General features: G+C 51.4%; 68 protein-coding genes and 1 pseudogene (1 of these 69 cut by a window edge). 17 read left to right on the top strand and 52 right to left on the bottom strand.

The features are described 5' to 3' along the window. The 17 genes from A4F85_RS29115 to A4F85_RS30090 form a co-directional block, all read right to left on the bottom strand. Positions 1-440, bottom strand: the beginning of a protein-coding gene (locus A4F85_RS29115) for a TrbM/KikA/MpfK family conjugal transfer protein (RefSeq protein ID WP_197485434.1). It extends 673 nt beyond the left edge of the window; the window shows 440 of its 1,113 coding nt (coding positions 1-440); it begins with the start codon at positions 438-440; its stop codon lies beyond the left edge, outside the window. Positions 441-465: 25 nt separating this feature from the next. Further along, positions 466-1,581, bottom strand: coding sequence for a hypothetical protein (locus A4F85_RS30125; protein ID WP_156516892.1), 1,116 nt, complete (start codon positions 1,579-1,581; stop codon positions 466-468). Then, positions 1,581-2,756, bottom strand: a complete 1,176-nt coding sequence (locus tag A4F85_RS29110; protein ID WP_082848070.1) for a type IV pilus twitching motility protein PilT — start codon at positions 2,754-2,756, stop codon at positions 1,581-1,583. The genes A4F85_RS30125 and A4F85_RS29110 overlap by 1 nt, the downstream gene beginning before the upstream one ends. A gap of 12 nt (positions 2,757-2,768) precedes the next feature. Next, complete coding sequence (locus A4F85_RS30120; protein ID WP_156516891.1) at positions 2,769-3,482, bottom strand: hypothetical protein; 714 nt, start codon at positions 3,480-3,482, stop codon at positions 2,769-2,771. After that, on the bottom strand, positions 3,467-3,856 hold the full coding sequence (locus A4F85_RS30115; protein ID WP_156516890.1) for a hypothetical protein: 390 nt from the start codon (positions 3,854-3,856) through the stop codon (positions 3,467-3,469). Before A4F85_RS30115 ends, A4F85_RS30120 begins: the two co-directional genes overlap by 16 nt. Then, the gene (locus tag A4F85_RS29105; RefSeq protein ID WP_082848069.1) at positions 3,857-4,855 is read right to left on the bottom strand and encodes an ATPase, T2SS/T4P/T4SS family; all 999 of its coding nucleotides are present in this window, start codon (positions 4,853-4,855) and stop codon (positions 3,857-3,859) included. Positions 4,856-4,872: 17 nt separating this feature from the next. Beyond that, on the bottom strand, positions 4,873-5,418 hold the full coding sequence (locus A4F85_RS30110) for a hypothetical protein (protein ID WP_156516889.1): 546 nt from the start codon (positions 5,416-5,418) through the stop codon (positions 4,873-4,875). A 56-nt stretch (positions 5,419-5,474) separates the two neighbouring features. Further along, positions 5,475-6,530 (bottom strand): type II secretion system F family protein, encoded by a 1,056-nt coding sequence (locus tag A4F85_RS29100; protein ID WP_082848068.1) that lies wholly within the window; start codon positions 6,528-6,530, stop codon positions 5,475-5,477. Next, positions 6,527-8,212, bottom strand: coding sequence for a GspE/PulE family protein (locus A4F85_RS29095; RefSeq protein WP_197485433.1), 1,686 nt, complete (start codon positions 8,210-8,212; stop codon positions 6,527-6,529). Before A4F85_RS29095 ends, A4F85_RS29100 begins: the two co-directional genes overlap by 4 nt. 85 nt (positions 8,213-8,297) lie before the next feature. After that, on the bottom strand, positions 8,298-9,623 hold the full coding sequence (locus A4F85_RS30105) for a type 4b pilus protein PilO2 (protein ID WP_197485432.1): 1,326 nt from the start codon (positions 9,621-9,623) through the stop codon (positions 8,298-8,300). Positions 9,624-9,633: 10 nt separating this feature from the next. Further along, positions 9,634-10,158: a hypothetical protein gene (locus A4F85_RS30100; RefSeq protein ID WP_156516887.1), complete on the bottom strand. Its 525-nt coding sequence runs from the start codon at positions 10,156-10,158 to the stop codon at positions 9,634-9,636. Further along, complete coding sequence (locus A4F85_RS29090) at positions 10,118-11,782, bottom strand: hypothetical protein (RefSeq protein ID WP_197485431.1); 1,665 nt, start codon at positions 11,780-11,782, stop codon at positions 10,118-10,120. The genes A4F85_RS30100 and A4F85_RS29090 overlap by 41 nt, the downstream gene beginning before the upstream one ends. Then, positions 11,769-12,416, bottom strand: coding sequence for a TcpQ domain-containing protein (locus A4F85_RS29085; protein ID WP_082848066.1), 648 nt, complete (start codon positions 12,414-12,416; stop codon positions 11,769-11,771). The genes A4F85_RS29090 and A4F85_RS29085 overlap by 14 nt, the downstream gene beginning before the upstream one ends. Before the next feature lie 12 nt (positions 12,417-12,428). Beyond that, positions 12,429-12,941, bottom strand: a complete 513-nt coding sequence (locus A4F85_RS31350; RefSeq protein ID WP_156516886.1) for a lytic transglycosylase domain-containing protein — start codon at positions 12,939-12,941, stop codon at positions 12,429-12,431. Then, positions 12,938-13,564 carry a TrbG/VirB9 family P-type conjugative transfer protein gene (locus A4F85_RS31345; protein ID WP_082848064.1) on the bottom strand — a complete coding sequence of 209 codons (627 nt, stop codon included), beginning with the start codon at positions 13,562-13,564 and terminating at the stop codon, positions 12,938-12,940. Before A4F85_RS31345 ends, A4F85_RS31350 begins: the two co-directional genes overlap by 4 nt. Positions 13,565-14,346: 782 nt before the next feature. Continuing rightward, the gene (locus A4F85_RS30095) at positions 14,347-14,655 is read right to left on the bottom strand and encodes a hypothetical protein (protein ID WP_156516885.1); all 309 of its coding nucleotides are present in this window, start codon (positions 14,653-14,655) and stop codon (positions 14,347-14,349) included. A gap of 1,080 nt (positions 14,656-15,735) precedes the next feature. Then, complete coding sequence (locus tag A4F85_RS30090) at positions 15,736-16,071, bottom strand: hypothetical protein (protein ID WP_156516884.1); 336 nt, start codon at positions 16,069-16,071, stop codon at positions 15,736-15,738. Between A4F85_RS30090 and A4F85_RS01200 the strand changes: the two genes are divergently transcribed. Then, positions 16,070-16,414 carry a hypothetical protein gene (locus A4F85_RS01200; protein WP_063325400.1) on the top strand — a complete coding sequence of 115 codons (345 nt, stop codon included), beginning with the start codon at positions 16,070-16,072 and terminating at the stop codon, positions 16,412-16,414. The two genes, A4F85_RS30090 and A4F85_RS01200, sit on opposite strands and share 2 nt — an antisense overlap. Positions 16,415-16,591: 177 nt before the next feature. Here the strand turns inward: A4F85_RS01200 and A4F85_RS30080 are convergent, their stop codons facing one another. Continuing rightward, entirely contained in the window at positions 16,592-16,738 is a 147-nt protein-coding gene (locus tag A4F85_RS30080; RefSeq protein WP_156516882.1) for a hypothetical protein, read from the bottom strand. Beyond that, positions 16,735-17,157 carry a hypothetical protein gene (locus tag A4F85_RS01195; protein ID WP_063325399.1) on the bottom strand — a complete coding sequence of 141 codons (423 nt, stop codon included), beginning with the start codon at positions 17,155-17,157 and terminating at the stop codon, positions 16,735-16,737. Before A4F85_RS01195 ends, A4F85_RS30080 begins: the two co-directional genes overlap by 4 nt. Before the next feature lie 347 nt (positions 17,158-17,504). Between A4F85_RS01195 and A4F85_RS30075 the strand changes: the two genes are divergently transcribed. The 3 genes from A4F85_RS30075 (at position 17,505) to A4F85_RS29065 (ending at position 19,889) form a co-directional block, all read left to right on the top strand. Beyond that, a complete protein-coding gene (locus tag A4F85_RS30075) occupies positions 17,505-17,729 on the top strand; it encodes a hypothetical protein (protein ID WP_156516881.1) in 225 nt (74 codons plus the stop codon). Further along, positions 17,726-18,610, top strand: coding sequence for a plasmid replication initiator TrfA (gene trfA / locus A4F85_RS29070; protein ID WP_082848063.1), 885 nt, complete (start codon positions 17,726-17,728; stop codon positions 18,608-18,610). Before A4F85_RS30075 ends, trfA begins: the two co-directional genes overlap by 4 nt. 352 nt (positions 18,611-18,962) lie before the next feature. Further along, on the top strand, positions 18,963-19,889 hold the full coding sequence (locus A4F85_RS29065) for a DUF3560 domain-containing protein (RefSeq protein WP_231890413.1): 927 nt from the start codon (positions 18,963-18,965) through the stop codon (positions 19,887-19,889). Here A4F85_RS29065 and A4F85_RS01190 read toward each other — a convergent pair. From A4F85_RS01190 to A4F85_RS29060, 8 genes are all read right to left on the bottom strand, one after another. Beyond that, positions 19,880-21,124, bottom strand: coding sequence for a hypothetical protein (locus A4F85_RS01190; RefSeq protein WP_156516880.1), 1,245 nt, complete (start codon positions 21,122-21,124; stop codon positions 19,880-19,882). The two genes, A4F85_RS29065 and A4F85_RS01190, sit on opposite strands and share 10 nt — an antisense overlap. Next, complete coding sequence (locus A4F85_RS30070; protein ID WP_156516879.1) at positions 21,121-21,351, bottom strand: hypothetical protein; 231 nt, start codon at positions 21,349-21,351, stop codon at positions 21,121-21,123. Before A4F85_RS30070 ends, A4F85_RS01190 begins: the two co-directional genes overlap by 4 nt. Before the next feature lie 74 nt (positions 21,352-21,425). Further along, complete coding sequence (locus A4F85_RS30065; RefSeq protein ID WP_156516878.1) at positions 21,426-21,887, bottom strand: hypothetical protein; 462 nt, start codon at positions 21,885-21,887, stop codon at positions 21,426-21,428. A gap of 69 nt (positions 21,888-21,956) precedes the next feature. Next, positions 21,957-22,328, bottom strand: a complete 372-nt coding sequence (locus tag A4F85_RS01175; RefSeq protein WP_063325387.1) for a hypothetical protein — start codon at positions 22,326-22,328, stop codon at positions 21,957-21,959. Further along, the gene (locus tag A4F85_RS30060) at positions 22,312-22,710 is read right to left on the bottom strand and encodes a hypothetical protein (RefSeq protein ID WP_156516877.1); all 399 of its coding nucleotides are present in this window, start codon (positions 22,708-22,710) and stop codon (positions 22,312-22,314) included. Before A4F85_RS30060 ends, A4F85_RS01175 begins: the two co-directional genes overlap by 17 nt. A gap of 186 nt (positions 22,711-22,896) precedes the next feature. Next, complete coding sequence (locus A4F85_RS01160) at positions 22,897-23,100, bottom strand: hypothetical protein (RefSeq protein WP_063325394.1); 204 nt, start codon at positions 23,098-23,100, stop codon at positions 22,897-22,899. After that, positions 23,097-23,228: a hypothetical protein gene (locus A4F85_RS31220; protein WP_269447110.1), complete on the bottom strand. Its 132-nt coding sequence runs from the start codon at positions 23,226-23,228 to the stop codon at positions 23,097-23,099. Before A4F85_RS31220 ends, A4F85_RS01160 begins: the two co-directional genes overlap by 4 nt. Before the next feature lie 1,078 nt (positions 23,229-24,306). Then, positions 24,307-24,615 carry an H-NS histone family protein gene (locus A4F85_RS29060; RefSeq protein WP_082848062.1) on the bottom strand — a complete coding sequence of 103 codons (309 nt, stop codon included), beginning with the start codon at positions 24,613-24,615 and terminating at the stop codon, positions 24,307-24,309. A gap of 465 nt (positions 24,616-25,080) precedes the next feature. Here A4F85_RS29060 and A4F85_RS29055 point away from each other — a divergent pair, with 465 nt between their 5' ends. From A4F85_RS29055 to A4F85_RS29045, 5 genes are all read left to right on the top strand, one after another. Next, positions 25,081-25,905 (top strand): DUF932 domain-containing protein, encoded by an 825-nt coding sequence (locus A4F85_RS29055; protein ID WP_082848061.1) that lies wholly within the window; start codon positions 25,081-25,083, stop codon positions 25,903-25,905. A gap of 660 nt (positions 25,906-26,565) precedes the next feature. Next, a complete protein-coding gene (locus A4F85_RS30055; RefSeq protein ID WP_156516876.1) occupies positions 26,566-26,925 on the top strand; it encodes a hypothetical protein in 360 nt (119 codons plus the stop codon). 105 nt (positions 26,926-27,030) lie between these two features. After that, the gene (locus A4F85_RS30050) at positions 27,031-27,270 is read left to right on the top strand and encodes a hypothetical protein (protein ID WP_156516875.1); all 240 of its coding nucleotides are present in this window, start codon (positions 27,031-27,033) and stop codon (positions 27,268-27,270) included. A 2-nt stretch (positions 27,271-27,272) separates the two neighbouring features. After that, on the top strand, positions 27,273-28,274 hold the full coding sequence (locus tag A4F85_RS29050; protein ID WP_082848060.1) for a Fic/DOC family protein: 1,002 nt from the start codon (positions 27,273-27,275) through the stop codon (positions 28,272-28,274). 11 nt (positions 28,275-28,285) lie between these two features. Next, on the top strand, positions 28,286-28,747 hold the full coding sequence (locus tag A4F85_RS29045) for a single-stranded DNA-binding protein (RefSeq protein WP_082848059.1): 462 nt from the start codon (positions 28,286-28,288) through the stop codon (positions 28,745-28,747). A 660-nt stretch (positions 28,748-29,407) separates the two neighbouring features. On the opposite strand, the gene A4F85_RS30045 is transcribed toward A4F85_RS29045, so the two are convergent. Further along, positions 29,408-29,647, bottom strand: a complete 240-nt coding sequence (locus A4F85_RS30045; RefSeq protein ID WP_156516874.1) for a hypothetical protein — start codon at positions 29,645-29,647, stop codon at positions 29,408-29,410. A 228-nt stretch (positions 29,648-29,875) separates the two neighbouring features. Here A4F85_RS30045 and A4F85_RS01150 point away from each other — a divergent pair, with 228 nt between their 5' ends. The 5 genes from A4F85_RS01150 to A4F85_RS30030 are packed head-to-tail and all read left to right on the top strand — an operon-like array spanning position 29,876 to position 31,488. Next, positions 29,876-30,154, top strand: a complete 279-nt coding sequence (locus tag A4F85_RS01150; RefSeq protein ID WP_063325392.1) for a type II toxin-antitoxin system RelE/ParE family toxin — start codon at positions 29,876-29,878, stop codon at positions 30,152-30,154. A 9-nt stretch (positions 30,155-30,163) separates the two neighbouring features. Continuing rightward, positions 30,164-30,451: a HigA family addiction module antitoxin gene (locus A4F85_RS01145; RefSeq protein WP_063325391.1), complete on the top strand. Its 288-nt coding sequence runs from the start codon at positions 30,164-30,166 to the stop codon at positions 30,449-30,451. A 21-nt stretch (positions 30,452-30,472) separates the two neighbouring features. Continuing rightward, positions 30,473-30,928, top strand: coding sequence for a hypothetical protein (locus A4F85_RS30040; RefSeq protein WP_156516873.1), 456 nt, complete (start codon positions 30,473-30,475; stop codon positions 30,926-30,928). A 14-nt stretch (positions 30,929-30,942) separates the two neighbouring features. Beyond that, positions 30,943-31,125, top strand: coding sequence for a hypothetical protein (locus tag A4F85_RS30035; RefSeq protein WP_156516872.1), 183 nt, complete (start codon positions 30,943-30,945; stop codon positions 31,123-31,125). A 54-nt stretch (positions 31,126-31,179) separates the two neighbouring features. Continuing rightward, complete coding sequence (locus A4F85_RS30030; protein WP_197485430.1) at positions 31,180-31,488, top strand: hypothetical protein; 309 nt, start codon at positions 31,180-31,182, stop codon at positions 31,486-31,488. Between the two features lie 287 nt (positions 31,489-31,775). On the opposite strand, the gene A4F85_RS01140 is transcribed toward A4F85_RS30030, so the two are convergent. The 24 genes from A4F85_RS01140 to A4F85_RS29995 form a co-directional block, all read right to left on the bottom strand. Further along, complete coding sequence (locus tag A4F85_RS01140) at positions 31,776-32,060, bottom strand: hypothetical protein (RefSeq protein ID WP_063325390.1); 285 nt, start codon at positions 32,058-32,060, stop codon at positions 31,776-31,778. Between the two features lie 254 nt (positions 32,061-32,314). Then, complete coding sequence (locus A4F85_RS01135; RefSeq protein WP_063325389.1) at positions 32,315-32,533, bottom strand: hypothetical protein; 219 nt, start codon at positions 32,531-32,533, stop codon at positions 32,315-32,317. A gap of 77 nt (positions 32,534-32,610) precedes the next feature. After that, positions 32,611-33,165, bottom strand: coding sequence for a hypothetical protein (locus A4F85_RS01130; RefSeq protein ID WP_063325388.1), 555 nt, complete (start codon positions 33,163-33,165; stop codon positions 32,611-32,613). Beyond that, complete coding sequence (locus tag A4F85_RS01125) at positions 33,162-33,533, bottom strand: hypothetical protein (protein WP_063325387.1); 372 nt, start codon at positions 33,531-33,533, stop codon at positions 33,162-33,164. The genes A4F85_RS01130 and A4F85_RS01125 overlap by 4 nt, the downstream gene beginning before the upstream one ends. Further along, entirely contained in the window at positions 33,517-33,888 is a 372-nt protein-coding gene (locus A4F85_RS01120; RefSeq protein WP_063325386.1) for a hypothetical protein, read from the bottom strand. The genes A4F85_RS01125 and A4F85_RS01120 overlap by 17 nt, the downstream gene beginning before the upstream one ends. After that, the gene (locus tag A4F85_RS30025; RefSeq protein WP_156516871.1) at positions 33,885-34,115 is read right to left on the bottom strand and encodes a hypothetical protein; all 231 of its coding nucleotides are present in this window, start codon (positions 34,113-34,115) and stop codon (positions 33,885-33,887) included. The genes A4F85_RS01120 and A4F85_RS30025 overlap by 4 nt, the downstream gene beginning before the upstream one ends. A gap of 74 nt (positions 34,116-34,189) precedes the next feature. After that, a complete protein-coding gene (locus tag A4F85_RS01115) occupies positions 34,190-34,420 on the bottom strand; it encodes a hypothetical protein (RefSeq protein ID WP_063325385.1) in 231 nt (76 codons plus the stop codon). After that, a complete protein-coding gene (locus A4F85_RS30020) occupies positions 34,417-34,557 on the bottom strand; it encodes a hypothetical protein (protein ID WP_156516870.1) in 141 nt (46 codons plus the stop codon). Before A4F85_RS30020 ends, A4F85_RS01115 begins: the two co-directional genes overlap by 4 nt. A 199-nt stretch (positions 34,558-34,756) precedes the next feature. Beyond that, positions 34,757-35,506, bottom strand: a complete 750-nt coding sequence (locus A4F85_RS30015) for a KfrB domain-containing protein (RefSeq protein ID WP_156516869.1) — start codon at positions 35,504-35,506, stop codon at positions 34,757-34,759. 51 nt (positions 35,507-35,557) lie between these two features. After that, positions 35,558-36,280, bottom strand: a complete 723-nt coding sequence (locus tag A4F85_RS30010; protein WP_156516868.1) for a KfrB domain-containing protein — start codon at positions 36,278-36,280, stop codon at positions 35,558-35,560. Between the two features lie 134 nt (positions 36,281-36,414). After that, positions 36,415-38,412 carry a type IV secretory system conjugative DNA transfer family protein gene (locus A4F85_RS29040; RefSeq protein ID WP_082848058.1) on the bottom strand — a complete coding sequence of 666 codons (1,998 nt, stop codon included), beginning with the start codon at positions 38,410-38,412 and terminating at the stop codon, positions 36,415-36,417. Continuing rightward, on the bottom strand, positions 38,402-39,364 hold the full coding sequence (virB11, locus tag A4F85_RS29035) for a P-type DNA transfer ATPase VirB11 (protein WP_197485429.1): 963 nt from the start codon (positions 39,362-39,364) through the stop codon (positions 38,402-38,404). The genes A4F85_RS29040 and virB11 overlap by 11 nt, the downstream gene beginning before the upstream one ends. 80 nt (positions 39,365-39,444) lie before the next feature. Next, positions 39,445-40,701 (bottom strand): type IV secretion system protein VirB10, encoded by a 1,257-nt coding sequence (gene virB10, locus A4F85_RS29030; protein WP_197485428.1) that lies wholly within the window; start codon positions 40,699-40,701, stop codon positions 39,445-39,447. Between the two features lie 8 nt (positions 40,702-40,709). After that, entirely contained in the window at positions 40,710-41,525 is an 816-nt protein-coding gene (locus A4F85_RS29025; RefSeq protein WP_082848055.1) for a TrbG/VirB9 family P-type conjugative transfer protein, read from the bottom strand. After that, positions 41,522-42,244, bottom strand: coding sequence for a virB8 family protein (locus A4F85_RS29020; RefSeq protein WP_082848054.1), 723 nt, complete (start codon positions 42,242-42,244; stop codon positions 41,522-41,524). The genes A4F85_RS29025 and A4F85_RS29020 overlap by 4 nt, the downstream gene beginning before the upstream one ends. A gap of 11 nt (positions 42,245-42,255) precedes the next feature. Next, positions 42,256-43,593, bottom strand: coding sequence for a type IV secretion system protein (locus A4F85_RS29015; protein ID WP_082848053.1), 1,338 nt, complete (start codon positions 43,591-43,593; stop codon positions 42,256-42,258). Positions 43,594-43,629: 36 nt separating this feature from the next. Then, a complete protein-coding gene (locus tag A4F85_RS29010; protein WP_082848052.1) occupies positions 43,630-44,358 on the bottom strand; it encodes a type IV secretion system protein in 729 nt (242 codons plus the stop codon). After that, positions 44,355-46,751 (bottom strand): VirB4 family type IV secretion/conjugal transfer ATPase, encoded by a 2,397-nt coding sequence (locus A4F85_RS29005; RefSeq protein ID WP_082848051.1) that lies wholly within the window; start codon positions 46,749-46,751, stop codon positions 44,355-44,357. Before A4F85_RS29005 ends, A4F85_RS29010 begins: the two co-directional genes overlap by 4 nt. A 6-nt stretch (positions 46,752-46,757) precedes the next feature. Then, on the bottom strand, positions 46,758-47,171 hold the full coding sequence (locus tag A4F85_RS31340; protein ID WP_082848075.1) for a VirB3 family type IV secretion system protein: 414 nt from the start codon (positions 47,169-47,171) through the stop codon (positions 46,758-46,760). Further along, positions 47,090-47,389: a TrbC/VirB2 family protein gene (locus A4F85_RS31335; protein ID WP_082848050.1), complete on the bottom strand. Its 300-nt coding sequence runs from the start codon at positions 47,387-47,389 to the stop codon at positions 47,090-47,092. Before A4F85_RS31335 ends, A4F85_RS31340 begins: the two co-directional genes overlap by 82 nt. Positions 47,390-47,409: 20 nt before the next feature. Then, a complete protein-coding gene (locus tag A4F85_RS28995; protein WP_082848049.1) occupies positions 47,410-47,928 on the bottom strand; it encodes a lytic transglycosylase domain-containing protein in 519 nt (172 codons plus the stop codon). Positions 47,929-48,041: 113 nt separating this feature from the next. Next, complete coding sequence (locus A4F85_RS30005; protein WP_156516867.1) at positions 48,042-48,413, bottom strand: hypothetical protein; 372 nt, start codon at positions 48,411-48,413, stop codon at positions 48,042-48,044. Next, a complete protein-coding gene (gene stbB, locus A4F85_RS30000) occupies positions 48,413-49,162 on the bottom strand; it encodes a StbB family protein (protein WP_156516866.1) in 750 nt (249 codons plus the stop codon). Before stbB ends, A4F85_RS30005 begins: the two co-directional genes overlap by 1 nt. Beyond that, positions 49,159-49,860, bottom strand: coding sequence for a hypothetical protein (locus tag A4F85_RS29995; protein ID WP_197485426.1), 702 nt, complete (start codon positions 49,858-49,860; stop codon positions 49,159-49,161). The genes stbB and A4F85_RS29995 overlap by 4 nt, the downstream gene beginning before the upstream one ends. 468 nt (positions 49,861-50,328) lie before the next feature. On the opposite strand from A4F85_RS29995, the gene mobC reads away from it, so the two are divergent. From mobC to A4F85_RS28990, 3 genes and pseudogenes are all read left to right on the top strand, one after another. Further along, complete coding sequence (mobC, locus tag A4F85_RS01100) at positions 50,329-50,706, top strand: plasmid mobilization relaxosome protein MobC (RefSeq protein ID WP_063325382.1); 378 nt, start codon at positions 50,329-50,331, stop codon at positions 50,704-50,706. After that, positions 50,651-53,041, top strand: coding sequence for an LPD7 domain-containing protein (locus A4F85_RS29990; protein ID WP_156516864.1), 2,391 nt, complete (start codon positions 50,651-50,653; stop codon positions 53,039-53,041). The genes mobC and A4F85_RS29990 overlap by 56 nt, the downstream gene beginning before the upstream one ends. Before the next feature lie 102 nt (positions 53,042-53,143). After that, positions 53,144-55,039: pseudogene (locus A4F85_RS28990) on the top strand (DNA topoisomerase 3); the annotation flags it as partial. Between the last annotated feature and the right edge of the window lie 111 nt (positions 55,040-55,150).

Below are 55,150 nucleotides of genomic sequence, written 5' to 3'. Positions count from 1 at the left end.
GAATCAGTGGCTGTAGTGGGTGCTTCTGGTACTTCGTATGTGCTACCCGCAGGGCAGCGCTCAGATAGATAGTCAACACAAGCAGTGCCATCAGGGGCGGTCCCATAGATAGGTACATCATCGGTTTGGGCATCATTGCCGCCGCTATTTACCGTGTCCTTTCCTAGTTCATCAGGATAGGTGCTACCAGGTGGACAGAAGAAGGGGAAATTGTTGATGCATGATGTTCCATCAGGAGCAACACCCTTAACGGGCATACCTCCGTTCTCCCCACCAGAACTGTTATCTTCGCCTGACTCGTATTTGCTACCTGCTGGGCAACGCTCTGATAGATAGTCAACACAAGCAGTGCCATCTGGTGCAGTTCCGTATACCGGCATATCGTCTGCACGGACAGATAAGGAGAAAGAGACGACAAGGAAAAGAACGGAGAATTTCAATGTCTTTATCATAAAAAATTCCCAATCAGATTACATTACAAATCGGGGCGCTGTAATATAGCATCACGATTCCGCTTGTTCCAGTGGTGGACACATTCCCCAATACTGAGCCACCCTTGCCAAAACCAGACATATTGTTTTCGTCGGGCGGATTAGTTCCTGTCACGCCATTAGTCACTCGGGCGGCGAAGCTTCCATTGCCATTGAATACTGGTACGCCCGCCGTGTAGTTGTATCCTCCATACGCTCCATCTATAACAAACTCAAAATCAGTGCTTATCCAGCCGCCATAGACGAAGTGGCCATACTTCAATGCACCAAAGCTAGGCGATGCTCCCCTTCTGTTACTGCTTCCTGCTCCACCATTCATGGAGCTACCAGCCATCCCTATATATGTGGGAGTACCCATTAGCGGAACTGCACCTGTACCTCCCATCGAGGCCGATCCACCCCTAGCGGGAGAGCCCCAAGAATATCCCGGTAGACTAATAGATGAGCTAACTAAGGCACCAGATCCTCCACCATAATATCCTCTGCCGCCCCAACCCGAGTAAAGCCCCCCAATGCTAAAATTTCTAGAACCTGGTTCTGGTGTTGCAGATGCACCACCAGCTCCAATTACTACCCGAATTACGCTTGGCGGATTTCTTGAAAACTTAAATTCTGGAGATGTAACGCGTTCTCCATTGTTTCCAGTTGCGTTTGGTCCGGTTGGTGCATCTGCACCAGCTGCTGCCGCAATAAGGGCTCCGTTATGTAATACAGCAGTCGATCCACCACCTCCAGCTGAACCGTAGTTGTAAACAGGGGGACTGTCCCCCTCGTATCCCCGATCTTCCCAAGAAATGTTTCCGCCTGATCCGCCTCCAATAAGAATGGCTCCAATTTGATAAGAATCTTCCAACATCGAGCCAGGCTGAGCGGTGATCGTCCTGTCCTGCGTAACGAATACCTTACAGAACTGCTTTGCAGAAGTTGCGCCGTTATTGGACCCACTAGGACTGGCTGTTTCCAGAGAGCTACTCGGGATGTAAATATACTGTGCAGTAGAACCCTTTTGAACAACAACAGGCGCTGATTGTGCAGTCGATATATTTAAAACAACCAGTGGGGTGAACAAAATGACCATTTTATAATTCATTATTGATCACCTCGCTCGATAAGATTTTTCAGTCCCATTGGATCAATTGTCGCGGATAGCGCATCAGTCAAACTGACCTTCTTATCTTTCAACAGGCTCTTTAGCATGCTGTTCATAGATATTGAGTGCTGAAGATTTCCAGAATTAAGCATTGCTCGTAGTTGGTCATGCTTTTCCGGATCAGCCAATATGTTTATAACTTCTGGCTTATCTCCTTTGAAAAAGGATTCATATGCCAATTCCCAAGAGTGAGAGTTAATGCTTGGTATCAACGATTGTTGAATAACGCACACAAGATGGTTTGAAAGTATTTGAGCCTTACTTCGTTGCTCATCTGCATTGAAAAAACTAAGTAGCTTTTGAATAGCAGAGACAGCGTCTCTGCCGTGAGTGCTCAAGATCACAAAGCGCCCATGCTCTGTGGCTCGAAACGCCACTTCTGCCTCTTCCCGGGTGCGGACCTCCCCAACTAGAATGGCATCAGGTGTCTGGCGCATGGCATCTTTTAGCCCCTGCTCGAAGCTATCTACGTCTGACCCAACTTCTCGCTGACTCACCAAGCCTTTGCCCTGTGACAATACGTACTCGATAGGCTGCTCTATGGTCACCGCATGGATGGGGCGGGTATCAAGCATCTTTTGAAGTATGGAGGCCATGGTTGTTGACTTTCCAACTCCCGTGGGTCCACTCACAATGACTAATCCACGGGTTGCCCTTACCAATTGGCCAACAATAACGCCAAGGCCGAGTGTCTTTAGGTCTGGAATCTTTTCTGGCAGTTTGCGGATCATTACTTTTGTTTTAAGACGCGCAACTGTAGTGAATATGGTGCATCGAAGGCGCCACTTACCTAAACCAACCGACAATTCATTTCGAGGTCCCAAATCACCTCTGGCAATTTCAGGTTGAGCAACTGCGTCTGCTCCCCGCAACCAGCCAATTGTTTTCTGCAGCTCGGCATCGGACAATATGCCATATCCGGTGGTCCTCCAACCGCTAGGAACTCGAAAGCAAACTTCCCCGTCACTTTCCAACAAGATGTCGGAAAACTCCAGGACCTCGCTGAAGTCCATTAGCTTCTGTAAATATTCATCTATCGGATGGGATCCAGAGTTTATAAAATCAAGCGCATTCTGAAATTCTTCTGCCGTGTTAGGTTCTGCTGATGTTGTCATGATGTATATCTGTTATGAGCCTACGAAATCTGAGAGTGTTACTTTCCATCCACCTTGAATACCGCAAGCTTCCCTTTGTGTTGGATCCGAATCAATCCATTTACATAGAACGCGGTCTTCATCGGGTATTACGCCGCCTGACGCGCCCATAGACTTCGCATCCCTTATGAGGGAATCAAGGCCGCCAACGGCACCAATAGAATTTGGTGCGTAATTAGGGATGCCAATAGCGCCAGAGGCTCCTACAATCAACATCTCAACATTATCAGTCGGAGTTGGAGGATTGACGGATTTGTTATATATACGTCTGAAGATTGCAACCATGTGCTGTTGATGCAAGTTCAACTCAGGGAATGAGGGCTGCGCGAATTGCTTCCACTTAAGTAATCCAGCATCAATAGCACAGGTATGCAAAGTTAAGTTATTGGATTGAATGCCAGTTGCCTCAGGCTGGGGAGCGTTTGCATCGACCCCAAGTCGGCACAGTTTTTCTGCGCCTGTGCCATTCGACATAGCAGAGCGTAAGGAAGTAGCATTGGCCCTATAATAAGCCAAAGCCAACTCGCCAAAATCCTGAGTTCTTTCAGAGTTTGTTATGCCTCTGGCTTCTTCCAGTTGCGTATTTTGTTTTTGTATCGCAAGCATTCCTAGTGGAACTAGAATAGCCGTTGCAAGCAATATTTCATAAAGAGCAAATCCGTTCTGAGCTTTCAATGGATACTGCATGTCAGACTTTCTAATTTTGCACCTAGTTTGATTAATGCTGGCCAGTTTCTATTTGGAACGGGAGTGCAGAATTCGGGCGCAGATCCTGGGATTATCTTTGCACTCCATTCATGCGAAAATGCGCCATTAAGCAATGATGAGCGTGATGCTCCGATGGTGCGTAGATCAGCAATAGTAAGCACCCCAGTAAAATTGGGATTTGACTTTATGTAATCAGCAACAAGAAATTCAAAGGTAATTCTTGCCTGTGATCCTGCCTCTTGCTGCAAAACATTACTTGCTGGCCTTTCTATAATTGGCGAAGATAGGAATGAAAACGTGATGCCAATGGCTGTGGCACCAGCCGCTAAGACAGAGTAAAGCCAGATACCCATTTATACGCGATGCTCCATTAGATCTATTCCATCAGGGGAGGTTTGCGTTGCCGCAAAAATAATATTTTGCTGATATTCAACTTGTCCGCGAAGATCGTGAATAAGTGCCTTCCGGATCATTGAGCTCTGAGGAGAGTCCTCAGGTATTGCCAGAATACTGGCTGATATTCTTCCCGCTCTCAGCTGCTGATGAACAACAACCTTGAGAACTGTTCCTAAGTTGGCATAAACAATAGGAAGTGTACTTTCCTTCCGATCAGCGGCTAATTCTGCAACTGACGTAATACCTTCCGTGAGTTGAGTCCCAAAGCTAGTTGCTATTACCAGAAATCCATTCTGTGCGGCCCGTATACAAGCGCGAACTGCGCCCCCATCCCGAAGTTCTCCCACAAACAGCATCGGCGTTGAGGCGGCTGGCTGACTGCGCAAGATGCCGCGAAAGGCCTCTTCCCAGCCAACCTCGTTCCCACCAGCTGGCACTTGTCCCTGGTGGCATATACCCTCTCCATGCCACCCACTGAGCGGCATTTCAGGTGGATCCTCTAGCGTGTAGGCCACCCCGCCGAAGCGTCTGAGGCGGCTAACCACCACTGATGAACCTGTTGTTGTCTTCCCTGCGCCGGGAGCCCCACTGATCAGCATCAGGCCACCGCGCTTGACGCGCTCAGACATGAGAGTCTTTATAACGCTCGGGGCCAGAGGCGTGGGTAGCTCTTCCAAACTTGGGGGATGCGAGCGCAGCAGCTTCAACCGATACCAGCGCCCGTCCACAGACATATCATCGGTGTATCCTCGGTAATGCACGCCGTCGTCCTTGAACATAAAATCACGTTGCGCGATTGTCTGGCAACGCTCAATTAGTCGAATACAGAGGGAAGCCTCTGCATCGCTAATTTTTCTTGGACCTGGTGCATAGGCAATACAGTCGAGAACGTCAGCGACATTACCCCGCAAATGTACGTCAGATACCTTGTTTTTGTGAAATATGGACGAAGACATGGAGCTGGTATCGATGATTAGCGAACGGCCAGAGTTAGAACGCGATTAGCTACTGCACAGCCTGTGGCCATGGCATCGATATCTAGCTTTGTAGTTGCCGTTTTGACAGAGGATTCACTTCCGGATGCGCCGACACTTGCAATATAGGAAAGCTCCGCAACTGCCTGCGTGATCTTCGCGCACTCTTCAGAAGACCGCATCAAAAAGCTCACCGTCCCTTGAGCCGCAGCCGGCGCCTTAAAGACCACTTCATTCCCGTTCGCATCGTAGATCTTTGTTGCGTCTTTGGTAAACTGGCTCGGGATCCTGTTCAGCTTTATCATATTCGCCGCGCTAAATGAGTTCCAATTGCCACCAGAAAGGCCGAAGGTTTCCTTTGATTTTGAAAGAAAGTCAACGATGCCATTTATCTGGCTTGAAGTCTCTGTATCCTTTGCCAACGTCTTGTAGATGACAAAGCCCGCACCGCTGGCAATAACAATAATTGCTACAGCTAGAACGAGCTCGTTCAGGACGTATCCGCGTTGGCGTTGTGTACGGTTTGTGTTGCGGATGAATTTCATGTGTATAACCTCAATTAAGATGAATACGAACTTATGGGGTTCGATGGCCCGTTGATTTAGTTGCGGATAGAAATGCCGATTTGACCAGAGCTTAAAAGAACGAGCGTCAATATCGTGGCAGCGAAAGCCGAAAGTGCGAACGCAATTAACTTAAATTGCCTAGATATTTTTGCTAACAGCTCGTTGTTGATTCTGTCACTGAGTTTCAATAGTGCTTCAGCAAAATTACTCCGTTTCCCATAGGCACTTATGAGCCATTTTGCTTCGCCCTGATACAGAGTGGCGAGGGCGTCACCCTCTTTTCCGCCCTCTCGAAGTAATAATAGAACTGACTCTAGATGCTCGTAGAGCCATGGTGTAGAACAATCGCGCAGCCGTTCAATTGCTGTGCCGAAGCTGACTTTTGCGTTTACTAGGGCAGAAATGCCAGCTAGTGTAATCGCCAGATTTGCATTGGAGTAGACAGTGAATGGGAAGATATGCTTATCTACTTTATTGCGTAGGGGGCCTGGAGTCCAGTTTTCTGCGGAAATTTTAAAAAACGCCAAATAGACCAATGCGACAGCAATAGTTACAGGTATTCCAATTGGCACGAAGTCCGTTATTTTCCCTAATATCGATGGCACAAGCGGCCAGCGTTCGCGTGGCAACACTTGAGTAAACAGTGGTATTGTTTGGGATCGAATAAAAAACAATAGTGCGACTATGCCCGCCATTAAAAATGTCGGTGCTGAAAGGTTGGATTGTATGGACTGTACCAGTGCTGCATTTTTCAAAGCCACGGCCGCTGCTGTTCTCAGCCCTAAAGGAATAGTGCCGGCGTGCTCTCCTGCATCCAATGCCAACCGCTCCGCACCGGAAATGCACCAGTCCAAGCTTTCTGACATTCTTCGCACGTTGCCGGATGCCCCGCGCGAGTCCGCCAACAGCTTGTGTGTTATGTATGAGCGTGGATCCTTAATATCACAATAGTGATTGTGAATCTCTTCAATTGCGGAGAATAGAGGAACACCATCATCCACAAAGGATTCCAACAGGCCATAGAATTCCGCGCGATATTTAGCAGTGAAAGCAAGCTTCGCTCGGACTCTGGCTAGGTTGAATATCATCATGTCCCAGTCTTTCTGAAGGTGATACCTGCAGATTCATACTGCGGAATCATTTCTTCCTCCGTTAAGCCGTAGGTTTGAGCAGGTGCGTTCTTCACCTCTCTGGATGCCATGGAAAGCTCTGTCGTCAAGTGCTCGACGTGTTCTTCGATGGCCACCGGATCCAATATCCCTTGTTCCATCTTATATATTGCGTGCGCGAGAGCGGTGACTCCATGTCTTCCAATGGCTAGGGAAGTACCTTCTTTCCAATGCTGCTCTGCAGACGCCAATTCTCCCTTTTCCAAAAGACGTAGAAATTTCGTGTCTGGAATAAGAAACTCAGCAACTGCCGTTCTTCCACTGATACCCGAATGATCACATTTCGGGCAGCCCTCTCCTTGGACGGAAAGCTTCGGATTCGCCAGGCTCGTTACCTGGGATAGACGCTGGAAGACTGCCGGAGAAATCTTTTTCACCCCGCCGCCCATCAGAGGGATCTTGCATCCATCACAAAGTGTCGGCACTAGACGTTGATAAACAATGCCATTGATGAATCCTGGCATTGAAAGAAGATCCCAAGGTATTCCGAGCTCCCGTAGTCGAACATACGTGCCTATTGCAGAGTGTGCATGAACTGTTGAGAGTGCCTTGCGTCCTGCTAAGACCATATCCCGAACAACACCGGCACTTTCGACATCCCGTATTTCGCCAGGAACAACTACATCGGCATCCTGCCGAAGAATTCCCCTCAACACGGTGGCATAGTCCATGCTGCCCCCCACAGACACTTGGCATGCGCCTGGTACTATCTTCTCTACAGGATTTTCTGCAGTAATGACCTTTATTGACGTGCCGCGCATTTGATAAATCCGGCGCATGCATCCCGCCAATGATTCAGATTTTCCACTGTTTGTAGGTCCACAGAAGATTGTTATACCTTTACTTGCGCCAAGTAAAGTGTCAAGCGCTCCGAGCTGATCTGCCGTGTATCCACAGTCCTTAAGTTCGATGGATTCTTCTTTTAGAGATTGCAAACGCAAAACAAAGTGGAAATTCGGATTGGGTGCAATAGGCAAGGAAGAAAAGCGAATACCAACCTCTTCGCCGTCGTCAAGCTTCCACTTGATACCGCAATCTGCAAGAGTTCTATAGTTCCAGTCGATATCTTTGCTGCCTTCTTCGCCCTTCAGGAAAAGAACTTGTGCAAGACTTGCCGCAGTCTCGTATGTTAGGTTGCGCAATGGCTTAAGTGCGCCATCGATTCTAAGAAAAACGTCTGCGGTAGGAAGCCGGGTTTCGACGTGGATATCTGAAGCTCCCTTTTCGAGTCCACTTTGGAGGATTTCTGTAATAAGCTTTTCTGGCTTTGTAGCGGCGCTAGTCGTCTCGCTGGTTTGCCCAGCATATTTGTTGTGTGTGTGCTCAATGACGTCTGAGGTCGCGCGTAAAAAACGCACTTGATAACCGTTGCTTACTAATTCCTTCTTTAAGTTCAGTGCAGCACCCGTGCCATAGGATTCCGGGACGACCAGAATTGCCGCTTCGCCGGGCTTTGTTTCAATGGCCACCATGGATTTTCTTTGAAATGAATCCAGTGCCACTTTTGTAATAGCGGTGCCTGCAGGGACGGAATGAAATTCCTTAACGATTTCGATATTTCTGGGTGAATTATCTGCCGCTGCTCTGCTGTGCAAGATTTCCATTGCTATTGATCCTTTTTTTGCTTGTTCCTGGTCTGTTCCACTAACTTGAAATGGGGACCGTGGATTGGATGGTGTCGAAGGTCTTCTACGGAATTCGAACATAGGAGCCAGTCAGTTTGAGAGTTGGAGCGAGTGCGGCGCCGGAATTCGTTGTAAGTGGAGTTGTCGTAATTGTTTTGAGACTGACAGAGTCTCCTATCAGGACAGATGTTTCTCCAATCAAAGAGAGTGCTACGTCTGCGACCAAAGCAGATTGATATCCCACGGTGACTGGCTGTATAGCGGATAGCTTTTCCTGCATTTCGACTGGTATATCTGGTTTCGAGGGCGTTGGTACAACAATTGCCGCAAGCTCAGGAGAAACCGTGAGAGACAGTCCAGGAATACTGCCAATTTGATGAAATCTCGAAACTATTTCCAAACGTTCTTCCCGCTTTCTAGGAATAGATTTGAGATTTGGCAACGGAATAGTAGTGAGCAAAGTTGTATCGTCTCTTTGATATGGCTCTAACCCATCCGGATTTAGAAGGGTTGCTCCATTTAGCGCCTTCCATGTTAAATCGCATTTTTTCACGTCGCATGAAACGATATCAAGCCTGAAACCACCTGCCTGTAGTGGCTGTTGAGTTATATAATCAAGCCATACATTTACCATTTCCCTTGGGGAGACTGTGGCTTCAATTTCTGCCCTAGCGTTTTTTACTATGTCCTGCACGTCCTTGTTGTATTTTTGAATTTCGGCATCGATTCTTGCGGATTCGTTTAGCCTCGCTAATGCAGCTTGCCTAGCAAGTTCTGCCGCGTCCCTGGCGATTTTTAAGGACTGAAGTGCGAATGCCATCAAGCCTATTGCGATTACGATGCAGATAATAATAACTTGCGTGCGATACGGTGATTGCGGCTTCTTGTATTGGCAGAGTAGCCGTTTCTTTGCATCTACCTTTTTGAGCGTTGCGGCAACGGATCGCAGAGAATCGTGACTAGATCCAATTAGTACGCCATCAGGAGCATAGTCAAAGTATTCGCCGAGCGCCTTGCCTGCCCCTTCTGCTGTCGTTATGTTGTCGCAACTTGGCAAAGGTATCCCGTTTCGGACACAACCTACCCAGTAGAGACCATTTCCAAGTTCGTGATATATGATCGCGTTTTTGTCTACCGTGCCTATTGCTGCAAGTGCATTAATGAATACGCCAGCGCGAGGCTGTGACGAGGTGAATTCCCTTGATAAGACGGATATGTACTGACCTTCCCCGTTTGCAAGAGATAAGCACATGGCAGAGTTACGAATGCGCTTCGAGGCTTCGGATTTTGTCTGGCAGAGAGTTAGATCAGCTCCAATGACATATTTATCTTTGGAGACACCATCTGAAATCGTCTGGGCCTTGCTGATCTGATGCAACGTGGGATTCACCATCCGGTCCTCACTGTTTAAACGGCTGCAGTGGCGGCACAAACGTGCTTGTGTTTAGCGCATAGCCAGGTGGTTGTGCTGACGGCTGACCTGGTTGGGCTTGGGGTGAAGTGCTTGGAAGCGGTGCAGATTTCATTGCTAGATAGAACGTCGATTTACTTCCTTGCATTGCTACCCGCACACCACTTTCCATGTCTATATTTGATACGGTCATTCCTGGGCCTATAACGTCGCCCTGACCTACATCTTTGATACCAGAGGGACCGAGATCGACTAATGCTCGCATGACTCTCTTTGAACTGTATAGCGAGATTATTTGGGGAATGACCGTAGTTCCCATGCCTTTGAACTGAGCGATAGCTGCATTTGCTTGCATTAGTGCAAGTTGTTTTTGAGCCAAGTGGGTCTTTGTTTCAATATCTGCAAGTGTTTGTAGATGACTTTGTGCTTGAACATTACTGGTCATCAGCACCCAGAAAATGGTATGGATAAATCTAGCCATTGTTAAAGCCCTTGGAAGAAACGGATTTTGCATCGCCAAATACATCCATAACAATCACAACCATATTTCGCTGTGAGCTGCCCCTGTTGCTGACAGTGAGAATGCCAGTGGATTTATCAGATACCGTGCGTTGTTGCTCATATCCGAAAAGGACAAGGCTTTCTCCGTCTTCTAAAAATGCTTGTTGCTGCAGCGCTTGGCGGGCGATATTGGATGTTTGAATTGGTGCATCTGGCGTCCCTCCTGGAGTTAACGTCAAGGAACTCAGATTTAACTGATATTGCAGAAGCATACGGTTATCATCCAAATACCTCGGCACAATGTTTCCTGTTAGGCCAACAGTTCGCGTTGCTTGCGTGCTTGACCTTGAAACCCCAACATTTGGCACGACGACGACATTAGAATTCTCTACAAAGCTAACATCATTGGCAATCTGGAAAGGTGACGGCTGGCCATTTGCCGCAACTACTTGTGCGCTTTGTATGTTCGTTACATTTCCTAGACTGCGTAGTGCTTGAGCGACAACATCCACTTTGCTACCGGCGTTTGCAATGCGCATTTTGAACTCGCCAGGGGCGCCGGTATTTGGTTGTGCCAAATTGGACGGCGAAAGATCAACCCCTTTTGTACCTGCAGAGTTTGCAATCGCAGCGCTAATGCTCAAGCCATTAACTGCTTCATCGTCAAGAGTAAGACTGTATATTTTGACGTTCACATATATGTTTCTTGCAAACCGTTTATTGACGTTCTCAATATACGTGGCTATGCGGTCAAGTGTGGGCGGTGTAGCAGTGACCGTAATCATTCCAAGGCCCTCGTTCCCGATAACGCCTTGCGTTTGCGTTGATCCTGAGGCCGTCTGATTGGATGGATTCACTTGAGCCAAACCTTGCAAAGCTTGGTCTTCTTGCGCGTACCCACGAACAGCTGTCAGAACTGAATCAAACGCGTTAATTTTCGATGTGCCGCTAATCGACACATTGCCTGATGTACCGCCTCCCGATGAACTGCCAGCTGCCCCTCCCGAGGCGCCAGAGCCTCCTGCGCTCGATCCTCCAGCCCCTGCCAGTGAGATGGACGACGCCACTGTGCTTTCTGTTGTGGCTACGTGTACGGAAAATGAGCGTGTCTCTTCCAGAAAAAAGACAATTTCTTGAGTTTGCCGGTCAAAGCGCCAAAACAGATTTTGGCTTCTTGCCAGCTGATCCAAGAAACCCGACAAGTTTTCGTTCCAAATAAACCCAGGCGTAATTGTCGAGGTCTTAGGTTCTACTGCTGAACTTTGAAGGTTTGCTGTTTTTGGCCTTATTGCTTTTCTAACTGAATATCCGGTAGATCGCGATATATCGGCCATCACGCCATCGAAACTCTGCATCGCACTGCGATATTCGAATTTCTCGCCAAAAATCGCAGGCAGCTTTTTTGCTGCGTCCGTTATTACTATTTCTGTTCCGTTGAGTCGAGGCCCTTTGTGCCGCACTACAGAAGCGGTTGAAGCTTGAGCCCTAGCAACGTTTAGTGCGTTTTCTGTAGTTACCCGTCCGTCATTAACTGTTGTTGCGGCAGTTTCTATGCCGTGCATAGTTCCACATCCTGCCAATATAGACACTGTCAATGAGGCAAGAGCGAATTTATACACAGTTTTATTTTTTTGCATGGCTGATCTCCATAATCTTGTTTGCTTCCCATATTTCGAGACGCACAGGCAAACCATTTGAGTAGAGATGATTTACAGCACGTTCCGTGGCTACATCAACCGGCCCTGTATATTTAATCGGAGAAGCACCAGGAGGTATCCAGCTTTTCTCGCTTGACCAAATCAATGTCCAACCACTCTTCTTTGCCCAGTCGGAAAGCTGCTGATCTATCCGAATTCCGGGCATTATTAGAAATTCGGGTTCGTCAACAATTGTGGCCGCTGCCCCTTGTTCGACTTTTGTCTGCAGTGCAGGGTGCGAGGTTACTTTCGGAAGTTCGCTGCTCGTTTCTGTCGATTTCAATGCCTTAGGATTTGGCCGCCCAGGCATTACATTTATTTGGCCGGCTTCAAAGTTTGGTTTCAGTTGGAGCCCCGCCTGGCTTGTGGCTTGCTGTAACGCTACCATCCAGTCTACGGATGCATCCCACTTCAATACTGTAGCTTCTGGTATCCGATAATCGATAGTTGCCTGTAAAGGCGCGGGGACCAACTGTATTAATGCCTTTTCAATTAGCGCACTACCTGCAGGAACATACTGTGCGTTTGCGGTGGCGGCCGTAATCGCAAATACAGTGATGGCTAGTATTTTCATAGGAACCTCTATCTACCGTCTTGCGGTACTCGAAATCAACGGCAGAAATCCACTAGCCGCCGCTTTTTCTACACGCGTAACATATCCATTGTGGATTCCACGGACAAAGCTACCGCTGTTGTACGATGAAATTGCGGCCCTTAATGCATTCTGGCCTGGACCAAATTTCACGGATGCTCTTGCATACTCTGATGTAAGGATTGCCGCTCCAGCCGAAATATTCTTGCAGGGGTCAAATGCCGTTGAGGGTGTAAGTCCAACCCGTGCGAAATTTGACGAGTTGACTTGAGCAGCTCCCGCGTCGAATTTATAGCCGTTCGCATATAGCCAAGTCGCCCACTGAATTGCCTCGAATTGATTTTTTGGCTGACGAGACAATGTGTATTCGGATTCGCCTTTGCGTATTAGATAACCAATAGCATTTGGCCGAAAACCAGATTCGGTTTTAACGATGGCTCGCATCGTTGTGGTCGCTACTGTGGGAGCACAGTTTGCCAATAGCCCTTCAACGTCATCAATGATCACTTGATGCTCACTTGAGGTGTCTGGGCTGCGGTCCAGCGTGAAGAGAGGTCATCGGGATACACGAAGACTGTGCGCAGCATTGAGTCAGCACGACTGGCGCGGAGAAACATGTGGTAAGTGCGCTTCGTGGTGATAACGATGAGAGACGTTTCTATACCCGGCTCCAGTGGCATGACTGTGAGATGCGGCACCTCCTGTCCTCCCTGCCCTGCTGTCACCAAGTCCAGTTGCCACCTGACCTTGTCACCCGTTCTAAGCGGGGGAACTACTTTTTCCCCGGGCTGAAGCTCAATGTCGCAGACGTGGCCTACCGCGCATACGATCACCGGCGTAGATGCCCCATACACGTATCTGGTGGTTAGTGGTTTGGTATTTTGTAACGAGTAGTGTGAATCTCGCGCGTCACCTACCGGACCACTTTCCTGGCCAGTGACACGCCTAACACGTTGGTCGAGGGGGGTATCAGGATTGTTTCGCCCCCGCGAAACTTCTTCAGGGCCGACCCGATTGATTGGTTGGCGGTCACCCCTTGTGGTGGGGTAAGCCAGTTCATTCGAGGTGTTCTGAAACGTCGAACAGCCGCTAAGTGCGGCTGTTACAAGCAGGGGATACGCAAATTTCATGGCATTTCTGGCTCATCAAGATGAAACCAAAGAATACCATTTTTTTAACCAAAACTGTTATTTTGGTATGTTAAGGTATCCAAAAAGCTAGGTTTGGTTTCTTGGCGAACCCAAGTCTAAATTCACTTGCACGCCCTTGTAGTCCTTCAGCAGCCTGGCGTAAAGACGCGTCTGATCTTTGAACGTGCGCGGTCTAACACGATCCCTGCGGGTTGTTAAGAACACTTCCCTTGAACCTGTAGCGTTCCTGATGTGCGCAACGACATAGCACCCTGCATTCGTGGGTATGAGGCGAATTTTCTCTACAGCGCCTAGTTTCGCCAGGGCTTCGAGGTCCGCGGCAAGGACACTGTTTTGGGTTGAGCAGAGGGGAATCATTCAGGACTGGTATACACAAGTACAACAAAGGGCTTGCTGTGAGTGTAATTTATGCATAGCCAAAACAAACATATTGGATGATGTTTGCTACCAAAAATGTTGTTTTGGTATGATGATGGTCGAGTTTGACTTTTATGGCCAGTTGACCAGCGAAGCGGGCGCATGCTTCGTCGCTTAGAATGTTACCTAGCGATACAATTAAAGGGGTCACCAAGCCTCAGGATTGCTGGCAGCGTTGCCTTCCGTGGACTTGCGCCACGGGTGCTCCTGTTCGACGGAATTTTGCGCCATCACAGCTGTGGCCCTCTTCCACAAAATCCACACTTGTATCTATTCCTTGTCCGGCACTGTGTGTTAGCACAGTGCCAAAGATGATTTCGTGTGTTGCCGTGATGTTGATGCGATCAGATTTGCTGTGCCGGGGGAGTCTCATGCGGCAGAAGTATCTGCACCGGGATCCCTGCGAAATCGTTGGCAAGATTGTTGATCAGACGTGTCTGATCAACAAAAACCTTAGGTTCTTTGCGGTTGCGTCGAGTTGCCAAGTAGATGGGCCGCTGTGGCTCGTTGCGTAGGTAAGCAACGACATACGTACCTTTTTCACCGCTTAGTGAGACTACTACGAGCTTAATTAAGGCCCCTTCCTTAGCCTGGCGGATGAGGTCGGCATCGAGGATGCTGTTCTTTGTTGTACAGCTGGGAAGTGTGCTCATTTTCGTGTGCCTAAAGTGGCACTTTTTGGCAAACGCGCAAGTTTAAACTAGGGAATGTAAGATGGAACACAGCCGGAGGGATTTGATCGCATCCGAGGGGGCAACTGGAGCCCTTGTTGTCTCAGTTAAGGAGGGCAACGGAGCTACAGGATGCCTGTCTGCGCATCTCGCACAAGCAGCAGTCAGGACTGGCATGCGTGTGCTGATCGTTGATCTTACGCGGGGGGGAGCGCTTGGCGCAAGCTTTCCACCTAGTACAACGTCTGGGAACGCATCTGGGTTGACCGTTTCTCAGCTTTTTCGACCCCCTCCCCCTGTGCTCGACCCTGAGCAACTGTCGCCGTGGCTCTCAATCGTGCGGTTCGATGCTTGGCTTTTTGACGCAGCCCTCAGTGCAACCGACGCAGCGCAGCGGCTCAGTTCGTCCCTCGCACAATTTCTCATCCGGTATGACATGTGCATAGTTGAACTATCCGAGGATGACACTGCCGCCCTCCCGAGCGTGCTTGCAGAGGCATCTTGCCTGGTCACCACGTCAACCGTTGGAAATCGCGCTTCAGGTGCGGGACCTCGCCGCTTGAAGCGGTTGCAAGCTGGCGTCAGAGTCGCAGCAGCTAGCAACCCGAAGCTTCGGGGGTTGACGCTTCTCCCGCTGGCGACCCCTTTATCCCCCGTCATTACAGACTCTGGCAACAGATTGCTGGCTGATCGCCTGCTGTTTGCCACGTTCGGAGAACGTATCGCCCACCAACAACTCCTGGCAGCTTAGCTTGCATAGGTCATCTGTCACGTTCTCCGGCTGCACATAGGTCATCTGTCACGCCCATTTTTAGCCGGCATACCAAAAAATATCTTTTGGATCGTTTTTGCTACCACAATTTTTGTCCTTCGGTGACAAATGACCTATGGTCCGTCATTGCGTGACTTTTTGTAGACGGGCCGAGAAGCTGTAGGTTGACCAGACATGGCCCCTGCCGGCGTCGCGGCCCTGGCCTGGCGAGCACCTGGTGCTGGGCCAGACATGCAGATCCACAAGCAGGCCGGCGCGCTGCATCGAGCAGCTGCAGGCCCTGGTCGAGCTCATCGACCAGCTGCGGCCGGCGGCGCCGCTGCGCCGCCCAGGCCTGGCCAGCGCCTGGTGCTGGACCAGACATGCAGATCCACGTCCACCAGGCAGGCGCGTAGCGCGACCGTGGCCACCACATCGAGCAGCTGCAGGTTGATCAAGCATGGTCCCTGCCGGCGGCGCCGCCCAGACACGCAGATCCACGACCAGGCCGGCGCGCTGCGGGGCCGTGGCCCCACATCGAGCAGCTGCAGGTCCTGGTCGAGCTCATCGACCAGCTGCAGCAGGCGGCGCTGCTGCGCCGCCCGGGCCTGGCCAGCACCTGGTGCTGGACCAGCTGGCCCAGACATGCAGATCCACGACCAGGCCGGCGCGCTGCGCGGCCGTGGCCAACACACCGAGCAGCTGCAGGTCCTGGTCGAGCTCATCGACAAGCTGCGGCCGGCGGCGGCGCCGCCCAGGCCTGGCCAGCACCTGGTGCTGGGCCAGCTGGCCCAGACACGCAGATCCACGACCAGGCAGGCGCGTAGCGCGGCCGTGGCCACCACAACGACCAGCTGCAGGTCCTGGTCGAGCTCATCGACCGGCTGCGGCTGGCGGCGGCGCCGCTGCGCGGCCCAGGCCTGGCCAGTACCCGGTGCTGGACCAGCTGGCCAAGACATGCAGATCCACGTCCACCAGGCCGGCGCGTAGCGCGGCCGTGGCCACCACATCGAGCAACTGCAGGTTGATCAAGCATGGTCCCTGCCGGCGGCGCCGCCCAGGCCTGGCCAGTACCCGGTGCTGGACCAGCTGGCCAAGACATGCAGATCCACGACCAGGCCGGCGCGCTGCGCGGCCGTGGCCCCACATCGAGCAGCTGCAGGTTGATCAAGCATGGTCCCTGCCGGCGGCGCCGCCCAGGCCTGGCCAGCGCCTGGTGCTGGGCCAGCTGGCCAAGACACGCAGATCCACGTTCACCAGGCCGGCGCGTAGCGCGGCCGTCGCCACCACATCGAGCAGCTGCAGGTTGATCAAGCATGGTCCCTGCCGGCGGCGCCACCCAGGCCTGGCCAGCGCCTGGTGCTGGACCAGCTGGCCCAGACATGCAGATCCACAACCAGGCCGGCGCGCTGCGCGGCCGTGGCCACCACAACGAGCAGCTGCAGGTCCTGGTCGAGCTCATCGACCAGCTGCGGCCGGTGGCGGCGCCGCCCGGGCCTGGCCAGCGCCTGGTGCTGGACCAGCTGGCCAAGACATGCAGATCCACGACCAGGCCGGCGCGCTGCGCGGCCGTGGCCCCACATCGACCAGCTGCAGGTCCTGGTCGAGCTCATCGACCAGCTGCGGCCGGCGGCGGCGCCGCCCGGGCCTGGCCAGCGCCTGGTGCTGGGCCAGCTGGCCCAGACACGCAGATCCACGACCAGGCCGGCGCGTAGCGCGGCCGTGGCCACCACAACGAGCAGCTGCAGGTCCTGGTCGAGCTCATCGACCAGCTATGCGGGCAGAGCCTCCGAGGGCGGGGGGCATGGATACGCACGCGTATCCATGCCCCAAGGTCTTCAGATTCGCGGAACGCTATGTTTGGCGCAGGTTCCGCAGGGCTTGTCTGAACTCATCGACCAACTACGGGTGCGTAGTTGGACACCCCACAAGTCATCGCGTCGGATGGCGGCGCCGTCCAGGGGCTGCCTCAGCGGGTCACAAGGTGCATCTATACAAAATATATTTTTGGTATAGATGTTGCATACACCTTGTGTGTTGCTCTAGAATGGACAAATCGTAACTAGTGGTGCTGCGGAAAATGGCTAACAAAGAAGTTCAAATGTCTATCAAAGTTGAGGCCGACCTGAAGGCTCAATTCACAGCTGCCGCCGCAGATAGTCACCGGCCATATGGACAAGTTATACGAGATCTGATGCGGCTCTACATTGCGAGCCGTGGAACACCACTTACTGTAGATTCGGTTCGCCTGCGAGAAGATATTGCGCAACCATCTCAGCAAACGCGTGAATCTATTTCAGCATGAAACAGTCCGACCAAAGAGGCAGCCCTGGCAACTCTCTCGCCGAACGGGCAAGCAAGCAAGCAGAGAATTTGCAACGTAGCGCTTGGTTGAGAAGAAAGGGCGTAGACCCAAACGGTCAACATCAACTTGATTTATTGTTCCCGGAGCAACTGCAACGTACAGATTTGCGGCATATTCCTAATGACTATGCTCGCTCATCTTTGTTTACCGCGAGAAATAAGCGGACTCCACGTGAGAATTTGCTACATAAAACTTTATTTCATTATTCTCAAAGTGTCCAAATTCTTTACACAGGTCCCGAACTGCGCGCAGAAGACGATGAGGTGATTTGGCTTCAGATACTAAATTATGGAAAGAACGTTCCTTTCGGGGAGCCTTTCGATTTCTCTGTTAAAGACTTGGTCAAGGATGTTAGTTGGTCGAAAAATGGTCGATATTATGATAAAGCGCGAGAATGCATTTCTAGGTTAAAAGCAAACGAAGTTCTAGCGTTAAGCACAAAGGCTTATGGTAGAAGCGGATCAATATCATTAATCCAAAATTACACCGCCATAAATGACGTAGAGGGAAAACCGACTCAGTACCGAGTATGGCTTGATCCTGGATTGGTTTGTTTATTCGCTGGGAATACTTTTACGAGCCACATTTGGGAGATATATCGAGATTTATCGCCGGTTGGGCGTAGGCTAGCAGACCATATTGCGAGTCATCAGCAGCCTTTCCCATTAACATTGGTAACATTCCAAGGAATGTGTGGGTCCACGGATTTAAAAATGTTTAGTTGGAGACAGACAGTTAAAAGAGCCTGCACGGAACTAATGAACGCAGGTCTTGCTAAATCCATTATCCTTAAAGACGATTTCATCTCTGTCGTTCGCTAAGGCCTGGGCCTTAGCGTCACAGTCATGCCAGAGGCCGTCTAGCACGGTCTCCATTTAGCTAGGCGGGCTCCCACCCGCAGAAAATGAGAATGGCACGCCCAACGTCCATGGTCTAGTGTTGTTATGCTTCCCTGACCTCCCCTCGCCTACCCTAAATTTTTATCCATCCCTGTCAGGGATTCAAGGGCCGGGCGTAGCCCTGAAATACTCACCCGTTCAGTACTCATTTCATTCCGTTCCGCGTGCGGCTTCCGTTTTCGCCCTTGCCCCCTGCCCTGTATGGAAATTTACGGGTATCACGGCGAAGGGAACTCAGCGAAGCAATTTTTACAACACAGGAATGGATATTGACATGACATACCGAAACGAAATTAATACAGAAAACTTCCCGGCTCAAGAATCTTGCAATGCAAAATTTAAATTGCAGGAGACTGCAGTTCAATCGTCATTTGATTTTTCTGGGAGTAGTTCTCATCAAGAAGAAGCATGCATTAACAATTACGAAGAGAAAGTTAAGGCACGACGAGAGCGTTATGAGCAACTAGCTGCAAAGGCGACTAGTGAAGGAGCGACACTTTACAATCGGGCTCGCGAAATGGCCCAAGCTATTCCTTTTGGTCAACCAATTCTTTTTGACCATCATAGTGCTGGAAGAGACATAAATTATCGTAATAAAATTCACAATACCTTTGGAAAGTCATTTGCCGCTCAAGATAAAGCTCAGCATTATCTTAGGAAAGCCAGTGGTGTGGGAAATGGAGGTGTATCTAGCGATGATCCAAAAGCTATTGAGAAACTTAGGTCTCAACTATTGAATGCTGAAGCTTCTCAGGAATCGATGAAATCGGCAAATAGAGCTATTCGCGGGAAGAAGTCAGATGAAGATAAATTATCAGCTCTCATTGAGATTGGATTTACTCTAGAGCAAGCGAAAGAGGCAATGAGACCGGATTTTGCAGGGCGTATAGGATTTCCTGCTTATGCACTTTCAAATAATAATGCTAATATCAGTCGAATTAAATCTAGAATAGCAGAGTTGGAAAATAGTAAGACGCGAAATACTGTAGAAAAATCTGGTAATGGATATATCTATAGAGAAGACGTTGTAGAAAATCGTGTGATGTTTCTTTTCGAAGGAAAACCTTCTGAAGATATCAGAAATATTCTAAAGCGCCATTCTTTTAAATGGTCACCGGGGCGTGGAGCGTGGGTTCGACATTTAAACAATGCCGGAATTTGGGCCAGCCAGCAAGTGATTGCGTCTTTAGATCAGGCATAGCTATTACTGAGGTAGGCGCCTGTCGGGGGCGCCGCTGCGCGGCCCAGGCTTGGCCAGCTGGCCCAGACATGCAGAGCCACGACCAGGCCGGCGCGCTGCGCGGCCGTGGCCACCACAACGAGCAGCTGCAGGCCTGGCCAGCACCTGGTGCTGGGCCAGCTGGCCCAGACACGCAGATCCACGACCAGGCAGGCGCGTAGCGCGGCCGTGGCCACCACAACGACCAGTTGCAGGTCCTGGTCGAGCTCATCGACCAGCTGCGGCCGGCGGCGGCGCCGCCCGGGCCTGGCCAGCACCTGGTGCTGGACCAGCTGGCCCAGACATGCAGATCCACAACCAGGCCGGCGCGTAGCGCGGCCGTGGCCACCACATCGAGCAGCTGCAGGTTGATCAAGCATGGTCCCTGCCGGCGGCGCGGCCCAGACACGCAGATCCACGACCAGGCCGGCGCGTAGCGCGGCCGTGGCCAACACATCGAACAGCTGCAGGCCTGGCCAGCACCTGGTGCTGGGCCAGCTGGCCCAGACATGCAGATCCACGTCCAGGCCGGCGCGCTGCGCGGCCGTGGCCACCACATCGACCAGCTGCAGGTCCTGGTCGAGCTCAGCTGGCCCAGACACGCAGATCCACGTCCACCAGGCCGGCGCGTAGCGCGGCCGTGGCCGGCACAACGACCAGCTGCAGGTCCTGGTCGAGCCCATCGACCGGCTGCGGCCGGCGGCGCCGCCCAGGCCTGGCCAGTACCCGGTGCTGGACCAGCTGGCCCAGACCCACAGATCCACGTCCACCAGGCCGGCGCGCTGCGCGGCCGTGGCCACCACATCGACCAGCTGCGCCCGGCGGCGCCGCTGCGCGGCCCAGGCCTGGCCAGTACCCGGTGCTGGACCAGCTGGCCCAGACCCACAGATCCACGTCCACCAGGCCGGCGCGCTGCGCGGCCGTGGCCACCACATCGACCAGCTGCGCCCGGCGGCGCCGCTGCGCGGCCCAGGCCTGGCCAGTACCCGGTGCTGGACCAGCTGGCCCAGACCCACAGATCCACGTCCACCAGGCCGGCGCGCTGCGCGGCCGTGGCCACCACATCGACCAGCTGCGCCCGGCGGCGCCGCTGCGCGGCCCAGGCCTGGCCAGTACCCGGTGCTGGACCAGCTGGCCCAGACCCACAGATCCACGTCCACCAGGCCGGCGCGTAGCGCGGCCGTGGCCACCACATCGACCAGCTGCAGGTTGATCAAGCATGGTCCCTGCCGGCGGCGCCGCCCGGGCCTGGCCAGCACCTGGTGCTGGACCAGCTGGCCCAGACATGCAGATCCACGACCAGGCCGGCGCGTAGCGCGGCCGTGGCCAACACATCGAGCAGCTGCAGGTCCTGGTCGAGCTCATCGACCAGCTGCGCCCGGCGGCGCCGCTGCGCGGCCCAGGCCTGGCCAGCACCTGGTGCTGGACCAGCTGGCCCAGACATGCAGATCCACGACCAGGCCGGCGCGTAGCGCGGCCGTGGCCAACACATCGAGCAGCTGCAGGTCCTGGTCGAGCTCAGCGACCAGCTGCGGCCGGCGGCGCCGCTGCGTGGCCGTCGCCACCACATCGAGCAGCTGCAGGTTGATCAAGCATGGTCCCTGCCGGCGGCGCGTAGCGCGGCCGTGGCCAACACACCGAGCAGCTGCAGGTCCTGGTCGAGCTCATCGACCAGCTGCGGCCGGCGGCGGCGCCGCCCAGGCCTGGCCAGCGCCTGGTGCTGGACCAGTTGGCCCAGACATGCAGATCCACGACCAGGCCGGCGCGCTGCGCGGCCGTGGCCACCACAACGACCAGCTGCAGGTCCTGGTCGAGCTCATCGACCAGCTGCGCCCGGCGGCGCCGCTGCGCGGCCGTGGCCAACACATCGACCAGCTGCAGGTCCTGGTCGAGCTCATCGACCAGCTGCGGCCGGCGGCGGCGCCGCCCAGGCCTGGCCAGCGCCTGGTGCTGGGCCAGTTGGCCAGCTGGCCAAGACATGCAGATCCACGTCCACCAGGCAGGCGCGTAGCGCGGCCGCGGCCACCACATCGACCAGCTGCAGGTTGATCAAGCATGGTCCTTGCCGGCGGCGCCGCCCGGGCCTGGCCAGCACCTGGTGCTGGGCCAGCTGGCCAAGACACGCAGATCCACGTCCTCCAGGCCGGCGCGCTGCGCGGCCGTCGCCACCACATCGAACAGCTGCAGGCCTGGCCAGCACCTGGTGCTGGGCCAACTGGCCCAGACATGCAGATCCACGACCAGGCCGGCGCGTAGCGCGGCCGTGGCCAACACATCGAACAGCTGCAGGCCTGGCCAGCACCTGGTGCTGGGCCAGCTGGCCCAGACATGCAGATCCACGTCCAGGCCGGCGCGCTGCGCGGCCGTGGCCACCACATCGACCAGCTGCAGGTCCTGGTCGAGCTCAGCTGGCCCAGACACGCAGATCCACGTCCACCAGGCCGGCGCGTAGCGCGGCCGTGGCCGGCACAACGACCAGCTGCAGGTCCTGGTCGAGCTCATCGACCGGCTGCGGCCGGCGGCGCCGCCCAGGCCTGGCCAGTACCCGGTGCTGGACCAGCTGGCCCAGACACGCAGATCCACGACCAGGCCGGCGCGTAGCGCGGCCGTGGCCCCACATCGAGCAGCTGCAGGTCCTGGTCGAGCTCAGCGACCGGCTGCGGCCGGCGGCGCTGCTGCGCCGCCCAGGCTTGGCCAGCACCTGGTGCTGGACCAGCTGGCCAAGACATGCAGATCCACGACCAGGCCGGCGCTCTGCGCGGCCGTCGCCACCACATCGAGCAGCTGCAGGTTGATCAAGCATGGTCCCTGCCGGCGGCGCGGCCCAGACACGCAGATCCACGACCAGGCCGGCGCGCTGCGCGGCCGTGGCCCCACATCGAGCAGCTGCAGGTCCTGGTCGAGCTCATCGACCAGCTGCGGCCGGCGGCGGCGCCGCCCGGGCCTGGCCAGCACCTGGTGCTGGACCAGCTGGCCAAGACATGCAGATTCACGTCCACCAGGCCGGCGCGTAGCGCGGCCGTGGCCACCACATCGAGCAGCTGCAGGTCCTGGTCGAGCTCATCGACCAGCTGCGGCCGGCGGCGGCGCCGCCCAGGCCTGGCCTGCTGGCCAAGACACGCAGATCCACGTCCACCAGGCCGGCGCATAGCGCGGCCGTGGCCACCACATCGACCAGCTGCAGGTTGATCAAGCATGGTCCCTGCCGGCGGCGCCGCCCAGGCCTGGCCAGCGCCTGGTGCTGGACCAGCTGGCCCAGACATGCAGATCCACGTCCACCAGGCCGGCGCGTAGCGCGGCCGTGAGCACCATCAGGCGCATCGCGCCAATGCCGAGCCCCACTTGTGACAGATGACCTATATTTATCCACAAGGTGACAGATGACCTAGGGGGGGAGGATGCAAATGTCAGTCCTAGAAAAGACCTGTCGTGACATATGGCCTAGCTGGCGTGACAAATGACCTATGCGCTCAGGTTCATTCATAGGCCATTTGTCACAGAATTGAGTGCCATCTTCGATGTTGTGTGGATAAGTTATCCATGAATCGGCTTGAGCTCAATTTCTAGTGACAGATGACCTATGAATTGTGACAGATGACCTATGAATTCTGCTATTTGCAGGAAATAAATGGGTAAAACTTGTGACAGATGGCCTATAAAACCATGACAGATGGCCTATAAAACCATGACAAATGAACTATCCACAGGTTATGCAGGCCATTGATTTTTAACAAGTATTTCTATAGTTTATGCGGCGCTAACCGTTTTTTTTAACCCTTTATTTAACCTCGCCGCCTCTTGGGGGGTGCTTCGCTCCCCCCGCCGGCTCCTCCGGCCTACGGCCTCCGCCCGCGCCTTCGGCGCTCCCCGCCCGGCATCCCCCCAGAGGGCTACGCCCTCTCGCCCTTACGGGCTCACTCCCTTGAACAGTGCCGCTTCGCGGCAAGAACTGACGTGCTGCAGGGGCAGCTTGGTCTAAGCGGCGCGGCGTGCAAGCACGCCGCCCTGGATTGCTACGCTTCGCTACGCAACCACCCTTCGGGCGCTAAGACCGGGACAAATCGCGCGCTGCCCGTCCGCTACGCGGCCGTTCAGCCCGCTCAGCCCGGCGCCTGTGGGCGCCAAGCAGGAAACACCATGCTTATTCCAAAAGAATACAGTTCACCAGGAAAGGGGGTCCTCCTGCCCTCGAAGACGAAATAGGGCCCTGCCCTGGGGGCTACAGGCTGCAAACGCCATGCCATTGGTGCGAGAAGCACCCTGGGACAGTGAATCGCTTAGATGCGTATGTATCTCGACTGGTGCCGGAAGAAACGAGCAGCCCGTTGATATAAAAATCAAACGGTCAAAAAAAATACCCGGCCTAGCCGGGTATTTTTGCACTTTTTGGACAATCCGCTCAGATTGCCAAATTTCCTTGAATTTCGTACTTTGTACGATCCTTATCTTTGATCCAATTCGGAGGCTTACCGCGTCCTGTCCAAGTCGCTCCGGTGCTGGGATCGCGATAACGCGCCACCGAAGGGCTGGCTTGACTAGCTTGGCGGCGGCCTCGTTGAGCCGGGAAAATGTCTTCCGCTGTGAGATTGTATTGAGAAATAAGCTCTCGAACAGACGCAACAGCAGTTGCAAGCTCAGACTTGCGCGCATCTGCAATTTTGCTTTCGAGTTGTGCACGCTGAGCGAGCAATTCTTTGTAAGTTGCCATCTGAAGCTCCTTTGATGAACGTTGATCTTCATATACAACGCGTCTGCGGGCATATGATGGACTAATTATAATTGAATTCATGGCGTAGATTGCAGTATTTCAGAATCGAATCAAAATAAATATCAAACTTCAATTTGAAGTGACGTGCCTACGGCACGTGAAGGCGCTCGCCGCGCGGCGTACTCTTGTCGAAGATGGATTGGCGCTGTATCTCCGTTTCCCTGAATTCCTCGCCATTTCCGTTGACTTTGCGCTATGGCTGCCCTGGTATCAAGGGGGTGTTCATAACGCTACGCGTTACGAATGCTTCCCCCTTGCTTCCTGGTCCTCCACATCGCCGCAGCTCAACGGGCGACGAACTCAGGGAAACGGCAGCGAGAAACCGAGGGCCATCCTCTCGCCCCGAGAACATCAGTTGATGGGCTCGAAATCTAAGGACCCGGCCTGCCTAAATTCAGAAAGACCATCATGCTTGCATCTCGTTTTCGCCATAATTCGCCTACTTTGCGCAGCACTTCCCCTCTGTCCGATGAGCAAATGAGGGCTGTTGCACCTTCCATTTTCTCTGATGCCGCTCATGATAGCCGCTCTAGCCGTTATACCTATATTCCAACGTCTCGCGTTCTTGCTGGACTGCGAGAAGAAGGCTTCGAACCGTTCATGGTTGCGCAAACAAAGGTACGTGATGAAAGTAAACGAGACTTCACCAAACATATGATTCGGCTCAGACATGTTAGCCAAATTAATAGTACCACTGCTAATGAATGTATCCTTCTAAATTCTCACGATGGATCGTCTAGCTTTCAGCTACTTGCAGGAGTATTCCGTTTCGTTTGCTCAAATGGGCTTGTGTGTGGGGAAACCTCTGCGGACATACGCGTTAGGCATCAGGGGGACATTGTCAGCAATGTAATCGAAGGGGCATATACAGTACTGGAAGATTTTGAGCGAATTGATAATCAACGTGAGGAAATGAGGGGCATCAAGCTCTCTGGAGAAGAGAAACATATATTTGCCAGTGCTGCATTGTCTCTGAAGTATGATCCAGATCAGCCAAGCCCAATTACAGAAAAACAAATTATTTCCCCGAGACGAATTGACGACATTAATTCAGACCTTTGGAGTGTGATGAATGTCGCCCAAGAGAATATGATCCGAGGCGGATTACTTGGACGTTCTGCCACTGGGCAACGTCGCCGCACGCGAGCGGTAGAGGGAATAGACCAAAATATCAAGTTAAATCGGGCGTTGTGGATGCTCGCAGATGGAATGGCAAAACTGAAAGCCTAAACAAGAACGTGCCATAGCGTGGCACGTCCAGCCCTGCTGTTGGACCAACTGGCCAAGACATGCGGAACCATGACCAGGCGGGCGCACTGCGCGACTCTGGCCACCGCACAGAACAGCTGCAGGTTGACCATGCATGGCACCTGCAGGCGGCGCTGCCGCGCCGCCTGGGCTTGGCCAGCACCAAGTGCTGGCCTGGCTGGCCAAAGGCCCACCAACCAGAGTTATGTCGGCGCGAATGCGCGACCTGGCGCGTGCAATGAGACCAGGGCTCTGGTCGAACACTTCAAGTCGCTCGAATAAGCGCATTCCTCGCCATTACCAATAAAAAGAGTATGTAATGGAATGCGGGTGACATTGGATAGCTTCGAATGAATAGAAGATTCTCGCACTTAAGGCGAAATTGAGAAGTGGGCGATTGGTCATAAAATGTAATCCGTAAACATCACAAAAATCCAACACGCGATATGTTTCTGTTCACTGTTAGGAGAGAACGGCGATATAATTAATTTGCAAAACAATAAGACTGGCTTACTCATAAGATAGCTGGACTTCATGTTTTTTTCAAATTCTGTTTTAGGAGTTGAGGATGCTTGAGATAGAATGGTTCGTAAATATCGCGGACCACGGTGAAATGGATTTACACGGAGTCAGGAGAGATTGATGGGGCGTTATCTCAACGGGATTAATTATGACCAGCCTCTGCCTCCCCCATTGGTTTACGTCGTAACGCGCGACAGACTGCTATCCGGAAAAGGTATTCTGAAGGTTAGAACAAATGGATGGATACAAGCAGAGAACATGCCAATGGGAATAACCGGAGCAACTAAGCAAAATCCAAGCACTTACGAAATTTACGCACTCTTCGACTGCTTTATCTCGCGTCACGCAGCTATAGCCTGTGCCGCCGCGAGAATTGAGCACGAAATATCTGAAGAACGCTATAAATTCCAAGCCATTGAGAACAGGCTACGCGCAACATTGGCGACAGTCATTAAAGAAGTTGCAGACGACAAAGTCTGATATTGATTCCATCGCAACCCTTCTCCGGATGAGACAAGGAAGCTCCCAGATAGCCGCCAAGCTGGTCCTTGTTGAGGGGTTGCAGCCATCACTAGGGGAAAATTTATGAAAATCCATGCCACTGGGGAAGATTCATCATTCAGTAACGGAACGGAATTCGCATATGAACAAGCACTTGCAAATGCGAGAATAGAAGGATTTGTTCCAGATGCGAAGTTTACTGCAGACTATCTTGAAATGAAGAATGGGAATATTACTGCAGACGAGTTTCGTGCAAGAGTCTACAGCAATGCGAAAGCTGTAGAAGAAGAAGCTACTAAAGGTAAACCCTCCAGCGAAGAATAAAAATGAATGAGGACGTTATTAGGCGTTGGAATTCATATTTTTATCAAGGAACAAATGTCCTGATAAATTTACCGGGTTTCAGGGAGCCTAACGCACTTAAACAGTTTGAGTATGGAATGGCGATTTCACGGACTGTCGAGCTATCGAATTCTCCAATTAGTGGAAAATTCGATTTGGAACATTTGCAAGCAATACATAAGCATTTGTTCCAAGATACTTATGAGTGGGCGGGTAAGTTACGCGATGTGCCTATGGCTAAAGGGAAGTCTATCGGGTTTGAGAAACCTGAGCGGCTGACAGAGAGTGCATCGAAAATACATAATGACTTAGTCGCAAATGGATATCTGAAAAATCTAAATAAGAAGAATTTCGTAGAAAAACTATCTATATTGTATTCTGATCTAAATCGGTTACATCCATTTCGTGAGGGTAATGGGCGGTCTACTCGCGTATTTATTGGTCAAATCGCAGAGAGAGCGGGATACACATTAGATCAGACGCGTATAGACAACAGTAAAGGTCTATGGAATGACGCGGCAGCAAAAAGTATGGATGGGAATATCCAGGAGATTGCGAAAATATTATCTGAGGCGATAAGGCCTAGTCGTTCTGTAGCTTTTGAAAGGTTATCGCAGGAACGTGCTTTAGAGAAGCACCCCGAGCTAAAGCCACTCTTCGAGAAATTGGCGGCAACTGGTGCAGTGCTTGACCGGACGCATCCAGGAAACGCTAAAGCAAAGGACCACTTTCTGAATCATCAACGCAAGGAGATGATTCGAAGGCTAGACACTGGAGAAGTCAAAGGCTTAGCGATCTCGGAAAAAATAGATCAACGAGATGGGAGATTTGAAAATCAAATGAAGAAAGCACAAGATTTTGCAAACTCTTCAATCCAGGATCCCGTTGCGCGCGCTACATTTCTAGCTAAATTTCAAGAGCGGTTAAATGCCATTGAAAGGCAAAGTGCTGATTCCAAAACGAAGCAAGAAATATCCGGTCGATAAAAGGTCTGAAAATGAACGAGACACAGCTAATAGGTCGTTTAGGACATAATCCCCAGATTACTCGCGTAGGCGGCACCGTAATTGCAAATATGAGTATTGCTACGGCGGAGTATTGGAGAGATGGACAAGGCGAGGGCAAGAAACATACTGAGTGGCATGAAGTTGTATGCTATGACGGACTTGCGAGCCTAGTAGAAAACTATCTACGATCTGGCGATGAAGTATGGATTGCCGGTAATCTTCGCACTAAGCAGTGGATGGACGAAAGTGGGAAAAAAATAAAATCTACTAAGATCCGCGTAAAAGCTCTAAGAATGTTACGCGTGGCTCCAGACAAAGATCGAGTTCGCGATACGCTTGAAAGTCTCGCAGCAATAATTGAGCAGATGCAGAATCCAATACACAATTTCACGCTGAACGAATTTGCCTCAATGGTGGACTCAGCACGTGGAAAATTGGCTGGTGAGTTCTGAAAATAAGACTTATCAGGGACCATAGAAAGACTTTGGGCCGTTGATACGCAGGATATCAACGGCCCATTCAGACTAGTGGCGAAAGTTATTCCATTAACATTTCGCTCAGAAGTCGAAATTCATAACTTGATAAAAGGGGGAATTTGAAAGGTTTTCCTGTTTGATGCGCTTCGCGCAGACCGATGGCAATTTTGGTAAGATAGAGGTTCATCGCTATGATCCGAGAAAATTTAGCGGTATGCCCTCGAAGGTTGCACCCTTCGGGGGCTTTTTTTTGGGGGGGGAGAGCCGTTGCATCGGCTCAGGACTCCTTTGCTGTTAGAGCCAATCATAACGTCTAGAGGTTATGTGTCAAGCTCTTTTTGTGTTTCGCCTCCGCGAAACACAACCAACATGCCTGATGTAACGCCGGTGACTCGGGAACAGCACGTATGGCAGTTATTCCTTGGTCCTACAATAGACGTGCATGATTTCATTATCCAGGTCGCGGAATGCTCTTAAACTGCGGGATAGTGACGGCTGAAGTATCCCTGTTGCCTTCGCTGCTTGAGATGGGGATTTGCCGTCTACGAGTACAAGACGGACTGCGGATATAGCCGGCTCTTTAGAACGCAGTCTCTTCGCTAAGAAGAGGAATTTTTCGTTATCCACGGTTATATTTCAGTCAATTTCTGGCTGCTTCGAACTACGCCAAACATTCAACATATGAGCCATCCATTCTTCACCAATGCGATTTACAGCATACGGAATGGAATCGCCGGGAGCTAGTTCACGCATCCGGCCAGAGGCAACGGCTACATATAAGCGTTCTCCGCTAGATAAAGCCCCGGTGCGCCTATAATCGCCATTCCACGCTTCTCTAGCTATTTCATCAAGATATTCAAGAATAGATTCATTCATGGTTAATTAAAGACGTTGGGTCTATGTATATTGACTCTCTATGTTAACGCCTGGATGTTAAATGTCAATGGTGTCGCTTGGTTTTCAGATACTTGCGATGTCTCTCTAATCAAGAAATCGAGGATACCTTGCTTGGGCCCACCTGCACCACTTCACCCTAGGCACGTGCTCCACGTTGGATAAAAAAGATGTTGATGCGTGATGCGCTACGCGCTACAATGTAGCAGCATGATAAAAAGCTTCAGACACAAGGGGCTGCAGCGGTACTTTGAGACGGGAAGTAAGGCGGGCATCCAAGCTGCCCATGCCTCTCGGCTTCGTCTACAGCTGGCAGCGCTCAACCATGCGACCAAGCCGGAAGATATGTCCGCTCCTGCCTGGTCACTACATTCCTTGAAAGGGGATAAGAAAGGGCATTGGGCAATAACGGTGAACGGCAACTGGCGGATAGTTTTTACTTTTGATGGAACCGATGCCATATTAGTAGACTATTTGGACTATCACTGAGAGAACGAAATGAGTAAGATGCACAATCCTCCGCACCCTGGTGAAGTAATTCGCGAGTATCTTGGCAACGTTACCGTAACAGACGCGGCCCAGCAACTTGGCGTTAATCGTGTTACCTTGACGAGAATTGTATCGGGGCATTCTGGAATTTCTCCAGACATGGCCTACCGTTTGGCCAGCGCATTTGGCACCAGCCCCGAGCTTTGGGCAGGAATACAGATGCAATATGATTTGCATCGGGCTAGTAAGGAAAAGCGACCCTTGATTCAGCCTTTCACGGGAATTGCCACTGCATGAGCGGTAAAGGAATGAGAATAAATGAATAAGCTGGAATTTATTCGAATACTCGATGCCGGTAACGAGAACGTTAGCGACAAAACTGCAGACCTCTGGTTTCACATTCTTCAATGGGTGAAAAAAATGGGGTATGCAGATACTGCCGATACGCCAGCATTCGTAGAGTATGTGCAGGATTTCCGTAATGTTGAGATAGCTACCATCGCGAGGCACTTGGCCCGCTTGGCAGACGCTGGGTTTCTAGATGGTCATTTTGTCAGGCGAAAACTTCCAAAAATGGTAAGGGAAGAATTAGAAAGTAGCATTTCAGCGATGATCTTTGGTCATGGACCATCCACTTTACCTGCCTCCTTCAAGCGATATACGCTTCCTGGTGCTTCTTGTCCGCTTGAATTAAGTGCCGTACAGAATATGATGAATATGAATGAATCACGGGATCGAGAAATGTTGAGTCTTATGCCTAGTAAATTTTCTTAGTATAGGGAGAGAAGATGAAGAACAAAACAATTGCTATTGCCGTTATTTTCTTTTCCACTATTTTTATAGCTGGATGTGGTGAAAGTAAACAAGAGGAATTGGCAGCAAAACAGCTGCAGGATAGGGACGAGGCTCAAAAGAATAAGGCAGAGGGAGAAAAAGCGCTGACTTCAAAAAAGGGTTTTAATCCATTTTGATTTGTTTTGGAAGAATAGATAACAATGGTTGTCTAGAATAGAGAAGGCGGATGTATGTCAGCTGAATCTGTGAAATATAAATTGCGCAGGATAGACCACGCGAAAATGCGGGATGAGTTTGCTGCATTAGAGGCTAAAGAAGCACATCTAATTAAGAATGGCCAGCCCCTCAGGGCTCGTATTCGAAATTCGTCCAAATACTTTGGTCAAGGTGTTGAAGGCGCCCTTTTCCCAATATGCATACGTGCTGGTGGGGGCTATTGTGTTGCCGGTGGGCCGGGTGGCCAATATCGATTAGATGACGTTGACATTTTCGCAGTGGTGGACGATGCTCAGCAACCAGTTCAAATAACGTTTGAATGACTTAGAGAATTAATCCATCTGAGATGGACGAGGAACCGCAAAACGCCAAGTTGCCTGCGCGCAGTGTGTGCAACGGATCGAGGGAGCCGACCATGATTATGGGTATGTGCATTACCTATACGTTGCTGTAGGGGCCGAAAGCGTTGCCCCGTAACGTTAAGGGGCATCTATGTTCTCTGATGACGACTGGCGTTTGTGGGCTGTCTGCCTGCTGTGCCTTTGGCTTTTGAGCTAAAGGTACGCTGGAAGGGCCGTCAACCTTTGACGGCCCTTTCTGTCTGTGCAATTCAATACACGCAGATCCTCGACCGGGCCAGCGTGTAGCGCGGGCATGGCCACCACATCGAGCAGCTGCAGGTCCTGGTCGAGCTCATCGACCAGCTGCGGCCGGCGGCGGCGCCGCCCGGGCCTGGCCAGCGCCTGGTGCTGGACCAGCTGGCCCAGACATGCAGATCCACGACCAGGCCGGCGCGTAGCGCGGCCGTGGCCACCACATCGAGCAGCTGCAGGCCCGGATCGAGCTCAGCGACCAGCTGCGGCCGGCGGCGGCGCCGCCCGGGCCTGGCCAGCACCTGGTGCTGGACCAGCTGGCCCAGACATGCAGATCCACGACCAGGCCGGCGCGCTGCGCGGCCGTGGCCAACACACCGAGCAGCTGCAGGTCCTGGTCGAGCTCATCGACAAGCTGCGGCCGGCGGCGGCGCCGCCCAGGCCTGGCCAGCACCTGGTGCTGGGCCAGCTGGCCCAGACACGCAGATCCACGTCCAGGCAGGCGCGTAGCGCGGCCGTGGCCACCACAACGACCAGCTGCAGGTCCTGGTCGAGCTCATCGACCAGCTGCGCGGCCCGGGCCTGGCCTGGTGCTGGACCAGCTGGCCCAGACATGCAGATCCACAACCAGGCCGGCGCGCAGCGCGGCCGTGGCCACCACATCAACCAGCTGCAGGTCCTGGTCGAGCTCATCGACCAGCTGCGGCCGGCGGCGGCGCCGCCCAGGCCTGGCCAGCGCCTGGTGCTGGGCCAGCTGGCCAGCTGGCCAAGACATGCAGATCCACGTCCACCAGGCAGGCGCGTAGCGCGGCCGTGGCCACCACATCGAGCAGCTGCAGGCCCGGATCGAGCTCAGCGACCAGCTGCGGCCGGCGGCGGCGCCGCCCGGGCCTGGCCAGCACCTGGTGCTGGACCAGCTGGCCCAGACATGCAGATCCACGACCAGGCCGGCGCGCTGCGCGGCCGTGGCCAACACACCGAGCAGCTGCAGGTCCTGGTCGAGCTCATCGACCAGCTGCGGCCGGCGGCGGCGCCGCCCAGGCCTGGCCAGCGCCTGGTGCTGGACCAGTTGGCCCAGACATGCAGATCCACGACCAGGCCGGCGCGCTGCGCGGCCGTGGCCACCACAACGACCAGCTGCAGGTCCTGGTCGAGCTCATCGACCAGCTGCGCCCGGCGGCGCCGCTGCGCGGCCCAGGCCGGCGCGTAGCGCGGCCGTGGCCAACACATCGACCAGCTGCAGGTCCTGGTCGAGCTCATCGACCAGCTGCGGCCGGCGGCGGCGCCGCCCAGGCCTGGCCAGCGCCTGGTGCTGGGCCAGCTGGCCAAGACATGCAGATCCACGTCCACCAGGCCGGCGCGTAGCGCGGCCGTGGCCACCACATCGACCAGCTGCAGGTTGATCAAGCATGGTCCTTGCCGGCGGCGCCGCCCGGGCCTGGCCAGCACCTGGTGCTGGGCCAGCTGGCCAAGACACGCAGATCCACGTCCTCCAGGCCGGCGCGCTGCGCGGCCGTCGCCACCACATCGAACAGCTGCAGGCCTGGCCAGCACCTGGTGCTGGGCCAACTGGCCCAGACATGCAGATCCACGACCAGGCCGGCGCGTAGCGCGGCCGTGGCCAACACATCGAACAGCTGCAGGCCTGGCCAGCACCTGGTGCTGGGCCAGCTGGCCCAGACATGCAGATCCACGTCCAGGCCGGCGCGCTGCGCGGCCGTGGCCACCACATCGACCAGCTGCAGGTCCTGGTCGAGCTCAGCTGGCCCAGACACGCAGATCCACGTCCACCAGGCCGGCGCGTAGCGCGGCCGTGGCCGGCACAACGACCAGCTGCAGGTCCTGGTCGAGCTCATCGACCGGCTGCGGCCGGCGGCGCCGCCCAGGCCTGGCCAGTACCCGGTGCTGGACCAGCTGGCCCAGACCCACAGATCCACGTCCACCAGGCCGGCGCGCTGCGCGGCCGTGGCCACCACATCGACCAGCTGCGCCCGGCGGCGCCGCTGCGCGGCCCAGGCCTGGCCAGTACCCGGTGCTGGACCAGCTGGCCCAGACCCACAGATCCACGTCCACCAGGCCGGCGCGTAGCGCGGCCGTGGCCACCACATCGACCAGCTGCAGGTTGATCAAGCATGGTCCCTGCCGGCGGCGCCGCCCGGGCCTGGCCAGCACCTGGTGCTGGACCAGCTGGCCCAGACATGCAGATCCACGACCAGGCCGGCGCGTAGCGCGGCCGTGGCCAACACATCGAGCAGCTGCAGGTCCTGGTCGAGCTCATCGACCAGCTGCGCCCGGCGGCGCCGCTGCGCCGCCCGGGCCTGGCCAGCACCTGGTGCTGGACCAGCTGGCCCAGACATGCAGATCCACGACCAGGCCGGCGCGTAGCGCGGCCGTGGCCAACACATCGAGCAGCTGCAGGTCCTGGTCGAGCTCATCGACCAGCTGCGCCCGGCGGCGCCGCTGCGCGGCCCAGGCCTGGCCAGCACCTGGTGCTGGACCAGCTGGCCCAGACATGCAGATCCACGACCAGGCCGGCGCGTAGCGCGGCCGTGGCCAACACATCGAGCAGCTGCAGGTCCTGGTCGAGCTCAGCGACCAGCTGCGGCCGGCGGCGCCGCTGCGTGGCCGTCGCCACCACATCGAGCAGCTGCAGGTTGATCAAGCATGGTCCCTGCCGGCGGCGCGTAGCGCGGCCGTGGCCAACACACCGAGCAGCTGCAGGTCCTGGTCGAACACATCGACCAGCTGCGCCCGGTGGCGCCGCTGCGCGGCCCAGGCCTGGCCTGCTGGCCCAGACACGCAGATCCACGACCAGGCCGGCGTGCTTCGCGCCCCTAGTCACAGCATCAGGAAGCTGTCTGGCTACTTGGTGATGTTGGGCGAAATTCAACCGCTTGCCCCTATCTGAGGGTAGAGCCTCCGAGGGCGGGGGTCAAAGACGCGTCTTGACGACGCATCATTGACCAAAAAAAACCGGCCAACAGGCCGGTTCAACAAACTACCGCGTTAAGGATGGGCTCTGCTTGATAGGCCTTTGTAGCGTTTGCTCCTTTGCAGTCTGGTGCATCACTGCGGTTTCTATCGATTTTTCTACGTGAAGTCTAAAATTATCTTTAGCCTGAGGTGACTTAATACTCTGGGCTGACAACTCAGAAGCGTGAAGCCTTATTTCAGCTTGCCGGTGAGGAGTGAAATCCAAAACCTCTGCTTTCCCCGTCATTGATCCATAGACGAACTTCATGATTTTCCCCTCGGCAGAAACATCAGGAATTGTGCCTTCAAGCCTACGAATATCATGAGCCACTACAGAGTTTCGCCCCGTCTGTTGTACCAGATGGGTCTGCGTTTGCATGACAATAGGTCCTGCATACTCGTTCATTACCTTTGGCTGCAACACTCGGGCACCAGGGGTTCCAATTATGCTTTTGGCATAAACTGAATCCACGCTACCCAGAGGCTCACCAATAGAAATGGCTCTCTTTGCCGCAGAAGTAACGTCAGGATCTTTTTCTATTTCTGCACGGTAATGAATATTATTGCTCGCACGAAGCCCAATATCACCTGCTTGATAATACTTGATGGTTTGGTGTTCAGCATCGTGATATTCTTGAATATCACGCTTTGCTCGCACAACCGCCATTTCAGGGGACATTGCCCGAGCGCTTTCAATCATATCGCGCATGCCTTCCTCAAACTGGACAGTCTTCCTGTCTTCCTTTGCGCTGATTTTTTGAGATTCCGTAGCCATAAAAACTCCAATGCTGAATTCAGACGTTAATAGATTATTCAATAAATAGAATTATCTGGACCGTTCTTGTTCGCGTTGTTGTGTTTTCACCGGCTGTTGACGTGGATTCGACGGCGCACGGGACTGAGCGATTTTCTCGGCATTCATCGCTTCTATATGTTTCAGGAAAACCAAACGGGCTTGAGGTGTCTTAATTGCTTGCTCCGCGTAGGCCTGCGCATCTTTTAAAATCTCACCAGCACGAACCTGGGAGAAAGTCAAAACTTCCGACTTGCCATCCATCAAGCCATAAGAAATTTTAATTACTTTGCCTTGTAGATCACCGCTTGCGTTTAATTTTGTGATTTCCGCACCATTCTCTAAGCGGCTAATGTCATGGGCGACAACGGCATTTTTGCTAGCCTGCTGGACGATGTGGGTATCAGTCACCATCACAATTCTGCCAGCGTAATCCGTGAAAGATTTAGGAAGGTATACCCGCCCTGAATTCGTTCCTGCACCGGCAATATCTTTCGCCTCGCGCCAGTCCGCAACTGGCATGGACGAACCAACCGTTAAAGCGTCTTTAATGCCCTTGGAAAGCTCTGGAACTAATTCAACTTGCTTTCGATAATCAGGATTTCTCTGAGCATACAAACCCATCTCTACTAGGTTATCTTTTGTTATCTCAGAACTCATGTGGGTCTTGAACAGTTCAACAGCCTCACGTGAGGTCATAGATTCTGCGTGCTCGAAAATTTCCGTAGCATTAAATGGCTTCATTGCGAATGGCATAAGATACTCTCTGGTGAGTTGGTCGGTTAGCGCACCCCTGTTTCGCGGAGGCGAAACTCAAAATAAGAAGGATGAGCTACAGCTAGAAGCTGCAGCTACATTATCTATTAAATTGTTGAATAATGAAAGAGATTTCAGTGATTCTGCAATAATTCATCAACTGAACCGCTTTCAAAGCGCAGCGCTTCCTCAGTAGTTAGCGCGGGAACCTCATCCAATTGCTTGGCAAACTCGATGTATTTTCGCGACGCGAGCTCAGCAATTGCTTCGTCACGATCTTCTGCATTCGTACTGTCATCATTGATACCGAAAAGAAGCAGATCAGTAGGAAGCTCCTTAAATTGTGAATTCGGTAGTGCCGTCGCAGTCAGAAAAAAATCACTCCGGGCGACTTGGCTATGGTAGGCGGTCCAATTATCCAAGGGCTTCCTTATTGGTAGAGGAACCTTGCGAACTTCATCACCTACACGAACTTCATGCATTGGCACAGCTTTGAATCGCTGCAGAAAGAAATCGTCGTTGTAATAACGAATCTTGTCCGCGAGAATGACGGGTATCCCTGCTCTTACAACCAGCTCCTTCTCCTTGCTCATCTGTCTCACTTCCTGAGGAAGCATTACAGCCCGGGCAGCCAAGTTTACTGTCTCTGACAATCCATAGCGACCAACATTCAGGGCACCTATATTTGATCGCTGCTCACTTGTAGAGTCGACTGTGTCGTTTCCGATCAGCTTAGAGTATTCTTCTGATTCGCCAATAGTTGACGGAGTAAAGTGGACAGTCGCCCCCATATTTGCAATTATGTTTCTCGCGTCTTCTTTACTATAGACAGATTCTAGTTGTGACTTGTCCTGAATGATAAGTGCCAACCGCATGTTGTAACCAGCGATATAACCAACGCCTTTCGCAATTATTTGAACCTTCCCCATTGCTGTAAATTCGTCTAACATCAATAGGCATTGATATTTGAGCGCGGGATTTTGTTCTGGCAACTCCTTTACGTTTTCATTGATGAGCTGAGAAAAAAATAGATTAACGATGAACCCTGCCTGCATTATTTCGCCTGCAGGAATACACAAATAAATACTCATCTTCTTCCTGCGAACATCTCGTAAATCGAAGTCGTCAGCAGAAGTGGCTTTGTCAACAATAGCATTTGCCCATGGTGATAATGGTGCAACTAGGGTGGCTAATATTCCTTTTAATACAGTCTCACTGTTCGTGAGGAATCTATTGAGAGAATCTGTGCATGTCCGAGAAAATGGATTTCCAGTACTCTCTTGGTATTCAATCACCCCTCTGAGATATTCCGCAATGTCTCTCCCTTTTCCGGAAGCTTGGCGCAAGATTTCTCCAAAAGTCTTCGGCAACCCAGCAGACTCCAAGATCATCAAGCCTAACCCGACAAAGAGGTTACGTGCAGAGGATGGCCAAAATGGATCCTTTTCACTGTCCGGATATAGGAGTACCGCCAAAGCTAGCAAATCATTTGCACGAGAATTCGGATTGCTTGATACGTAGCTAAGCGGGTTCCATCGATGGGTTGTTTCAGAGAAAGGATTGAAATACCAGACTTCATTTTCCAAATGTTGCCTGCGAAATGCAGAAGTGAGATTGAAGTTTTCCTCTTTGACATCTAGAACAACAGTAGAGCCTTCAAAAGTCAAAAGATTTGGAATTACAAAACTAACACCCTTACCTTGCCTGGTTGGAGCAGCCACCAGTACAAATTCATAGCCAGAAAGTCTGAGTAGCCGACCTTCGTGTTTTCCTAGAAGAATACCTTTGGGAGAGTATAAAGACTCCTTTTGTATATCTTTTGAATCGGCTAAGCGCGCTTTACCATGCAAATCCTTGGGCCTCTTTCGACGTGTCATGAGCAGGCTAAAAGGAACACCAAATACGAGAAAAACGGCAAAACCAGCACAAGCTGCAACTTTTCTTTTAGTTTCTTTGTCGGCCGCTTGGATCCAAGCATGTTCAATAGACAGGAATCTAGCTTGGCTAGGATTTTGCCGATAAGATGCAAATAATATATAGCCTGCCAACATGTTCGCAGCAGCAAGAAGGGATACAAAAAGTGAAGCAGCGAAGAATATCTTTGTAATGACCTTTGCTATATTAGTATTCATTCTTTAGCCTCCTTTTTTCCTTCGGGTCAAAATATATCTCCGATATATGCCTATTGCCGTTTGGTGGATTTTGGAACTGGACAATCACATCAATAGTCAGATGCAAAAGACGTTTGATAGTCGTATAGTCGAATGTCTGTCCATTAGGGGACTTCTTTATAAGACCTGTCATCCGCTCAAATGCTTCTGCTGGGCTTCCGGCATGAACGCTTGTGATACTACCGGCTTGGCCACTTTGGCAGGCCTCAATAAACTCAAAACACTCATCGCCTCGTACTTCAGCAACCAGAATACGATTGGGCTTTGCGCGCATGCATGCTTCGAATAATTGTTTTGAGGTTACTTGCGCAGAACTCTGTCCACCCTTTGAATACAGCAGGTGTACGGTATTGGGTTGATCAACAAACAACTCTCTCACATCTTCAATTGAGATTAGCCGCTCATTGTGGGGGATCTCCTTGATCAATGCCTTCATAAATGTTGTCTTCCCGGAGCCCGTTTCGCCGGCAACAACGATATTCATACGGTTCAATACCGCTTCCTTCATGAACTCTGAATACTTTCTTTGGTTCAGAAGATCAAGAAGTAACTCTTCCGTAGGAGAGACTTCCTTAGAAGCCGGTTTGACAGAGCTAAACAAGCCAGCGGCTTCAAAGTCATTCAAGGATCTAGTAACAGCACTAGGTAATCTCAATGTTAGAGAAACAGTGCCCTCTTCTACGGACGGAGGACGAATTAGCTGTATACGTTCTCCACCGGGCAGCGGCGCAGAAAGAAGAGGCAAGGTTGGATCCCATTTTTGTGCCGAGAACGTTCCAACGGCAGTCCCCAGAGCGATGAGATGCTGAAACGTTACGGCGGGAATTATTTCACTATTCCAGACTCCATTTTTTTCATAATGAACAATGCCAGGCTTGTTGACCGCTATTTCTGTAACTTCTTTGTCTTCCATTAGCTCTTTAAATGGCGCTAGAAATAGTTTTACAGATTGGTCCCGGCTCGACTGTGGCTGAATAGTTCCGAGTCCCATTTTTATCGTTTCATTACGTTATAAACACCATCAAACCAAAGATCACGGTTCACCAGGACCATCAGTCTTTCCCCTCTGTTGCGAGTGAGTGTTGGCGGTATGTTGATTGTTGAGTCCAATACCTTTTCCGCGATGCTTTTTGTCGTTGTTGTTGTTGCTGTATATGGTTGGGTAGATCCATTAGCTCCAGCAGCTTGAGCACCCGATTTAGCGGTTTGGAGCCGTATAACGTCGTCGATCATAGAAAGTAGAAACGCCGCGCCAATTCGTTGCATCCAATGATTGTCAACATCGCCAGAAACCCCAACTGTGCCAATTGAGTCTGCAGCAGGTGAATCAACGTCAACCACTATCCCATTTGGTGTTTTTATTCTGGACCAAATGATGGCAATCCGTGCGTCTCCTGGCTTAAGCGTGCTCTTATACTCGCCGTCAATTGTTGAGCCACGTTCTATAAGAACAACTTTGCCGTTATCGGAGAAAATGTCCTGCGATACGACGCATTTGACTGGCCCTGCGACGGTGGAGTTAAGTTGAGTTTGAAGAGTGCAGGGTATAGAAGCGCTTTTAGCCAGAAGATAGTCTCTGTCGCCAAGCATGGTTGCTAGTGCTTGAGGAGTCTTGGTTACGGGGCCTTGGCTCTTATTTGCAAATGCTTGCACCGTCTTTGGCCTTTGCTGCGTATTACCAGCATTTAATCCTGCCGATAGACCTGCTGCACTCGGGCCCGCCTCGGGACCGCCTACAGCGCTTAATCGCTTTGCTATCTCTATTGCTTCATCTTCAGCAGACTTCGCGTCCGCGATTTGCTCGCTATCCAGCATCATGGAACGCCGTGTTGGAGATGCTGCAGCTGTAACCGGAGCACCTGTCATGGCTGGCGTGGTAATCACTCCGCTTGGCACAGTATCTCGTGGTGTGCTTGTCGCAACCACTTGAATTGGTGCAGTTTGGTCTTCGGTCACCGGGAATGTTTCGGGCAGCGATGCTTCGAGGTCGAAAGTCTTCTTTCCTCGATGTTGCGATACGTCTTCAGCCCCCCTCTTTTGATTAGCTTCTCGCTCAATTGCTGTGTTATGGAGATATGATTTAATTTGGAGGACGCCAAGTCCAACAGCACCGGCAATTCCAAAGAATACTGCGAGCAGAATATACACCCAGCGTCTGCTTTTTCTGCGAACCGGCTCGGCGTCAAACTTGGCGGGTGGGCCGACTACCTCAATTGGGGTGTCTTCCAAACGTGTTTCTTCGGTATTCACAGCTTGCCTCATGGTCTTATTTCACGCTTGATGGATTGAGACGTGGTGCCGCGTTCTGGCGCAACTCCTTCCACATCGAATGCTTCGTTAAAGATTCCAAGCACGTTTCCTGCAAGACGTAGTGTCCACATGGGGGATACTGCCTGCATCACAATAAAATCACCTTCGCGATGTGAATTCACGATCCATTCTTCAGTTGAGTCAGGAACGCTCCGGTAAATAACTGGTATCTCAAGATTGTTCGGAAATCTAAAATATGTAAATCGGCCGTCATCAAATACTTCTCGCGGCCGAACGTCACTGCTTTCGGAGACAATCTGGAGAGAGTATTCTCTATTTCTTTTTGAACTTACTTTTGGTGAAGCTGCAGGTTCTACCACTGATGGAATTGGAGACGGGACGGCAATCGGCTTTATGGCCGGCTTCGGGGAAGCAGGAAGATCAACAACAATTCTGGCGATTCGGTTTTCAAAGTTATCTTTTGTTGCTGTTACAGGAGATAGATCGAAGATAAACGCACGGGACTTTGTAACGGCTGTTAGTTGTATTGGCTTCGCGTCTTTCATTGCACGTATGAAAATTCGATGACCACGCTTAACTATCTCCCAAGTTTCTTGATCTGGATTACCACGTACCAAGGCATCTATTTCCTCGTTACCAGGCAATTCAACAAGTACGGGGCTGTCAACAACTGCAGGAACCCTTGTGGCCCTTTGGTCGCTGAAAGGCACCCTCACCGTTCTATCTGTCTCAGATAGGTAGGGAGTTGACAGAGAAAAAGAAGAGTGTGCAAGTAGCAACGAAAATATTAAAAGCTTGTTCATTTCTGCCACCCCGGTGCGTCCGTTGTGAGCTCGGGATCGATCTGGTAGCCCGTAACTGTGAATCCCAATGGATTTTGTACTAGATCATTCTCCTTCCTTAGAACTTGGCTTTTATATTCATACCGAATTAACGCAACCCAACGTGTAGTTTTGGATTCGCCACCCGTTCTAACTTCTTGTTGTGTTTTCTCGAAGCGTACTGTTGCAAGGTTTCCACCAGTTATTGACAAGGATATTATTTTTGGAGTTATTTGTACTTTATCAAGATACCTCTTTTCCAAGGAATTTGGCCCATCGAAGCGTGCTGCATATTGGTTATACACCTGGTCGCCTGCAAGAAGCTGGACTGTGTCATAGTCCATTTGCAGCAATCTATAGTTATAGCGTTCGTGCGATAAAACGAATTTGTTAACCCAATGTTTGTCATTAAGTTCTGTTGTATTAACAAAATCTTTTACCGTGGCGCCTACTGATACTTCGCCAGTTTGCTTGTCTACCGTATACATATACGGCACAACAGATTTCAAGGGAGTGAGTACAACTATTGCAGTGGCCTGCAAAGCGATAACACCGACTGCGAAATAAAAGCAACTCCATCCTCTTCGCTCTGATTTGCGTAGAACCAAGTTGATATCAGAGTCCCAGCTGTAATCGCCTCGCTCGTTGGAGCCATGAGCTTGAGAATCTTCTTTTTTCTTGATAATGTTCTTGAAATTCATGTCGATCCTTATTATTTCTTACGGCGACTATTTCCGCGCGAAGGAACCGGGCGACTGGCCCCCCCACGGGATGGACGTGAGGCACTAGAGTTAGCGACACTCGCGCCCTGGTTCGGTGAAGCTCCCGCGCTTGCAGGCCCGGAGGACGGCTGTGGGGCTCCGGTTATCGTGCCTGTGCCTGCCTGGACGTGAGCCGTACTCTGTCGCCCCATGTTGAACGCGTTGCCCATGCCATAGCCTGAACGGCCCGTCATGGGGTTGTGTCCGCTCATGGCATGGCCAAAGCCCTTTGCTGTTGTGGCGGCACGCTCAGCGGCCTGAGACGCAGAGTGACGCATCCCAGCGGTCGCCTGTAGAACCCGGGCTCCAAGAGTTGTTCGGCCAGCTGCAGCACCCGCCCCTCGCATGGCGTTGCCTGCTGCGCCCATAACTGCTCCACCAGCAAATGCGCCACCTCGACCGGCACCGCTTGCTGCAGGCGCTACAGAGCGCATGACCGCAGCGGGGCCAGCTAACGAGATCCCGACACCGCCTACCAGGTCGCCCGCGACTTGTGCGGCGCGAAGAATGAGAAATACCAAAATCCCGGCCGTGGCAAATGATGTTGCAGCGACTCCAATAAAATCGGAAGTCTCGGTGACGCCTAGCAAACCCTTTGCAAACTTCTGAATCAGACTATTTGATAGTCCAATAACGACACTAATTAATGCAGCAGTGATCGTGTATTTAAGTACTGCGCTGAGCCAAGAATCGAAAAACCGCGCGGTTGATTGAAAAGCGAAACATCCAACAAAAAGAGGTCCAAGGCCAAATATTAATGCAAGGCTTGCATCTATCATTAACAAGTTGATTGCTGCAACAACAGCATAGAATAGCAATCCAAACCCTATGACTGCCATGCACGCATAAATAAGAACGCCTTGGAAGTTACCATTCATAACGCTTATTTGCTGATTCGCAAATGGAACTAAATTGGCCAATGCATCCAGTCCATCAGAAACCGCTGAATCCAGGGCGATATAACTATTATCACCTTTGGCACCGAACACGGCCGCTAGATCTGTGCGTAGTTCCTTAAAAAAGCCTACGACCGTACTAGAGTATGCCCCTCCTATCAACGCAATATTTAAGACAAGAAATGGCCTCGCAACTTTCGCGAGCGCATCTAGAAAATACTGATGACCACCAGCGCCGCGAATGACTTCAAAACCATAGATCATTAACGTTAACGTCACTCCGGCTAGAATAATGGGAGAAACCCAACTTACCAGCTCAGAAGACTTTTCGACCAAGTCCGTAATGGTAGGAAGAATGCGACTCTGAAGGGAGTCAAAAATTGTGAAGGCCATATATATAGACTCGTTACGGCTATATCCTTTTAAAAGTTAGTTTTTAAAAGGGTCAAAGCCTGCTTTCGAGGTTAGCGCTTTTTGGCCAAGCTCTTTAATCTGTTGAGCGACCAGGTCTTTTTGCAGTTGCTGATTCTGCAATGCCATATCCATCAGCATTTTTTCATTTTGAAGCATAGCGGTTTCAGCCTGAATTCTATTTGTCAAATCCGCCGCTGCTTTGGCATCTGTTGTGTCAATGCTAGAAAGCATTTGCTGAAGCTTCGTTGCCCGCTGTTCGGATCTTTTGACAGAGTCTTGGACCATGGACAAAGTCGTCGGTGAAGAGTACGCGTCTGCTTCGCAGAGTTTGCGCATCTCTACATTTGTGGGAAATTGCAAGTCGCAGCCGTGTCTTGATATTGCGTCATAAATGCGTTTCGCATCCTTACTAGCCGCTGCTGCGCCCAAGCTTCGGATTGCATCTGCAGTTTTCAGGAGCTCAGGTGGCAGCGCTTGTCTGATGCCGGTCATGTCCAGTAAGGTGGACATCCCACGTGAGCCGGTGAGCGATTGCAATGTTGCTTTAGCCTGGACAAGCTGGTTCTTGGCAGTCTTCACCTGCTCTATCAGTTGTTGCAAATCCTTTGCATGTGCCTTTACAACCAGGATTGTTTGTGCGATGGATGCTGTATCAATAACCGGGATACCACCCGCGCGAGGCGCTTGCACAACTACCAATGACAATGCAATTACAAATGTTCTCGAAAATTTTGGAATGTTCATTCGTTTTCTCCGTTGGTAAATGGTTGTAGCCAATCGGCTGGATCGTCGCCGAGACGCATGCGCAATCGCTCTAGTCTTTCCACGTTATCCGTTGAACCGGATATAACCCGTAATTCATCATTGAAACCAGTCAGATCAAGCTTTGCGATTGATACAGTATGACCTTGCTTAATAAGAAACATCCGGCTGTTTTCTCCGAGACTTCTTACTACTTCAAATTCTGATTCTGTCAGTTTAAAGCCTTCGATGTAATCGCCTCGGTCAGCCGCTGGGTTTGGAAGAAATATGAATGTTGCCGTCTGCTCAATTAGAACTCGCGCAATATCGCTTTGCAGCGTGTCAGAGGGGCTTTGGGTCATGTAGACGCCAAAGCCGTTCTGCTTTCTAATTGTTTTCTGCTTGTTCTTGGCAAAATCTTCAAAATACTTGACGCTAAGAGCTTTCCAGTATTCATCCATGAAGAATGCAAACCTTCTGCCATCAATGAGCTTTTCCACACGGAACATCAAATACATCATGATGGCAGGACACGTGTTCGGATCATCTAAGATTTCCGTGTAATCAAAGCCATAAGGGCGCCCCTCTTCAAAAACCAATTCGTCATCTTCGCAGTCAAGAGCCCAACCGTATTGATTTCCCCTTGTCCATTTGAGAAGTCGATCAGAAAGATCGTTGCCGGAGCCAGGTGGCAGGTTCTGAAGTACCATCTCAAAACCGCGCATTTCGACTGGAGCCATTGCAACAGCGTTCACGGCGTGAGTTATTTGCGCTAGTTCTTTTGGTGAGTGATCTGCATCATTCATCAATGTGCAGAATACAATTAAATCATTCCAGAATTGGACGTTGTCAGAAGTTGCTTCCATTTTGAAAGGATTAAAGCCAGTTGGCTTATTCCGTTCCATGGAGAGATATTTTCCGCCTATTCCTCTAATGGCGATTTCGGCACCACGATCCTTATCAAAGAATACAATCTGCGTACCGTACTTGAGTAGATTCATCAAGAAAAACAGTGCGATCACTGTTTTACCTGCGCCTGATTGCCCAATGATCTGAGTGTTGCCGAGCGCCTTTTTCCCTGTCGAATCATCTTCCAATGGCGTATTGTGGAAGTTGAAATACACGGGTTGTTGCGCAGGCGATGATAGGATAGTGACCGCTTCTCCCCAGGGATTGCCGTCACGCTTTCCTGCCCCAAAATTGTGAAGGGCACACAAACCTGTGAAATTACGAGAGCTCAGCTTGGCCGTGCGTGGGCGATGACGAAAATTTCCAGGAAACTGCGCCGCATATGCATGATCCACGATTAAATCAATGCTAATTCCAAGGAATCCGGCTCCAGACAGTTGATCAATAGCCATGGCTCTGGCCTGGCGAACTACATCAGGATTCAGGCCCTTAACCTGCATCGTGTAGTGATATTCACCGAGAGAAAAATTTCCGGATTGAACTTGATCCATCGCTTCTTCGATGGCATCAATTTGGCTAACTGCTTTGTCCTGGCTGCTGATTAGTTGATTTCTTTGCCGCCTCAGTGCCTCTAATGCACTCAGCGTAGTCATTGGAGAAAATGAGTGTGTCTCCACGTATTCGCAAGGAAGGCCAAGCATTCCATTTAGAATGCCTGGCTCTGAATAGTCAGAGTAGTCTTTAATGTCAACAAATGCGGAATAAATTGATCCGTAGTGGTCGCGCGTTTCCATTATTTGATCGCCCCACAGCACTCTGGAGGTGGGAAGCTGGCGATATAACGGAACTTGCTTTGCTGGGACTTTCTGCCAGCTTCCATTTATCAGATATGCATAGAATTCCCGCTGTCCGCTGTAGACGACGCGGTTCTCTTCGTAATCCTCAAGTCGATCCACGCCATATTGCTTCAGTGAAGAGGAGATCTGTGTGTCCACACCATTCATCACCTCTATAGCAGCTAGTTCTTCTTGTCGAATATCTTCCAAAGACGTGCCTGGTCGCCGTATTGCTCGGGCGGCAGCGGTAGGGAAGGGGCGGTACAAAATCGTTATATAGAGCTCTGTGACCATCATGCCGCTCTCGCCCAGTTGTCCGTAGTATTTCTCCATGAGCGAGTGTGCGAATCCGTTGGGCGGTGACTCCAGGCGGTCCATGAGTTCACGACGAACACGATGAACCCAGAACGCATATTTGCCGTTCGATAGCGAACGCACGAACACATTCAAGGCATCCATCCGTGTCTCGATATCGTGATCGCTCAGTCCCTCAAACGGGAGCCCCTGTAGTTGCCACGTTGACAGGTAGTCACCGTTCTTTGTCGTGACAACGGAAGGTGTCAGCGCATTCGCGAAGGGAATGTACCGAGACAGATTGTCGTCACGGGCAGCGCTCAACTTTGAGTTGAAGAGATTCTTGAATGCGTCCATGCTTATTTATTCCTCGGAGATATGCACGTTTACACGTTCATGAGGCGAAGCACAATGTGCTCCCCACTTCGCCCGATTTCTCCGTGATTGAAACCAGCTTTCAAGCTGCTTTCCTTTTTGCAATAAACGGTGAGGGTCATCCGCAGATGCAAATCGCAATATGGCAAATATGAAAATACCTGCCAGTAATAGGATGAATCCGGCGTACCCGCCGATTAATATAAATGCCCACATGCTAACTAGTACACAAATTAGCATCAGGGCAAGCAGCACCATTTGAGGTACGCCTAGCCAAAGTACGGGGCGCGTGGCCCCTTTAAAGATAGGATCGCGCAAGGCTAGCCTATGAGCATCGATGCGATGCCAGAGGCTGCGCCAACAAGTACACCTCCCCAAAAGACTGGCGCCACGTCTTTCCATTGAGCCGCTTGAAACGACATCCGGAATCCCACAAACATGACGGCGATTGTGATGATGACGACCCCTACACTGAGAAGCCAGTTTGAAATAGTGGTAAGCGAGCTTTTCGCCTTCTCCAGCTGCGCAAAAGCCGGGGAGCTTGCAACCAATACATATGCGACAAGCATCTGCTCACGCAGTCGCATAGCCCTGGTGGAGAGCTTTTTAAAATTTGTCATTTGAGTTTAGGGTATCGGTTTCATTCAACAAACATAGAGGATCCTAAATGGATCCTCCCCTTTTTCTCAGCGTTCGGCCATTTGGCCGATACGCCCAGAACCTTTGCCACATAGCCTAATTGCGCGCCCTTTTCAAAGTGGCCACTGTAATAACAACTAAGGGCTGCATGAATCGATGTATACATGCCTGGAGTTTGCGTAGTGGCATAGCCAGCACGTTTTGCGCGCCTGTGGCAGTCTTCCAAGACGCCGGCTCCAGCCTTAAGATTCGCGCACACATCAAAGCCTGTAGCGATATTTTCTTTCCAACCCAATCGGCCAAAGTGGATTCTGTTTATTTGGCTTGTGCCTATCGAGTAGTTATAGCCGGCTCGCTCAAGGAACCGCACTGTGCTGACCGCTTCAGCAAGTGTTTTGGGTTGGCGTTCCAAGCGTCCACCAACCACACCAATCGCAAACGGGTTCCCTCCAGATTCGACGCGCACAACCTGTTGCATCAAGACGGGATCGATGTTCGGGGCACATGTCGCAAAGTCCATCTGGGTTCCTTACTTTCAGCAACCATTTTATATATTTTGGATCATTTGCACTACCAAAAGCATAATTTTGGCAGCCTATTTCGCCTCCGCGAAACTTTTTGTACCAGCGTCGCCTAACGTTTCAGAAGTAAAACAAGCAGTAGCAACGTGTTGATGCCGGCGACGGCTGCAATCACCCACAGCCAGCGCTCGAAACCAGCCAGGATCTTCTTGTTGGAGGTCTGAACTTCAGCCTCAGACTTATGCAGCGCTCCAAGCGTCTCCAGCTGTTTCTGCTTTACGTATCCCACAAGTGAAATAGCTGATGCTTTGAATTCATCAATAGATTCTGCTATTGCTGATTTTGTTGCTTCTACGTCCGCAGCAATCGTGGGAATATCGGTTTTTAGCCTCTCCACCTCCTGGACAAGCTCCAATATCGAACCCAGCAGCTCTACGTGCAATGCATCGACCGCCGTTCTTGGAGTGCGCTGCTTTTCGTTCATTAGGTCTGTGGGAACAGGGAATTAAATACCATGTCCATTTCCTTCTGGACACCTTTTGCTAGACGGCTGGCTATTAGTAGCGTTCCGAGAGCCCGCTTCTCATCAGCATCTTTTGTCGCAAGTATTTCGGCCTTCAGATTCCTATCTGAACAGATTGCAGATTCAATGGTTTGGTCTTTTTCTAGCATGGCAAAGACTTCAGTTTCATGAATGGTCGCGTCTAGAGAGACGCACACTCCTACTTTCCCCAGGGTTGTAATTAGCTCTCCAAAGGTGCGTTCGGCATTCAGATCGTCGGGAACTTGATTGAATACGATTTTGATTTTGCTCGGATCAACATCCATAGCCAACATGTCTCTGACGATTTTCAGCGTGTCTGCCTGCTGCTTGTCTGTTGGGACGGTTGGAATAACAAAATAATCAAAGTCTTCGTGAGCATCTCCTTGTTTTTTCAGCTGCTCGAATGCTTGTTCTATATTGGATGAACCGATATCAACTACCGCCCTATCCAATAACATTAGCTCGATAAGAACTTCCTTTATTTCCCGGCCGCGAAAATTAATTTTTGCGTCACCGCCTTCGTTGATCGATTCAACGGGTAGCCATGGGCAATTGCCCATGCGTGGCAATAGGAGATGCTTTGCAATTGTTGTTTTGCCAACGTTGCCAGAATAATTTAGGACCGCGATTTTCATTTGATAATCTTTTATTTTCTTGCTGATTGAGGATTTTCTGTTTCGAGAATTCATTTCTCTGGAGTTCCTTTCCCGGAAAGGCGCTTAAACGGTGATTGATAGCTTGTTATTCCCTTTGAAAGTATTTCAAGTCGCTTTTTCTTCTCGCGCTCTGCTTCGGATTCCTCCGCTGGCTGGAGATGTTTGACGGGAGCAGCGCCTTGTGCCGGTACGACCTCCCGCGAAGCACTTTGCTCGCTTGTTGATGTTGGCCTTGCAGTGCTGCTTGATGCGGTTACGGCTGAAGACGTGGCTACGTACTCGGTGGTTTTTGCTTTTTCGACAAGAGCCGCTGCATCAACAGGCGAGTTGTCGCCAGAGATTTCCTGAGCGCCGGGGTTCTTTGGCTTGGTCACTCGGTTTCGCGGAGGCGAAACCTGGGATGACTCAGGCGCTGCTTCCGCTTCGCGCGAGAAATACGGCGACTCGAAGATTCCTTTATCTACAGCTCGCTGCACTTCTTTACCGGCCGCTTGGGCAGCGACGTTCCCGCTGCCGTACTGTCTCTGAATCCAGACACACAATCCACCATAGGAAATGTTGATTTCTGCACGCTGCACGAACTCAAAAATATCTGTGCGCGCCATGCCGAGCGACACGCACTCTGCAATAAGCATGCGTACAGGGGCCAAGACGCTTGCAGATTTGGGAACCAAGCCGCGCTCTCTTTGGACTGCACGTGCAATTTCTACCAGGCGCGGATCGACGCTCAATTTCTCCCCCAAGCCTGCGTACTTGTTACCAGGTCATTCATGTATAGGTCCTGAAACACCTTGATTCGACAACTGTTCTACGACTAGACATCGTTGATTTGTCGCCATTCTACATAAAATGGATGTAAAAAACATACCAAAACACAAAAAATGGTATGATTTGCCCTTCTTTTGCTCACATCCCAACAGCTATGAAGTTGTTACTGTCGAATGCTTGTGAAGGGGCGTCCAATCATGTCGATTCAGCGTCGAGCACCGTTGATCAAGTGCCGCATGTGTGTGTGTGCCGTGCCATTGCATTGCTGGCATGTCGTCTAGTGCCCGTAGAAACCTTGCACATGGATTACGCACATCCGCAGCCATGGGAAAGAGGCACGTTGGGCAATGTTTACACCTGGCTACGCCAGGTCAACATTGCCCGTGCCAAAGGGTGCCCCTTTGAAACCCTTCGGCTACGCCTCTCGAAAAATGACCAATAACACACCACCGAAGAAGGCGAAAGCACGGCGCGAGAGCGTGAACGTTTCGCACCGGCTTGATGTTCGCGCGTATGAGTTGCTGCTTGAGCAGGCTGCGGCGGCGAGGATGAGCACCCGGGCCTGGCTGGAATCAGCGATCCTGAGCAACAGCACTACCGTTGTCCTCCCGCCGGATGAGGAACTTATTCGTGCCATGCTGTTTCAGGTTTCGCGAGCGGGCAACAACTTGAACCAGATCGCCCACAAGTTGAATGCGCTGGACATGGCCGGGCGCCTCACTCCGGAGCGCTTTGAAAAGGCCATGGCCCGACTTGAGAGCATCCACCAGCTATTGGAATGGGCGGTTCTTCGTGCTGGTAAGAATTAGCTCGGGTGCTTCTGGCATCGCAGAATACCTGGCTACAGGACGAAAAAAAGGCCGTGAATTCGAGCGTGAGCTTATCGATGAACGCTTAGTTCTGGCCGGCGATCTTTCCATAACGGATGCTGTCATAAACAGCATCAGAACTACTCAGCCTGGTGCATCCAGGTATTTGCACATCACGCTTGGCTTTTCCGAACGTTTCACTACAGCAAGCGTTTGCGGCCCTGGTGAAGTGAACTTGGACAAGATGCGGACGGTGGTGGATGAGTATCGCGAGATGCTCATGGCTGCGTATGAGCCCTATGAGTATTGCTGGTATGCAGAGGCACATGTGCCCAAGGTAACGCATGACATTCATGCGACGACGGGAGAAGCCGTAGAGCGGCTTCCGCATATCCATATTGTGTTACCGATGCGCAATTTAGCGGACGGGAAATATCTAAATCCGGCCGGATTTAGTCAACACAACATCAAATATGAACAGGCGATGCAGGAGGTACTGAACATCCGGCATGCATTGCGTAGTCCACTTGACTCCATGAGGACTGAGCCGGTGACCGCTTTAGCCAAGCACACCACCGCCACCGAGCTCGCGGCAGATAGTCCAAAGCGAATTCGAGCCATTCTAGAAAAACTGGTTAAAAGCAAGGAAATCACCAGCTTTGAGCAGTTGATTGAAGTGGCCGGCAAATTTGGAGAGGTTCGAGTTCGGCAGGGGCGTAGTGGGGACTACATAAATATTCTTCCCGCGTGGGCGTCCAAGGGGATTAATTTCAAGGAAGTCTATCGAGCGGACTTCGCAGACCCGAATTTCGCGGAGGCGAAACCTCAACCTAGCGCGCGCCCAGACTTTGAGAGCTTGCTCGACCGTTGGACAACTCAGGTCGCATTAGAGGCGCGCTATGTCAATAGCGCCAACAGGCAGCAGTACCGAGGTTTGAATATGGACGGTCGCCGCGCCTGGTTAAGCCAGCGTAAGGCCCAGTCCATGGCATTGGTAAGGGCCGAAGCAGGGCCCCCAGCAGATCACGAAATCGAGTTCAAGGAACCACATGAACGCACCCCCGAAGAACGAAGCCGCCTTGTCGCGGTCGCCACACTACAGTCCTCTTCTGATGAAGATCGCCGAGGCAGACCGCCCGGATCCTTTGCCAGCGTGCGCGACCTGTCCAGTTGCCCTTTGGCACAGCACGTCCGACCGTTTGAGTTGCTATTGCCAGAGCATGCACATGATGGTCTGGGACCTGGCCGCAGATCCGGTTATGCAATGCGACGGCAGAGAGATGGCGATCGCGAAACTCCAGGAAGAGATGGACAAAAGAATGGCCGAGTAACCTTTACATCGACCATTCGAGATTCTAAGAATCCTAAAGGCTATAGCCCTGATCAGCTAAAGAATGAAACTAGTCCTGTCTTAGTTATAGCCGCTGCTGCTAAACAGTTTGGTATTGATCCGGCGTTATATGAAATTACCAGTGCTAAGGATGGCACTCCTAGAATTCGCCATGCCGATAAACACTTCAATTTAGGGGACTTCTTTACAAAGCATATAGGTATTTCATGGGATAAAGCCAAGGTGGTACTGCAAAAGTGCTATCAAGAAACTCTTGCTGATTCTTTGCCTCCGCCAAATAAAGAATTGTGGGAGGCTTTTGGGAGTTGGCGGAATCAGCAGTTCACAAGATCGAAATTTGCACGCGACACAGCCAAATCTGAACTGTCAGACACCATTGCCGATGCACGCGCCAAATACCGGGCAATCCGGTTGAAAGGTAGAGATTTTCCGATTGCCAGACGACGAGAAATGGTTGCAGTGGCCAGAGCAGAAATGCTTGTGATGATCGAGAAAGCGAGACAGGACGCTTATGAGATAAAGCAAAAACATGCGGTGCCTAGTCGTAATGCTATGTATAGGACGTTTTTGACTGAACTTGCCAATTCCGGGAATCTGGCTGCACTAGGTGAGTTACGTAGATCTGCTAGGCCAGATAATTCTATGAACCCTTTTATTAGTGGAGCGGTAAGTAGAGTTGTATTTCCTCAACCATCATATAAGGTAGATTTCACTGGAAAGGTAACCTATTTTCATAACGAGCAGGCTGTAGTAACCGATTCCATAAGGGGAGTATCGGTAGTGGAAGCAAGCAGAAAATCACATGCACTGGCTCTAAAAGTTGCAGTGGCAAAGTATGGAAGGAATCTTACATTTACAGGGGATGCTGAATTTATGAAAGGTATGTTAGAGGCCGCTAGAGCCAGTGGATTGAGTATAAATATACGAGATGGAGCTAATATAAATGCGCCATTGTTGAAAATAGGACCTGAAGTCAATCGATAGGGAATAAGAAATGGAAATTCGCAGACTATTTATTGGAGAGAAACCAAGTCAAGCCAGAGACTTGGCTGATTATCTGGGAGTGGTGCGTAGGGAAATGGATTTTTCGAGTGCAAAAATAATGATGTTGTTACCTACTGCGTAGGACATATGAAGGAGGCAGCTACGCCGGAACATTATGACCCGCAGCTGAAGTCTTGGAATATTTCAACTCTTCCAATAATTCCCCAACCTGGAAAATGGATCTACCTCGTTAAAGAGAAAACAGCACCTCAGTTGAAAGTCATTGGCGAATTGATGAAGCTCGCCAAGACAGTTGTTAATTTTGGCGATCCAGATAATGAAGGCCAGGTACTTGTTGATGATGTACTAGACCATTTTTGCTGCAAGGTTCCAGTCTTACGTCTTTGGCTGCAGGCGCTTGACCCCGAGGCAATCGCTGCCGGGCTAAATAATCTTCAGCCGAATTCAAATTTCTCGGGTATGCGTGATGCCGGTAGAGCTAGAGGTAAAGCGGATTGGCTTGTGGGCATGAATTTCAGCCGCGCTTACACACTCAATGCAAGAGCGAAAGGCGGGGAGGGCGTTCTTCCAGTGGGCCGTGTTCAGACGCCCACTCTGGCACTAGTTGCAGACCGCTGCAGGGCTGTTCAGAACTTTGTGCCTATCCCATACCTGACCGTGCACGCAAAGGTTGCAGTCGCAAATGGCATTCTGAAAATGCTTTGGCAACCATCGGAAAATCAGCCAGGATTGGATACGGAAGGACGGCTTGTTGATCGTGCTGTCGCAGATAGTCTTGCAATGCGGTTGCAGGGAGTTGAGGGAGCTATAGATACATCCCAAACAAAGCCAATGGTGTCGCAGCCACCACTTCCATTTTCTCTACTTTCGCTGACCGTAGCTGCTTCTAAGGCATTCGGCTATAAGTCAGCGCAAGTTTTGGATGGGTGTCAAGCTTTGTATGAGAAGTACAAAATAACAAGCTATCCAAGAACAGATTGCGGATATTTGCCGGAATCTCAGCATAAGGATGCGCCAGATATTCTGGATGCATTAGCAAATAATATCCCAGGGGTGGCCGGCGCACTTCAATTTACCGATGTAAGTATTAAATCAAAGGCGTGGAACGATGAGAAAATTACCGCCCACTTTGGAATAATTCCTCGGCCGGTGAAAATTGACTTCGCCATTCTTCCAGAACTGGAGGCTAACCTTTATCAACTTATTGCAAGGTCATATCTCGCCCAGTTTTTCCCATTGCATGAATTCTTGGAAACGAAAGTTTCAGCGGTCATTGATGGAGAAACGTTCAAGGCCAGCGGTCGCGTGATAACGATGCCTGGCTGGAAGGTGCTCTATAACGATGAAGAAGATGAGAAGAACCCAGAGTTGCCATCTACTATTTCTGGTGAAGCGGCAACGGCGCTTGAAATAATACGAGAGCAGAAGAAAACAAAGCCGCCGTCTTTATTTGACGAAGCTAGCTTGCAAGAAGCCTTGGAAAACGTTCATAAATTTCTTAGCGATGCGGAAGAAAGAAAGGCAATGGCGAATGCCGAGGGTATTGGGACGCCTGCTACACGTGCCGCAATTATCGAGGAGCTTAAGAATCGTGGACTTCTAGTCGAAGAATTGCGCGGCAAGCGAACATGTCTCATCGCTTCTCAATCCGCATTTAGCCTTCTTGATGATTTACCTGAAATCATTAAAAGCCCAGTTATGGCGGCTCAATGGGAGAAAAAGCTTCGTGCTATTGAGTCAGGTAATTTGTCGATGGATGAATTTGTTGCAGAGCAGTCTGCGTTCATTACAGCGCAAATTGCTTTGATAAGGAAGAATATGCCTATCCCTGTAGTGCATGATTGCCCTGACTGCAAAGGAGGAGAATTGCGGAGAATTCGATATAAGAATAACTATTTTTGGGGATGTTCAAATTACAAGACTGGTTGTCGTTCAACTTTTCCAGACGTTGAAAACAAGCCATATATCCAACAGTGAAGGAGTAAGAGCAATGGTGACCTATAGCAAATACCAGATACAAAAGGCGCTGACAGCCGGTGAACTGCATGAGAAGTATTTGCAGCTGATGATAATTCTTGTGGACATGCT

The sequence above is a fragment of the Delftia sp. GW456-R20 genome (genome assembly GCF_001622915.1).
In the GTDB taxonomy this organism is placed as follows: domain Bacteria; phylum Pseudomonadota; class Gammaproteobacteria; order Burkholderiales; family Burkholderiaceae_C; genus Comamonas; species Comamonas acidovorans.
This window is presented reverse-complemented; position numbering and strand designations above follow the sequence as displayed.

Coding starts and splice junctions, on each gene's coding strand:
- A4F85_RS30125 (WP_156516892.1), bottom strand. CDS start 1,581: ATGAATTATAAAATGGTCATTTTGTTCACCCCACTGGTTGTTTTAAAT.
- A4F85_RS29110 (WP_082848070.1), bottom strand. CDS start 2,756: ATGACAACATCAGCAGAACCTAACACGGCAGAAGAATTTCAGAATGCG.
- A4F85_RS30120 (WP_156516891.1), bottom strand. CDS start 3,482: ATGCAGTATCCATTGAAAGCTCAGAACGGATTTGCTCTTTATGAAATA.
- A4F85_RS30115 (WP_156516890.1), bottom strand. CDS start 3,856: ATGGGTATCTGGCTTTACTCTGTCTTAGCGGCTGGTGCCACAGCCATT.
- A4F85_RS29105 (WP_082848069.1), bottom strand. CDS start 4,855: ATGTCTTCGTCCATATTTCACAAAAACAAGGTATCTGACGTACATTTG.
- A4F85_RS30110 (WP_156516889.1), bottom strand. CDS start 5,418: ATGAAATTCATCCGCAACACAAACCGTACACAACGCCAACGCGGATAC.
- A4F85_RS29100 (WP_082848068.1), bottom strand. CDS start 6,530: ATGATGATATTCAACCTAGCCAGAGTCCGAGCGAAGCTTGCTTTCACT.
- A4F85_RS29095 (WP_197485433.1), bottom strand. CDS start 8,212: ATGGAAATCTTGCACAGCAGAGCAGCGGCAGATAATTCACCCAGAAAT.
- A4F85_RS30100 (WP_156516887.1), bottom strand. CDS start 10,158: ATGCAAAATCCGTTTCTTCCAAGGGCTTTAACAATGGCTAGATTTATC.
- A4F85_RS29090 (WP_197485431.1), bottom strand. CDS start 11,782: ATGCAAAAAAATAAAACTGTGTATAAATTCGCTCTTGCCTCATTGACA.
- A4F85_RS29085 (WP_082848066.1), bottom strand. CDS start 12,416: ATGAAAATACTAGCCATCACTGTATTTGCGATTACGGCCGCCACCGCA.
- A4F85_RS31345 (WP_082848064.1), bottom strand. CDS start 13,564: ATGAAATTTGCGTATCCCCTGCTTGTAACAGCCGCACTTAGCGGCTGT.
- A4F85_RS30095 (WP_156516885.1), bottom strand. CDS start 14,655: ATGAGCACACTTCCCAGCTGTACAACAAAGAACAGCATCCTCGATGCC.
- A4F85_RS01200 (WP_063325400.1), top strand. CDS start 16,070: ATGCAGATCCACGACCAGGCCGGCGCGCTGCGCGGCCGTGGCCAACAC.
- A4F85_RS30090 (WP_156516884.1), bottom strand. CDS start 16,071: ATGTCTGGGCCAGCTGGTCCAGCACCAGGTGCTGGCCAGGCCCGGGCG.
- A4F85_RS30075 (WP_156516881.1), top strand. CDS start 17,505: ATGGCTAACAAAGAAGTTCAAATGTCTATCAAAGTTGAGGCCGACCTG.
- trfA (WP_082848063.1), top strand. CDS start 17,726: ATGAAACAGTCCGACCAAAGAGGCAGCCCTGGCAACTCTCTCGCCGAA.
- A4F85_RS29065 (WP_231890413.1), top strand. CDS start 18,963: ATGACATACCGAAACGAAATTAATACAGAAAACTTCCCGGCTCAAGAA.
- A4F85_RS30070 (WP_156516879.1), bottom strand. CDS start 21,351: ATGTCTGGGCCAGCTGGTCCAGCACCAGGTGCTGGCCAGGCCTGGGCC.
- A4F85_RS30065 (WP_156516878.1), bottom strand. CDS start 21,887: ATGTCTTGGCCAGCTGGCCAACTGGCCCAGCACCAGGCGCTGGCCAGG.
- A4F85_RS30060 (WP_156516877.1), bottom strand. CDS start 22,710: ATGCTTGATCAACCTGCAGCTGCTCGATGTGGTGGCGACGGCCGCGCA.
- A4F85_RS31220 (WP_269447110.1), bottom strand. CDS start 23,228: ATGCGCCTGATGGTGCTCACGGCCGCGCTACGCGCCGGCCTGGTGGAC.
- A4F85_RS29060 (WP_082848062.1), bottom strand. CDS start 24,615: ATGGCAACTTACAAAGAATTGCTCGCTCAGCGTGCACAACTCGAAAGC.
- A4F85_RS30055 (WP_156516876.1), top strand. CDS start 26,566: ATGGGGCGTTATCTCAACGGGATTAATTATGACCAGCCTCTGCCTCCC.
- A4F85_RS30050 (WP_156516875.1), top strand. CDS start 27,031: ATGAAAATCCATGCCACTGGGGAAGATTCATCATTCAGTAACGGAACG.
- A4F85_RS29050 (WP_082848060.1), top strand. CDS start 27,273: ATGAATGAGGACGTTATTAGGCGTTGGAATTCATATTTTTATCAAGGA.
- A4F85_RS29045 (WP_082848059.1), top strand. CDS start 28,286: ATGAACGAGACACAGCTAATAGGTCGTTTAGGACATAATCCCCAGATT.
- A4F85_RS30045 (WP_156516874.1), bottom strand. CDS start 29,647: ATGAATGAATCTATTCTTGAATATCTTGATGAAATAGCTAGAGAAGCG.
- A4F85_RS01150 (WP_063325392.1), top strand. CDS start 29,876: ATGATAAAAAGCTTCAGACACAAGGGGCTGCAGCGGTACTTTGAGACG.
- A4F85_RS01145 (WP_063325391.1), top strand. CDS start 30,164: ATGAGTAAGATGCACAATCCTCCGCACCCTGGTGAAGTAATTCGCGAG.
- A4F85_RS30040 (WP_156516873.1), top strand. CDS start 30,473: ATGAATAAGCTGGAATTTATTCGAATACTCGATGCCGGTAACGAGAAC.
- A4F85_RS30035 (WP_156516872.1), top strand. CDS start 30,943: ATGAAGAACAAAACAATTGCTATTGCCGTTATTTTCTTTTCCACTATT.
- A4F85_RS30030 (WP_197485430.1), top strand. CDS start 31,180: ATGTCAGCTGAATCTGTGAAATATAAATTGCGCAGGATAGACCACGCG.
- A4F85_RS01135 (WP_063325389.1), bottom strand. CDS start 32,533: ATGTCTTGGCCAGCTGGCCAGCTGGCCCAGCACCAGGCGCTGGCCAGG.
- A4F85_RS30025 (WP_156516871.1), bottom strand. CDS start 34,115: ATGTCTGGGCCAGCTGGTCCAGCACCAGGTGCTGGCCAGGCCCGGGCG.
- A4F85_RS30015 (WP_156516869.1), bottom strand. CDS start 35,506: ATGGCTACGGAATCTCAAAAAATCAGCGCAAAGGAAGACAGGAAGACT.
- A4F85_RS30010 (WP_156516868.1), bottom strand. CDS start 36,280: ATGCCATTCGCAATGAAGCCATTTAATGCTACGGAAATTTTCGAGCAC.
- A4F85_RS29040 (WP_082848058.1), bottom strand. CDS start 38,412: ATGAATACTAATATAGCAAAGGTCATTACAAAGATATTCTTCGCTGCT.
- virB11 (WP_197485429.1), bottom strand. CDS start 39,364: ATGGAAGACAAAGAAGTTACAGAAATAGCGGTCAACAAGCCTGGCATT.
- A4F85_RS29025 (WP_082848055.1), bottom strand. CDS start 41,525: ATGAACAAGCTTTTAATATTTTCGTTGCTACTTGCACACTCTTCTTTT.
- A4F85_RS29020 (WP_082848054.1), bottom strand. CDS start 42,244: ATGAATTTCAAGAACATTATCAAGAAAAAAGAAGATTCTCAAGCTCAT.
- A4F85_RS29015 (WP_082848053.1), bottom strand. CDS start 43,593: ATGGCCTTCACAATTTTTGACTCCCTTCAGAGTCGCATTCTTCCTACC.
- A4F85_RS29010 (WP_082848052.1), bottom strand. CDS start 44,358: ATGAACATTCCAAAATTTTCGAGAACATTTGTAATTGCATTGTCATTG.
- A4F85_RS29005 (WP_082848051.1), bottom strand. CDS start 46,751: ATGGACGCATTCAAGAATCTCTTCAACTCAAAGTTGAGCGCTGCCCGT.
- A4F85_RS31340 (WP_082848075.1), bottom strand. CDS start 47,171: ATGGAAAGACGTGGCGCCAGTCTTTTGGGGAGGTGTACTTGTTGGCGC.
- A4F85_RS31335 (WP_082848050.1), bottom strand. CDS start 47,389: ATGACAAATTTTAAAAAGCTCTCCACCAGGGCTATGCGACTGCGTGAG.
- A4F85_RS28995 (WP_082848049.1), bottom strand. CDS start 47,928: ATGGACTTTGCGACATGTGCCCCGAACATCGATCCCGTCTTGATGCAA.
- A4F85_RS30005 (WP_156516867.1), bottom strand. CDS start 48,413: ATGAACGAAAAGCAGCGCACTCCAAGAACGGCGGTCGATGCATTGCAC.
- stbB (WP_156516866.1), bottom strand. CDS start 49,162: ATGAATTCTCGAAACAGAAAATCCTCAATCAGCAAGAAAATAAAAGAT.
- mobC (WP_063325382.1), top strand. CDS start 50,329: ATGACCAATAACACACCACCGAAGAAGGCGAAAGCACGGCGCGAGAGC.